Source organism: Asticcacaulis aquaticus, assembly GCF_028550415.1.
GTDB lineage: Bacteria > Pseudomonadota > Alphaproteobacteria > Caulobacterales > Caulobacteraceae > Asticcacaulis > Asticcacaulis aquaticus.
The window spans coordinates 512,206-569,876 of record NZ_JAQQKX010000001.1 but is presented as its reverse complement, the minus strand read 5'-3'; the positions used below and the strand labels follow the sequence as shown (position 1 = coordinate 569,876).

At 58.7% G+C, this 57,671-nt stretch carries 54 protein-coding genes (1 of these 54 running past the window's edge); 37 read left to right on the top strand and 17 right to left on the bottom strand.

Annotation, left to right across the window (positions count from 1 at the left end; translation table 11 throughout):
• Positions 1-270: 270 nt before the first annotated feature.
• Positions 271-579: a hypothetical protein gene (locus PQU92_RS02745; RefSeq protein WP_272746679.1), complete on the bottom strand. Its 309-nt coding sequence runs from the start codon at positions 577-579 to the stop codon at positions 271-273.
• Between the two features lie 269 nt (positions 580-848).
• On the opposite strand from PQU92_RS02745, the gene PQU92_RS02740 reads away from it, so the two are divergent.
• The 5 genes from PQU92_RS02740 to PQU92_RS02720 are packed head-to-tail and all read left to right on the top strand — an operon-like array spanning position 849 to position 7,044.
• Complete coding sequence (locus tag PQU92_RS02740; RefSeq protein WP_368407090.1) at positions 849-1,520, top strand: ImuA family protein; 672 nt, start codon at positions 849-851, stop codon at positions 1,518-1,520.
• A gap of 14 nt (positions 1,521-1,534) precedes the next feature.
• Positions 1,535-1,786, top strand: coding sequence for a hypothetical protein (locus PQU92_RS02735; RefSeq protein ID WP_272746677.1), 252 nt, complete (start codon positions 1,535-1,537; stop codon positions 1,784-1,786).
• Complete coding sequence (locus tag PQU92_RS02730) at positions 1,783-2,289, top strand: hypothetical protein (protein WP_272746676.1); 507 nt, start codon at positions 1,783-1,785, stop codon at positions 2,287-2,289. Before PQU92_RS02735 ends, PQU92_RS02730 begins: the two co-directional genes overlap by 4 nt.
• Positions 2,290-2,295: 6 nt before the next feature.
• Positions 2,296-3,819, top strand: a complete 1,524-nt coding sequence (locus PQU92_RS02725) for a Y-family DNA polymerase (protein WP_272746675.1) — start codon at positions 2,296-2,298, stop codon at positions 3,817-3,819.
• Positions 3,820-7,044 carry an error-prone DNA polymerase gene (locus PQU92_RS02720; RefSeq protein WP_272746674.1) on the top strand — a complete coding sequence of 1,075 codons (3,225 nt, stop codon included), beginning with the start codon at positions 3,820-3,822 and terminating at the stop codon, positions 7,042-7,044. It abuts the gene before it with no gap.
• 2 nt (positions 7,045-7,046) lie between these two features.
• Here the strand turns inward: PQU92_RS02720 and PQU92_RS02715 are convergent, their stop codons facing one another.
• The 8 genes from PQU92_RS02715 to PQU92_RS02680 form a co-directional block, all read right to left on the bottom strand.
• The gene (locus PQU92_RS02715) at positions 7,047-7,874 is read right to left on the bottom strand and encodes a hypothetical protein (protein WP_272746673.1); all 828 of its coding nucleotides are present in this window, start codon (positions 7,872-7,874) and stop codon (positions 7,047-7,049) included.
• A 12-nt stretch (positions 7,875-7,886) separates the two neighbouring features.
• Positions 7,887-8,078 (bottom strand): hypothetical protein, encoded by a 192-nt coding sequence (locus PQU92_RS02710; RefSeq protein WP_272746672.1) that lies wholly within the window; start codon positions 8,076-8,078, stop codon positions 7,887-7,889.
• Between the two features lie 456 nt (positions 8,079-8,534).
• On the bottom strand, positions 8,535-9,416 hold the full coding sequence (locus PQU92_RS02705) for an SMODS domain-containing nucleotidyltransferase (RefSeq protein WP_272746671.1): 882 nt from the start codon (positions 9,414-9,416) through the stop codon (positions 8,535-8,537).
• A gap of 44 nt (positions 9,417-9,460) precedes the next feature.
• Positions 9,461-10,198 (bottom strand): DUF6602 domain-containing protein, encoded by a 738-nt coding sequence (locus PQU92_RS02700; protein WP_272746670.1) that lies wholly within the window; start codon positions 10,196-10,198, stop codon positions 9,461-9,463.
• A gap of 11 nt (positions 10,199-10,209) precedes the next feature.
• Complete coding sequence (locus PQU92_RS02695; protein ID WP_272746669.1) at positions 10,210-11,109, bottom strand: CBASS oligonucleotide cyclase; 900 nt, start codon at positions 11,107-11,109, stop codon at positions 10,210-10,212.
• On the bottom strand, positions 11,109-11,609 hold the full coding sequence (locus PQU92_RS02690) for an HORMA domain containing protein (RefSeq protein ID WP_272746668.1): 501 nt from the start codon (positions 11,607-11,609) through the stop codon (positions 11,109-11,111). Before PQU92_RS02690 ends, PQU92_RS02695 begins: the two co-directional genes overlap by 1 nt.
• Complete coding sequence (locus PQU92_RS02685) at positions 11,606-12,073, bottom strand: CBASS system Cap8 protein (protein ID WP_272746667.1); 468 nt, start codon at positions 12,071-12,073, stop codon at positions 11,606-11,608. The genes PQU92_RS02690 and PQU92_RS02685 overlap by 4 nt, the downstream gene beginning before the upstream one ends.
• On the bottom strand, positions 12,070-12,993 hold the full coding sequence (locus PQU92_RS02680) for an AAA family ATPase (protein ID WP_272746666.1): 924 nt from the start codon (positions 12,991-12,993) through the stop codon (positions 12,070-12,072). Before PQU92_RS02680 ends, PQU92_RS02685 begins: the two co-directional genes overlap by 4 nt.
• An 825-nt stretch (positions 12,994-13,818) precedes the next feature.
• Here PQU92_RS02680 and PQU92_RS18830 point away from each other — a divergent pair.
• From PQU92_RS18830 to PQU92_RS02665, 4 genes are all read left to right on the top strand, one after another.
• Positions 13,819-14,046 carry a transcriptional regulator domain-containing protein gene (locus PQU92_RS18830; RefSeq protein ID WP_368407089.1) on the top strand — a complete coding sequence of 76 codons (228 nt, stop codon included), beginning with the start codon at positions 13,819-13,821 and terminating at the stop codon, positions 14,044-14,046.
• Positions 13,976-14,611, top strand: coding sequence for a DNA -binding domain-containing protein (locus PQU92_RS02675; protein WP_272746665.1), 636 nt, complete (start codon positions 13,976-13,978; stop codon positions 14,609-14,611). The genes PQU92_RS18830 and PQU92_RS02675 overlap by 71 nt, the downstream gene beginning before the upstream one ends.
• A gap of 164 nt (positions 14,612-14,775) precedes the next feature.
• A complete protein-coding gene (locus PQU92_RS02670; protein ID WP_272746664.1) occupies positions 14,776-15,438 on the top strand; it encodes a hypothetical protein in 663 nt (220 codons plus the stop codon).
• Positions 15,439-16,452: a hypothetical protein gene (locus tag PQU92_RS02665; protein ID WP_272746663.1), complete on the top strand. Its 1,014-nt coding sequence runs from the start codon at positions 15,439-15,441 to the stop codon at positions 16,450-16,452.
• 39 nt (positions 16,453-16,491) lie between these two features.
• Here PQU92_RS02665 and PQU92_RS18825 read toward each other — a convergent pair whose 3' ends face one another.
• Positions 16,492-16,779, bottom strand: a complete 288-nt coding sequence (locus PQU92_RS18825) for a helix-turn-helix domain-containing protein (RefSeq protein ID WP_368407088.1) — start codon at positions 16,777-16,779, stop codon at positions 16,492-16,494.
• 65 nt (positions 16,780-16,844) lie between these two features.
• On the bottom strand, positions 16,845-17,117 hold the full coding sequence (locus tag PQU92_RS18820) for a helix-turn-helix domain-containing protein (protein WP_368407087.1): 273 nt from the start codon (positions 17,115-17,117) through the stop codon (positions 16,845-16,847).
• 146 nt (positions 17,118-17,263) lie between these two features.
• On the opposite strand from PQU92_RS18820, the gene PQU92_RS02660 reads away from it, so the two are divergent.
• The 4 genes from PQU92_RS02660 to PQU92_RS02645 all read left to right on the top strand — a co-directional run bounded on the left by PQU92_RS02660 (position 17,264) and on the right by PQU92_RS02645 (position 23,717).
• Positions 17,264-17,869, top strand: a complete 606-nt coding sequence (locus PQU92_RS02660; protein ID WP_272746662.1) for an RNA polymerase sigma factor — start codon at positions 17,264-17,266, stop codon at positions 17,867-17,869.
• A 79-nt stretch (positions 17,870-17,948) separates the two neighbouring features.
• Complete coding sequence (locus PQU92_RS02655; RefSeq protein WP_272746661.1) at positions 17,949-18,887, top strand: FecR family protein; 939 nt, start codon at positions 17,949-17,951, stop codon at positions 18,885-18,887.
• A gap of 115 nt (positions 18,888-19,002) precedes the next feature.
• A complete protein-coding gene (locus PQU92_RS02650) occupies positions 19,003-21,564 on the top strand; it encodes a TonB-dependent receptor plug domain-containing protein (RefSeq protein WP_272746660.1) in 2,562 nt (853 codons plus the stop codon).
• A gap of 14 nt (positions 21,565-21,578) precedes the next feature.
• Positions 21,579-23,717 carry an Atxe2 family lasso peptide isopeptidase gene (locus PQU92_RS02645; RefSeq protein ID WP_272746659.1) on the top strand — a complete coding sequence of 713 codons (2,139 nt, stop codon included), beginning with the start codon at positions 21,579-21,581 and terminating at the stop codon, positions 23,715-23,717.
• Here the strand turns inward: PQU92_RS02645 and PQU92_RS02640 are convergent.
• The 4 genes from PQU92_RS02640 to PQU92_RS02625 form a co-directional block, all read right to left on the bottom strand.
• Complete coding sequence (locus PQU92_RS02640) at positions 23,653-25,392, bottom strand: asparagine synthase-related protein (RefSeq protein ID WP_272746658.1); 1,740 nt, start codon at positions 25,390-25,392, stop codon at positions 23,653-23,655. The genes PQU92_RS02645 and PQU92_RS02640 overlap by 65 nt on opposite strands.
• A 1-nt stretch (position 25,393) precedes the next feature.
• Positions 25,394-26,047 carry a lasso peptide biosynthesis B2 protein gene (locus tag PQU92_RS02635; RefSeq protein WP_272746657.1) on the bottom strand — a complete coding sequence of 218 codons (654 nt, stop codon included), beginning with the start codon at positions 26,045-26,047 and terminating at the stop codon, positions 25,394-25,396.
• A 44-nt stretch (positions 26,048-26,091) separates the two neighbouring features.
• Positions 26,092-26,238 (bottom strand): benenodin family lasso peptide, encoded by a 147-nt coding sequence (locus tag PQU92_RS02630; RefSeq protein WP_272746656.1) that lies wholly within the window; start codon positions 26,236-26,238, stop codon positions 26,092-26,094.
• 149 nt (positions 26,239-26,387) lie between these two features.
• Positions 26,388-27,017, bottom strand: a complete 630-nt coding sequence (locus PQU92_RS02625; protein ID WP_272746655.1) for a GntR family transcriptional regulator — start codon at positions 27,015-27,017, stop codon at positions 26,388-26,390.
• A gap of 611 nt (positions 27,018-27,628) precedes the next feature.
• Between PQU92_RS02625 and PQU92_RS02620 the strand changes: the two genes are divergently transcribed.
• From PQU92_RS02620 to PQU92_RS02585, 8 genes are all read left to right on the top strand, one after another.
• A complete protein-coding gene (locus PQU92_RS02620) occupies positions 27,629-29,677 on the top strand; it encodes a ParB/RepB/Spo0J family partition protein (RefSeq protein ID WP_272746654.1) in 2,049 nt (682 codons plus the stop codon).
• A 689-nt stretch (positions 29,678-30,366) separates the two neighbouring features.
• Complete coding sequence (locus PQU92_RS02615) at positions 30,367-30,675, top strand: DUF736 domain-containing protein (protein WP_272746653.1); 309 nt, start codon at positions 30,367-30,369, stop codon at positions 30,673-30,675.
• Between the two features lie 595 nt (positions 30,676-31,270).
• Positions 31,271-32,461: a DUF932 domain-containing protein gene (locus PQU92_RS02610; protein ID WP_272746652.1), complete on the top strand. Its 1,191-nt coding sequence runs from the start codon at positions 31,271-31,273 to the stop codon at positions 32,459-32,461.
• Between the two features lie 251 nt (positions 32,462-32,712).
• On the top strand, positions 32,713-32,949 hold the full coding sequence (locus PQU92_RS02605; protein WP_272746651.1) for a helix-turn-helix transcriptional regulator: 237 nt from the start codon (positions 32,713-32,715) through the stop codon (positions 32,947-32,949).
• A complete protein-coding gene (locus PQU92_RS02600) occupies positions 32,946-33,488 on the top strand; it encodes a S26 family signal peptidase (protein ID WP_272746650.1) in 543 nt (180 codons plus the stop codon). The genes PQU92_RS02605 and PQU92_RS02600 overlap by 4 nt, the downstream gene beginning before the upstream one ends.
• On the top strand, positions 33,485-34,093 hold the full coding sequence (locus tag PQU92_RS02595; protein WP_272746649.1) for a lytic transglycosylase domain-containing protein: 609 nt from the start codon (positions 33,485-33,487) through the stop codon (positions 34,091-34,093). Before PQU92_RS02600 ends, PQU92_RS02595 begins: the two co-directional genes overlap by 4 nt.
• A 153-nt stretch (positions 34,094-34,246) precedes the next feature.
• A complete protein-coding gene (locus PQU92_RS02590) occupies positions 34,247-36,184 on the top strand; it encodes a DUF3363 domain-containing protein (protein WP_272746648.1) in 1,938 nt (645 codons plus the stop codon).
• A gap of 70 nt (positions 36,185-36,254) precedes the next feature.
• Positions 36,255-37,391 carry a hypothetical protein gene (locus PQU92_RS02585; protein WP_272746647.1) on the top strand — a complete coding sequence of 379 codons (1,137 nt, stop codon included), beginning with the start codon at positions 36,255-36,257 and terminating at the stop codon, positions 37,389-37,391.
• 36 nt (positions 37,392-37,427) lie between these two features.
• Here the strand turns inward: PQU92_RS02585 and PQU92_RS02580 are convergent, their stop codons facing one another.
• Positions 37,428-38,291 (bottom strand): hypothetical protein, encoded by an 864-nt coding sequence (locus PQU92_RS02580; RefSeq protein WP_272746646.1) that lies wholly within the window; start codon positions 38,289-38,291, stop codon positions 37,428-37,430.
• A 216-nt stretch (positions 38,292-38,507) separates the two neighbouring features.
• Between PQU92_RS02580 and PQU92_RS02575 the strand changes: the two genes are divergently transcribed.
• The 12 genes from PQU92_RS02575 to PQU92_RS02520 are packed head-to-tail and all read left to right on the top strand — an operon-like array spanning position 38,508 to position 49,888.
• A complete protein-coding gene (locus PQU92_RS02575) occupies positions 38,508-40,556 on the top strand; it encodes a conjugal transfer protein TraG (protein ID WP_272746645.1) in 2,049 nt (682 codons plus the stop codon).
• Between the two features lie 11 nt (positions 40,557-40,567).
• Positions 40,568-40,975, top strand: a complete 408-nt coding sequence (locus tag PQU92_RS02570; RefSeq protein WP_272746644.1) for a ribbon-helix-helix protein, CopG family — start codon at positions 40,568-40,570, stop codon at positions 40,973-40,975.
• Positions 40,972-41,958, top strand: a complete 987-nt coding sequence (gene trbB / locus PQU92_RS02565; protein ID WP_272746643.1) for a P-type conjugative transfer ATPase TrbB — start codon at positions 40,972-40,974, stop codon at positions 41,956-41,958. The genes PQU92_RS02570 and trbB overlap by 4 nt, the downstream gene beginning before the upstream one ends.
• Before the next feature lie 26 nt (positions 41,959-41,984).
• Positions 41,985-42,323 carry a TrbC/VirB2 family type IV secretion system protein gene (locus PQU92_RS02560; RefSeq protein WP_272746642.1) on the top strand — a complete coding sequence of 113 codons (339 nt, stop codon included), beginning with the start codon at positions 41,985-41,987 and terminating at the stop codon, positions 42,321-42,323.
• Entirely contained in the window at positions 42,320-42,583 is a 264-nt protein-coding gene (locus tag PQU92_RS02555; protein ID WP_272746641.1) for a VirB3 family type IV secretion system protein, read from the top strand. Before PQU92_RS02560 ends, PQU92_RS02555 begins: the two co-directional genes overlap by 4 nt.
• Positions 42,577-45,003, top strand: a complete 2,427-nt coding sequence (trbE, locus tag PQU92_RS02550; protein ID WP_272746640.1) for a conjugal transfer protein TrbE — start codon at positions 42,577-42,579, stop codon at positions 45,001-45,003. The genes PQU92_RS02555 and trbE overlap by 7 nt, the downstream gene beginning before the upstream one ends.
• A gap of 43 nt (positions 45,004-45,046) precedes the next feature.
• Positions 45,047-45,766 carry a P-type conjugative transfer protein TrbJ gene (gene trbJ, locus PQU92_RS02545; protein ID WP_272746639.1) on the top strand — a complete coding sequence of 240 codons (720 nt, stop codon included), beginning with the start codon at positions 45,047-45,049 and terminating at the stop codon, positions 45,764-45,766.
• A gap of 23 nt (positions 45,767-45,789) precedes the next feature.
• Entirely contained in the window at positions 45,790-46,986 is a 1,197-nt protein-coding gene (trbL, locus tag PQU92_RS02540) for a P-type conjugative transfer protein TrbL (RefSeq protein ID WP_272746638.1), read from the top strand.
• 3 nt (positions 46,987-46,989) lie between these two features.
• Entirely contained in the window at positions 46,990-47,688 is a 699-nt protein-coding gene (gene trbF / locus PQU92_RS02535) for a conjugal transfer protein TrbF (RefSeq protein WP_272746637.1), read from the top strand.
• A 17-nt stretch (positions 47,689-47,705) separates the two neighbouring features.
• The gene (trbG, locus tag PQU92_RS02530) at positions 47,706-48,617 is read left to right on the top strand and encodes a P-type conjugative transfer protein TrbG (RefSeq protein ID WP_272746636.1); all 912 of its coding nucleotides are present in this window, start codon (positions 47,706-47,708) and stop codon (positions 48,615-48,617) included.
• The gene (locus PQU92_RS02525) at positions 48,610-49,686 is read left to right on the top strand and encodes a TraB/TrbI/VirB10 family type IV secretion system protein (protein WP_272746635.1); all 1,077 of its coding nucleotides are present in this window, start codon (positions 48,610-48,612) and stop codon (positions 49,684-49,686) included. Before trbG ends, PQU92_RS02525 begins: the two co-directional genes overlap by 8 nt.
• Positions 49,679-49,888, top strand: a complete 210-nt coding sequence (locus tag PQU92_RS02520; RefSeq protein WP_272746634.1) for a DUF2274 domain-containing protein — start codon at positions 49,679-49,681, stop codon at positions 49,886-49,888. The genes PQU92_RS02525 and PQU92_RS02520 overlap by 8 nt, the downstream gene beginning before the upstream one ends.
• A 429-nt stretch (positions 49,889-50,317) precedes the next feature.
• Here the strand turns inward: PQU92_RS02520 and PQU92_RS02515 are convergent, their stop codons facing one another.
• A complete protein-coding gene (locus tag PQU92_RS02515; protein ID WP_272746633.1) occupies positions 50,318-50,746 on the bottom strand; it encodes a hypothetical protein in 429 nt (142 codons plus the stop codon).
• Positions 50,747-51,021: 275 nt separating this feature from the next.
• Between PQU92_RS02515 and PQU92_RS02510 the strand changes: the two genes are divergently transcribed.
• From PQU92_RS02510 to PQU92_RS02495, 4 genes are all read left to right on the top strand, one after another.
• Entirely contained in the window at positions 51,022-54,591 is a 3,570-nt protein-coding gene (locus PQU92_RS02510) for a TonB-dependent receptor (protein ID WP_272746632.1), read from the top strand.
• A gap of 242 nt (positions 54,592-54,833) precedes the next feature.
• Positions 54,834-55,799 (top strand): rhamnogalacturonan acetylesterase, encoded by a 966-nt coding sequence (locus PQU92_RS02505; RefSeq protein ID WP_272746631.1) that lies wholly within the window; start codon positions 54,834-54,836, stop codon positions 55,797-55,799.
• Positions 55,800-55,861: 62 nt separating this feature from the next.
• The gene (locus PQU92_RS02500; RefSeq protein WP_272746735.1) at positions 55,862-56,743 is read left to right on the top strand and encodes a polysaccharide deacetylase family protein; all 882 of its coding nucleotides are present in this window, start codon (positions 55,862-55,864) and stop codon (positions 56,741-56,743) included.
• Between the two features lie 26 nt (positions 56,744-56,769).
• On the top strand, positions 56,770-57,671 hold the 5' portion of the coding sequence (locus PQU92_RS02495) for a glycoside hydrolase family 28 protein (protein WP_272746630.1). The gene runs 505 nt beyond the window's last position; 902 of the gene's 1,407 nt are visible here — the first part of the coding sequence; it begins with the start codon at positions 56,770-56,772; the stop codon falls past the right edge of the window.

Genomic DNA, 57,671 nt, shown 5'->3' with positions numbered 1-57,671 from the left:
TCCCGGTCGTTGATGTTAAAGCCAACACTAGCGGGAGATGATCATAAGAAAAAGCCCGGAGCGGAACCGATGCGTAATCCCGACTGCCGCGGGCAAAAAAAAGCCGCGCATTGCGGCGCGGCTTAAAAGTTTACAGGGAGGAAACGCCCAGGAAGGGCAATCGATGCGAACATCGAAGTCTTAAGAGTATTGCTGCGGTGCGGCAGAAACAAGGCGCTCGATGAGACAGCGCTGTCACGTTTGGTTACAAGTAACTTTGCTGAGCTGGTCCTATAGCTCGCTCGCGTGGTCGTAACCCGCTGCAAAGGCTTCGGCCAAGCTCAGGGTTTGCGCTTCTGCCATATAAAGCAGATAGGCAAACCCCACATTGGTAAGTTGCAACCTTCCGCTTTCATCGACGATGAATAATCCTACCCGGAGGCACTCTTTTTCACCGACACTCTGGAGGAGTTTGTCGAGTTCGGGGGCGCGATTGAAGTCGATAACTTTGCCGCTGGACATTCCCTTACGATAGCACGGGCAACCCTCGGCTACGATCCTCTCCACAAAAAATCGAAGGTCGTTGAAAAAATCTTTCACCCGCTCCGATTTCGGTAAGGCCTTGCGGACTCACGCGAATCTTTCATTCGAAACATTTAAAGAACATCGTCTCAGCAGGAAGCTGTCAGCAGGGGGCATTGACTCCCCTTTTCATCTGGAACAAACATAGAACATATTCACGTCTACCCTCTCATATACGCGTACTGGAAAGGACCGCTGATGTTATGTCGACCCACTCGCCCGTCGTCCTCTCCCAGTTACGCCAACGCATAGAAACCATTGAAAATATTGGTGCCCGCGCGCGGTCTGTGCTGCCTTTCGGTGTCCCCGAGATAGACGCTAAACTGCCGAAAGGTGGGCTGACGATCGGCGCTTTGCATGAGATCGCTGGCGGGGCCAACGGTGCCGTCGATGGCTCGGCCGCCATCTCATTCGCCGCCGGTATCGCGGCACGGACAGGTGGCAACGTCCTGTGGTGCTACACCCAGCCTGATCTGTTCGCCCCGGCTCTGGCCAATTCCGGCCTGACCGAAGACCGGGTGGTATTTTTCGAGGTCCGCGACGAGAGCGCTATTCTCGGTGCTTGCGAAGAAGCCTTGCGCCACGGCGGCCTGACCGCCGTCGTGGGTGAACTGGCCGGGCTATCGCGCGTCGCCTCGCAGCGCTTGAACGCCGCGGCAGAGGTGACCGGGACCATGGCGCTGGCTGTGCGCCGCTGGCGCCGTCACGTCGATGCCCGTGATTTCGGGCACCCGACAGCAGCCTTTACCCGATGGCGTATTACCGAACTCAACTCTTCGCCTTTGCCAGTGCGCGGGGTCGGGCGGTCGCGATGGCAAGTCGAGCTGATGCGCTGCCGGGGCGGCGACAGCGCCGACTTTGAGGTAGAGGCCTGCGACGCGGACGGTCGCCTCAGTCTTGGCCATCACGAGGCCGCCGATATGTCGTCGGGCGGATGGGAGCGGCGAGCGGCATCATGACTCTGGAATCCGATATGTTTGAGATTACGACCGACAAAACGTCGATGAAGCTGTCGCATGGCGTCATGGTCCTGCTGACCGTGGCGCGGCACGACCGCGACTACATGTACTGCGAGCGTAAGACGACCGCCAAAGGCGAGGTCTATTACGACATCGCGAACTACCGGTATCGTGAGGATTGCTCGGCGCTGCCGCAGTTGCCGCGTGCGCCGCAGATTCTGGACGTCATCGATCTCTATGGCACTGACTACGCGGATATCGCATGACCGAGCTGTTCGAATGTTGCGGGCAGGTCGTTGCCCTCTCCAGGATCGTGGTCATCGCGCCCGTGCGTGACAGCACCGATGGCGACAACCCGCATCTGATTTTCCATGTCGATATCAGGGGCCTCGACGCCGGGCTGTGGTTCCAGTCCGTTGATCCGTCAGCGGAAGCACATCAATTTCTGCGCCGGGAGAGAGATCGACTTATCGAGGCCTGGACGATTTTTTGTCTTGGGCAGGTATATGATGTCGGCGTGCTGAAAGTAGGACTGCCCGCCATCACCGCGATTACACCCGTCTATAGTCAATCGGCCCTGATCGGCGGCTGGGGTGGGGTGTCCCGGCATCTGCCGCGCTATGACATCCATGTCTCCGGCCTCAAGGAACCGATCCGGCGCACGGCGTCACTGGTCATGTCTGACGCTGCACTGCGCGATGAACGCGAAGCCGTGCTGCTGGCCTGGGCCAACAACTTCCAGCCCATCCTGCGAAAGCAGGCCGGGTAGGCTCTCATGCCCAGAGTTCTGTCCCTGTATTTTCCGTTTTGGGCCACCGATCGGCTGCGTCGCGCCATGGGCGAGGCCGCGCCTTCGCGCGACGTGCCGCTGGCGCTCAAAGGTCAGTCGGGTAACCGTCGCCTGATTACTGCGGTCGATGATCTGGCTTTACATGTGGGTGCGCGTATTGGCATGCCGGTGGCCAAGGCCGAGAGCCTGTTTGGCGATATGGTTCTTTTAGATGCTGATGTGTCGGCAGATGCGTTTGCCCTTGAAAAGGTGGCGATCTGGGCCTTGCGGCAATATTCGCCGCTTGTCGCTGTCGATGCGCCTGACGGATTGATCCTCGACATTACAGGCGCGGCGCACCTTTACGGCGGTGAGGCCGGGTTGGTGGCCGACGTGGTGCGCCGGTTATCTGATCTCGGCATCACGGCCCGGGCCGCTCTGGCCGACAGTTGGGGCGCGGCCTATGCCTTGGCCCGGTTCGGTGCGCAGCCTCAGTCTATCGTCGCGCCGGGACAAACCGCGGATGCTTTGTTACCGCTGCCGGTCGAAGCCCTGCGCTTGCCGTCCGACATGATCCCCGACCTGCGTCTGCTTGGCCTCGACACCATCGGCGAACTGGCCGGCAAGCCGCGACCGCCCTTGACGCGCAGCTTCGGGCCGCTGTTGTTTCGCCGCATCGATCAGGCCTTCGGTCGGTTGAATGAACCTATAGAGCCCGTCGAGTCCCCCGAATTGATCGTCGTCGAGCGTGTCTTTGCCGAACCCATCGGCGCGCCGGAGACGATGCAGAAATACACCCAGCGCCTCGTCGATATGATGTGCGAGCGACTGGAAGAGAACGGGCTGGGGGTCCGCCGTTTGGACCTTCACTTCGTTCGCGTCGACAACCGCATCGAGACGATCTTCGTCGGCACTGCCAAGCCGGTGCGGGACGCCAAACGCTTGGGGCGACTGCTGACCGATAAGATCGAAACCGTCGATCCGGGCTTCGGGATCGACCGCATGAAGCTGATCGCCGCGTCGGTCGAGCCGGTCGGGTTCAAGCAGATGGCTACCGCCTATGCCGAGCCCGCGCGCCCGGATGTCGAGGATCTGTGGGACACCCTGAGCAATCGCTATGGGGCAGGCTGCCTCTACCGGGCCGTCTCGGTCGCCACCGACATACCCGAGCGCGCGGTCAGACGTCTGCCGCCGACGGCTGTTGAGGTCGGGTCACGGCGCAATGCCGGGTATCGTCGACCCCAGCGCCTGTACCGGCGGCCAGAACCCATCGAGACATTGGCCGCCTTGCCCGACCATCCTCCGAAAGCGTTTACGTGGCGCCGCGAGCGCTTCCGCGTGGTCTGCGCCGACGGGCCAGAACGCGTACTTGAGGAGTGGTGGCGAACCGACAAGGAGATCGGCAAGGTCCGCGACTATTTCATTCTGGAGGTTGAGAGCGGTGAACGCTTCTGGGTCTTCAGAGCCGGGGATGGCCAGCACGCAAGTACGGGCGGGCTCAATTGGTTCCTGCACGGCAAGTTCGACTAAATGAATTATATCGAGCTTCAGTGCGCGTCCTACTTCTCCTTCCTGCGCGGCTGTTCCTCGCCGGATGAATTATTTCATCGCGCCAAAGACCTCGGCATGGAGGCCCTGGCAATCTGCGACCGCAACAGCGTCGCCGGCATGGTGCGCGCCCACGTGGCGGCAAAGGAAACCGGGGTGCGGCTGATCGTCGGCTGTCGCCTCGATCTGCGCGATGGACAGTCCTTGCTGGTCTATCCCACCGATCGCGCCGCCTGGGGCAATCTGTGCATGTTGCTCAGTCTCGGCAAATCGAGGGCCGGGAAAGGAGCCTGCGATATCGACTGGTCGGATGTCGAGGATTATTCGGAAGGCCTGGTGGCGGTCTATATCCCCGACCAGCCCGACGAGCTTCTGGCCCAGCGTCTGCGTAGCTTCAAGCGCGTCTTTGCCGACAGAGGTTATATGGCGCTGACCTTGCGCCGACGGCAGAACGACCATCTGCGCCTGCAATCCTTGTCGAACCTCGCCCAGGCCTGCCGGGTGCCTACCGTCGTCACCAATGACGTGCTTTACCATGTTCATGACCGCGCCATGCTGCACGACGTCGTCACCTGCATACGCCATCGCTGCACCATCGACACGATGGGGGATTTGCGGAACCTATACGCAGACCGCTATCTGAAACCCGCCGACGAGATGTGGCGTTTATTCAACGATTACCCCGACGCCCTGCGACGGACGCAGGCTCTGGCCGATCGGTGCCGGTTTTCTCTGAGCGAGATCGAATACCAGTACCCGGAAGAAAAGACATTGCCGGGCCTTACGGCGATCGAGGCCCTCAAGCGGCTGACCTGGGAAGGCGCGAAGTGGCGCTTTCCTGAAGGTGTGCCGGACCACGTCATCGCGCTGTTGAAGCACGAACTGGAACTGATCGATTCCCTGAACTACGCCCCGTACTTCCTGACGGTGAACGCGATTGTCCAGTTTGCGCGGTCGAAGGACATTCTCTGTCAGGGCAGGGGATCGGCGGCCAATTCCTGCGTCTGCTATGTCCTTGGCGTCACCTCCGTCGATCCCAGCCGCAACGAGCTGTTGTTTGAAAGGTTTATCTCGGCGGAGCGCAATGAGCCGCCCGATATCGATGTCGATTTCGAACACGACAGGCGCGAGGAAGTGTTGCAATGGGTCTTCGAAACCTACGGCCGCAAGCACGCCGCCCTGACCGCTGTGGTGACGCGCTTTCGTACGCGCGGCGCACTGCGCGATACGCTGAAGGTGCTCGGTTTCCCTGAAGACACCATCAAGACGCTGGCGTCGCAGATCCGCCACTGGCATTCGTCGGGTTTTGATCCGGCCATGGCCCGTGAACTCAACCTCAATATGGAGGATCGCCGCCTGCGGCTGGCCTTCGAGCTTCACCTGCTCCTGCTCGATGTGCCGCGCCAACTGTCCCAGCATCCGGGCGGCTTTGTCCTGACGAATGACCGCCTTGATCAGCTTGTCCCCATCGAACCCGCCGCCATGAAAAACCGGCAGGTCGTCGAATGGGACAAGGACGATATCGACGCGTTGAAAATCATGAAGGTCGATTGCCTAGCTCTGGGGATGTTGTCCTGCCTTCGACGCGGCTTTGACCTGCTGGCGGAAGCCAAAGGACGCTACATCGATTTGGCCAGCATACCGCCGGAAGACCCGCGCACCTACGCTATGATCCGCAAGGCCGACACCGTCGGTGTTTTCCAGATCGAAAGTCGGGCGCAGATGGCCATGCTGCCGCGAACCAAGCCCATGACCTTTTATGATTTGGTCGTGCAGGTCGCCATCGTCAGACCCGGCCCAATCCAGGGAGACATGGTCCATCCGTATTTACGGAGAAAGGAAGGGCTGGAGGACGTCTCCTATCCGACGCCGGAACTGGAGGCCATCTTAGGAAAGACGCTGGGGGTGCCGCTGTTTCAGGAACAGGCCATGCGTGTGGTGATCACCTGTGCCGGGTTCACGCCGGGCCAGGCCGACCTGATGAGAAGGGCGCAGGCAACTTTCAAAAAAACCGGTGGTATCGGACCGCTGTCTCAGCAGATCATCGACGGTATGCTGGGCAATGGCTACACGCAGGAATTTGCCGAAAGTCTGGTCAGGCAGCTCGAAGGCTTCGGCTCGTATGGCTTCCCGGAAAGCCACGCTTTCTCATTCGCGATCGTGACTGAAGCGAGTTGTTGGCTAAAGTGCCATCACCCGGACGTCTTTCTGGCGGCCATTCTGAATTCGCAGCCGATGGGCTTTTACGCGCCGGCCCAACTGATCGCCGATGCCAAAAAGCACGGCGTAGAAGTGCGTTGGTTCTGCCCAAATGCCTCGCGGTGGGACTGTACGCTGGAACCCACGACCCGACCCGACCGGTTTGCGGTCAGGCTTGGGTTTCGTTTAATCAACGGCATCCGCAGTCAGGACGTTGCGGATCTGATTCTGGCGCGAGGCGAAAAACCCTATCAGTCAATCCCCGACCTATGGCGTCGCGCAAAGACGCCGGTGCCGACACTTCGCAAGCTGGCCCGTGCCGACGCCTTCGAGGCGGCGTTCAGGCTCCCGCGCCGCGAAGCCCTGTTCGCCATCCGCTCGCTGGGGGATGACGTCCTGCCGCTGTTTGACGGCTGGCTGGACGCGGACGGTCTCAGCGAGTCTGAGGTTAATGCGCCGCAAATGACGCTGAGCCGCATGACCGACGGCGCCAATGTTGTCGAGGACTATAGCCAGGTCGGCTTTACGCGCGGCGCCCACCCTTTGAGTTTCCTGCGCGGGGATTTGGCGGGGAAGGGCTATGTAACCTGCCATGAAGCCATGACGGCAAGGGACAAGCGCTACGTTCAGGTCGCCGGCATGGTGACGGTCAGACAGCGACCCGGCTCGGCCAACGGGGTCATCTTCATTACCATGGAAGACGAGACCGGTGTTGCCAATGTCGTTATCTGGGAGAAGGTCGGCGAGTTGCACAAACGCGCTGTCTACGGCTCCAGCCTGATCCTGATTTCTGGGCAGATCCAGCGGGAAGGGGAGGTGGTTCACCTCATCGCCCGGTCCGTCGCCGACCTGTCACCGATGTTGGCCGAGATTGGCGACCGGGATGCGCCTTTGGCCGTTCCGCATATGCCGGGTGATGAATTCCGCAATGGCGGGTCCGGCGTTGATCCAAGGGTGGTCAGAGCGGAAGGTGGGCGCGCGTTGCAACGGAGCCGGGATTTCAGGTAGCACTAGGCTTTACCGAGCGCCGCTTTTTGCACTCTTTGCCGAGGCGTTGCCGTCGGCTGGTCGGCCACCGCCTTCGTTTTTTTGGCTTTTTTGGGTTTAGGATTCCAAATCTTGTAAGCGTCGAAGTTGAACTCTGTCGCCGAGATGATTGAACTCTGACGAAGGGTTAAAAGAATTTCGGCGCTTATTTCATCGTAGTGCGTATTGAAGGTGACCTCTAACGTATCTTTATCTCTATAGCCGCTCATCAAAGGGATGATAGCTATGTCTTGATCCATTCCATTTGTTTCTGATGGCTCACCAAGACTGCAAACTTTACCGACATATACTTTACGATCATCCATTGAAATCATCGCGTATTTATCTTTCGCCAGTGACAGATTGAAAAGTAAACTGTCTAGCGGGCTATCTGCGAGGATGTTGGCGGTGACGAATATCCGAGAGTCCCAAGTGCCGAACCGTAAAAACAGCCTAACGTGGCTCAAGAACTTATAGATAAAGGTAGAAACAAAGGTCAAAACGGTCAAGGTTAAAAGCCAGCCCCACCGTGAGGCTTCAACCTGGTCCTTGGCAAACAGTTCAAAAATCAGTGCGTTCGTCCAAATGTAGATAGGAAGATGGATACGAAAACAACCAACAGTGAACGACGGGATATGATAGAAAACAAAAGCTAGGAAAACTGCAATAGCGAAGCATCTGATGCCAAGGTCGGCGCAGCGCAAATACAGATACTGACCCTCGTAGCGGTGTAATTTGTAGCTATGAGTGGGACTAATATGGCAGGCAAAAAAACCAGCGACTAAAATTGTCAGGCCCAAAAATGTCAGCATAAGTTCGTGCGATTAAGAGTTGACGATCGCTTTTGCACGCCGGGACGCTTTCTTGAACTCTTCAGTTTCACGCACTTCTGCCGGATCGATGCGTACAGTTCCTCTGCCTACAACTTTAACTGAGTTGTAGGACGAATTGACCAATTCCTTAAGACGCTTGTCCGCCTCTGACGGTGCCAGGCCGACTAATTTCAAGAGAGTCATAGGAGCCTTCCTGCCGGAAAAGTACATGGTCACACACTGCACTACTTCGTGTATGGAAGCAATATAGGAACGAGGGACGTACAGTCGCAAGAGAGAACTTGGGACCAAAGCCTTTTGTCGCATTTGGATCGTCATTCTCATCTACTAAGCGTCGTAAGCAAATGCTACTTCGAGACCAATTCAGCCAAGATACGTTCTAAAACGATAGCCAAATGGGCTCTCGCCCGTTCGCGATCGTCAGCGCTGCCATCTCCCGTACAAATATCTGTTTCGTTCTCAATCTCAATTGTTACGCGAGACCCTGGTTGGCCAAATCTCACCTTGAGGCGAGGCTGATCTGAAAAATAGACGTCGGACCCACCCATTCCCAATACGGCTGGCTTCAAAATCTGCATTACTTCTCCTATTTATATGCCGATCACACCGAGAGCATGGCAAACCACGAACATTTTCAACTCAGCCAGTAAACTGATCTCCAAACACTTTTTGCCAATACCAAACAGCTTTATTGAGGTCGGTTGAAATTTGTGCCTTGCGGGCAAACTGAGCGTGAATGCGTACCTTGTCGATAAAAGCTTGCCACTGAGGTGCCGATACTCCGTCAAGCATGTTATTTTCAGGCATAGCCGGATCTATAATAATCGGTTTACGCCCACGCATCGCCGCGTCGAAATATTCATGGCAGATATTTTCAAGAGTTTGAGCAAAAGCCTCGCCCAAGTGTATCTCATCGGCAGGGCCATAAGAAGCGACCAGAATTTCCATCAAAAAGCCCTTTGGTCGCTTTCCAGAGACATGTTCTTGGCGCCACCATTTGAGCATTTTGACGAGTGGCTTAAAACGTTTGCCGAACTTTTGATTTTGAGAAGTGCTCCATTCTTTATGACGGGGCGGATTAGTATATATCCATTCTTCGGCATCTCTGTCAGGCAAGCGAAATTTGTTCCTATAGTAAGCCACCGGAACAACATCGACTTGGCAACCGTAGGATTCGAGCCGTACAGATCTCCTGTTGGTCCGTTTGACGTTGTACTTAGCCGCAAGAACATCGGCCAAGTCTTGAAGCACATCTTCCGGATGGTCAGCACGGGTATGATCTGTCACCACCATAATGTCGACGTCGGGCGCCTTAATTCTACCGTTGATTTTACGAGGACGGATGGCTGTGTCCCGCGCGTAGCTGCCAGCGACAAAAACATCCCGGGTTAAATCGCGATAATCCTCGTGATCGAACAAGAAATTGCGAACGGACGCGTATGCCCTTGCACAGTTTTGTGACGTCGTCTTGCTAGGTTCGATTTCATAGAGAAACCTTTTAAAACTGGCCTGCGGAAGCATTACGTATACATCCATGGCCTCTGCGACCAGAAACTTCAGGAGGACTATGGTTGGGCATCGGGGATAAGCCAGTTGGCATATGCGTCGATATCAATCATCGGTACCGTTCCGCACATCTGTAACATCGCAATGAGCTTGAACAAGAACGCCGTCGCAGCCTTGCCTTCGGACCTGTAGACGTAGTCCTGCGTGGCCGGATCGAAGTAAAAATGCCCGTGAGCGGCAACGCATCCCAAATTTAATAAACCTTCCGTGGAGTTAACTTTGAGTGCTCTATCAAGGGCAACTCCGAAAGAGGGCGTCCAGCCGCTTTCGAATGCCAATACCCCACTAATAAGGGGCATTGGCACCTTCGCGGCATAGATGCCGCCAGCATGGGGGATGGGAAGGCTCGTACGCTTTAGCTTGCGAACACTCGTGGCTTTATTCTGAGCGTACCGGACGATATCCGCTGACAACTCCTGCTTCGCCTCGAATACGGCGTAAACGCTTTCGGCCGGAATGAAGAGTTGATCATTAAAGGTGAAAATGAAAGGCGAATACTGCCGATCATAGACAACGATATCAATCTGCTCACTAAAGTGACCTTGGCTGTCAACGACGAACGCTTTGTCCGCTTTGTATCTTTCAGGCAGATAGGTTTTCAAAAGCTTGAGCCAAGTTGCCTCGCTTGCATCGCCCTTAACGACCGGATGCTCCATCCCTTTGCGCGCAAAAGCCAACTGTCGCTCGATGTCATCGTGCAACTGGGTCAGCAATGTGGAAAGTGACCAATCAGCCATGATTGAACTCCTTAGCTAAGTGGAAATTTAGGGCCGAACAGGGCGCGCCACGCTTTTAGCGCTTCGCCGTTTCGACCCGAACGCGTCAATGCGATTGCGTTTGACGCTTCGCGCTCTGCGGCCTTCAATAGTTGTTTAGCCCGGTCTTTGCGGGCAGCATCCATACCGTTACTGACGTCTGGACCTAGGCCGGCGGGGTCGGGCCATCTGTCGTGAATACGGTCTGCGAGGGTGGCAAAAAACGACTGAAATTCACGATCGAACTGACCACCCCAGCCGCCATATAGAATGTCCAGCGCCATAATCTCGATAAGGAAAGACGGCTTTATGGGCTTTTCGCCGTGCTTTGGGTTATTGTTCCAGTATTTCATCATCCTGACCAAACCCTTCCATTCGTTGCCGTAAGCCTGGTGCGCAGCGACGGCCTTAGAAGCGTGTGTTTCCGGATTGGTCTTGATCCACCGTCCAAGTTCGTCATCGGGGATTTCGTAGTCGTTCCCGCTGGTAAACGCCGGAACAACGTCGACGCTGATAATGCGGTAGTCCGTATTGTCGTCCGCGTCCGCCTTCACGCCGAAGTTCACATTGATGGATCGGTTCTGTTTCTTCACGTTGCTGTCGCCATATTTCTCGACGAGGGCCTTGTGGAAATCAGACAAGATCACGGATGGTGCCGATTTACGGTAATGATCTTCCGAAGTCTTCAGGACAAAAAATATATCTATGTCCTTGAGAGGTTTGGTTTTAGTCCATCGCGCGTAGGAACCAGTCAAGAAGCTGCGATCAATCGCAAATTTCGTGTTGAGATAGTCGCGCACCTCAGTCTGGCGTGCAGACGCATTTGACTGTTCCTTATCATTCAGCTCCAGGCGGCTTTTGAATTTGCGAAACGCTTCGTCGATACTCAGCATTATGGATGCCTCCAGTAGCCGGTGCTTGCACCAAGCCCACTATGTTCAATTGTTGACCCAAGACTTTGTTTGACCATGCCGGTCGTAGAGCGTGCCGAAGTACGAGACCAGCCGCTAACGTCAGGTCGCCCGGTCTTCGTGTGTGTCAAAAGGCGGTACTTCGCCTCTGACGGCACCACGCCCGCCTTTTTGATCGCGTACTTGAGTTGATCCGTGTCGGTGTAAAAGCTACCGTCTCCGCCAGTCCACTGGTACGCGATCTCAATCTCCCAGCGGAAGATCAGTGCGTCAGTTCGTGGGTGGTAGATTTCGAGGCTGACGCTTTCCAAGTCGCCGGTTTCGATCCAGGTCTGGATACCGCGGGCGTTGATATCCCAGTCGCTGACAAAGTCATTTGGATTAAGTCCGCTTAGGCGAATGATATCCTTCAGGCTCTTTAAGATATTGTCCGTTACGTACGTAACGGAGTGCGTATACGAGTAAACGGCAACGGCTGTCATGATGCCAGGAACCTTTGCAAATCGAGGACAAGGCCGTCCTGAGACGCCGCCTTTGTTTCAGTGACACTCTTATCGGCCAAGTCCCGGGCCGTGATGCGTGTAGACTTTGCCGCTAAAGCGACCTCTACCCAAGCCAGGTCGTCCGCCGGGCAGGGAAGGGAAATCGCCCAATTTCCAGCGAGGGGATCGAATCCCAAAGCGTCTTCATTGCCTTCATCTTCGATCGCCGCATCATCGAAGGTGCAGTAAATCCGCGTGCGTGGACCATCGCACGTCACGACGATAGGTGACGACGCCGGCGCTTGGTCGGAGATCAGGCTAGAGGCAATGCCTGCAACGGCAGACAACTCGGCAAATTTCGTGTCGTTACGGCCTTGACATAACAAACTGATGATCGCGTCCCAAGTAGCCCGTGCCGTGCGGTGCGGTGTGCTTCGGAAGGTGCGGCTATATAACGTGCTCATTTCCGCGCCCCTTTTAGACGATTGGCTTTTGAGGCCCGGGCCGCGAGAAGCAGGTTGGCCATGGTCAATCGAGACGGATCTGCCGCAGTTTCCGGCGACGTGCTCAATGCTGTTGCCACCATTTTGCGTATGGCGCGGCCATCCAGGCCAACGCATTCCGCCGCCAGAGCGCCGATATCGTTTGAGCGCGCCAACTGACCGATAGCCGGGAATGTCTGCGCCAAACCGTTCAGGCAATCCGTCAGAATTTGAGCACAAGCCGTGCGCTCTGGAAGAGGGACCTCTACCACCAGGTCGCAGCGTGAGGTGAACGCGGCATCGACCGCTTCAGGAAAATTGCTCGTGGCGATGAAAAGCAAATTGGGATGCTGCTCTGCCAATTGGTCCAACTGTACGAGCACGGCATCTGTGGCGCGGTGAATATCCACCGGGTTTGCCTCAAGGCTGAGTTTGCTGCGGTCTGCCGCCAAAGTTTCCACTTCATCCAGCAAAACAATGGTGGGTCCTGCCGAGGCGGCTTCTGAGATCGATTGAGAGAAAAGTTCGGACACAGCACGCTGCGTTTTACCCATGGCGGAGCTTGTCAGGCTATGAGGGTCGACCTCCAGCAACTTGAAACCACCGCGCGGAAACATGTCCGCCACGCGATTTGCTAGGCCACGTGCAAGGGAAGTTTTACCGGTGCCCGGTGGGCCGACCAGAAGTATCACGCCGTGCAACGGTATGACATTTCGACTGATTTTGCCACGCAGCGTAAAGTTTAGGACCGCCTGCGATACCAATTGAGATTTTATTGCGCTGTCGAGGATAATAGAATCCCACATCGCACCGAGTTGGCTGTCCGGAAGACGCCGGATTCGCTGAATACCCTTCGGGGCGTGTACATCGTCGAGTTGTGCGACGTTTTGAGCGTTCAACATTAAGTTTTGTCCTTCTGGTTCATAGGACCCAGTCGGACAAGCATCCGGTGCTTTAGTGACTTACACCCCGTTGAAAGACGGGAATAAAGACGCTAAAGACCATCTGCCGACGCAACTTGAGTCGGAAGATAAGAAGGAAGAGGGCGCAATCTAGGACCGCCAAGTCAGGCTTGTGTCCTCTTCCAATTTCGATTTCGGCCAAAGCCGGGCTACTCATTACGCGAAGATTTTCAGGCGCGGGCTCGACTCTTCGAGCCTAGCGAAGTCGCGTCGGGATGTGAGATTTCTCCCCCATATTATCCAGTTAACGCACTTCGATGATTCGCGCTAACGAAATTTTAAACCTTCCACTTGTGGTTTGATTCCGCGTCGTTGTCCAGTGTTGGGGCAGATTTAGTGGGTGTATTTTTCGATTGTCTACCAGATATGGTAACACATCGACCGGTTAGCACTCAAGAGGGGGGAGTGCTAAAAAAAGAACATTTTCGGAACCATATTAATAAATCCGTAAATTCTTGACCAGCCAAATCTGTAAAATAAGCGGACACTTCAGAAATTGGAGTTCCCTTTGCATCATCTCGATTTGGCACGTTTGAGTCATCGAACAGCTTAGGTCTGTATGCTTTCCCTCAGAAGTTGGGAATTTAGCCGCACGTCCTAACGGGCCGCGTGAGCTTGTGACCTTTTCACAACCAAAAGAGGTTTTTGCGATTATTTAGTGAGGTCTGTGGATAAATTTATTTCGCAAATGCGAAAACGGCATTATGGTACTTTGGCGAATGGATAATCTTAATGCAGTCAATGTCCTAAGCATGGAGTGAGCTAATGCCCCTGTATGCGGGAGACTGGAAAGACGCGGCTGCGTACCAGCCATTGACCGAGATGGATAGGGTCGGCTGGGCATGGGCTTGGTTACGTCGCAACCCTCTGTACCAAGTCCGCTCAAAACCAGATTTGTCGCACGACGGTGACCACAGTCAAAATGAAGTTCAGATCATCCGCGCGCGTTCCGCGACGGATGCTGGCCACTGGGGGGTATCCTTTCGCCCATAACGAAGGACGGTTGGGTGACCGCGCTCGGGTATTCTGGCGGCCAGATTGGGATAAATCCGTTCTGCTTGTCCGCACTTTACCTGCGTACGCCACCGAAAATGCTTTCGATATCCATCTCTACCGCGGGCTCGCGACGGTCCTGGTATTGGAGGAAGGCTTCGAAGTCGTATTGCTGACAGATGGGGTGCATCACCTTCAACTCTTTGTACTTGAAGGGACAGTGCTGAATGGACCGGTATATCTGCGATATGCCTTGTCAGGATTCAGGCACTTGGAAACCCGAGTAATGAGCCTGCGCCGACTGGTGGGTCTGCATCAACATGGCCAGTTCGTTTCCAAGCTTTATCCGGCTGAGACGAAAGCAGAGCGCTGGGTACAAGCGCTCCGTGCCTATGATGCGCACGCTACAGGTGCGAGCCAGCGCGAGATCGCGCTTACCCTTTTTGGAGAAAGGGCAACGGAAAATTGGTCGAATGGCTCAGACTTTATGCGTCTTAGAATTAAGAGGCTAATAAACTATTCCAAGTCAATGATTGCCGGAGCCTATAGTGACTTGCTGAAATAGATGCTCTTTTGACCGTGGATCGCTTCATAAAAAAACGCAGCGCCGATAGTAAACGCAGGGCATAATTTACCAAGTTTTGGTTGATTTCAATCGCTATATGGTTGCGTAGGTGGTGGCTTTTATCGCATACAGCTTCTATCGAAGAGGTCAATTGGAGAACTGAAATGGCAAATTTCGCTGGCGACGTCGGCTTACTGGATACGCCAACCTCAGTTGAATTGGAGGCTGGAGATTTTAATGCCTGTCTAAACGCTCGCGGTACATACACTACAGATAAGTTCGTATTAAGATTGAATCCGCAAGTTCACCGGTTGGTTGATGCTGCGGTCGCGGCAGCAAAGTCACAAAATGGTCTAATACCGGCACGCGAAATAACAGCGGATATGGTTTTTGCATATTCGACTTATTTGCATGAGACTGTTCACTGGTGGCAACACGTAGGATCTACGTCAGGCTTAATTACAAGTTTTCAAATTCCTGCCATTGTCCATGAAAATTCACAGAGGCTGGCAAACTTAGTAGAAGGAGGTGTAAATCATAAACCTATAAAATCATGGGCTGAAAGTAAGATGCGTAGTGGAGATGATTCTGAATTATTGTCTCAAGCAAATACAATAGTCAATAATGCCATAGACGCTATGTATTATAGGTATCTATCATTTAAACCGAAAAATATTTTTGCCGCTTCTGAAGATCGTTATTTTGAAAGTATGGGTCATAGTTATTGGATATCTTATATTCATGCAGTCGCGTTGATGCAATCTACTTTCGATTCAGAAAATAAAATTTTACCGGGCGTAAAACATTGGGAGGATAGCTTTAAATAAGTGGAACGTGCTGGAATTGATGGATTTGTTTATCAAGGACCAGTTCGAGTATCGCCGATTGGAACGCATGCTTTGTATGAGGGGCAGGCGCGATTTATCCAGCTCCAGTTTTTATCATTCGCGTTAGAAGACGCGCCGAATTTAGCAGGTTGGCGCCAAAAAGGAATGTTGGACGGCGAATACGGCGAAGCTTTTGACGCATTCCTTGAAATTACTGGAGCGGTGCCGTCAGAAATTGACGATCCCGCCGTCGCATTGTTTATGCTAATTCTGGACATCGCAATAAATCCCTCGCGTGGTTTTCCGATTCAGATTGAATCTTTTGAAAATTTCCTAATCGACGTCGATGCAGGAATCCGCTTTGTGAGGCTTTGCCAAGCGGCCCGGGACGAGAAACAAGTTCTTTCTCTAATAACCGAATATTCGTTCACCCAATACGCAGAGGCGGCGGACATCCTTACAAGCTCTTGCGGATATGATCATCCCCTTGCTGTAATTGAGCATATCGTAGAATGGCAGGAGCACAGCCCAGTAGCAAAGCTGATGGAGGAAAAAAGAGGCTTTACATATGACTTGAGCAACATTGTAGTCAGAGTGATGTCCTCCCATTTTTTAGCATTTTGCGATGATAAACTAAGCCGTCCGGAATTTTTTTGCTGGCCTGGTGCATGGATGACTGGAGCGCGGGCGTCGCAAGATATAACGAACTTATTCCTAAAACACCTATCGCTTTTTACAGATAAAGCTGACGATGATGGCATATTTCCCCGCGCAATACCGGGCGTAAGCGAGGAGAATGCAGTAAAAACACTGACTGCATTCTACGCGAATGTCATAAACTATGATCTTGTGAGGCAGTGGATATTGTCCGATGGGCCATTTAATTATGAATTTGGCTGGCTTACCAGCAAGCATTCCAAAGAGGATATGACGAACAGCACTAAGCAAGCCTTCCAACATGCCTTCGGTGCTTCACCCGATTCCTTTACCTACACGTGGGCCGAAGTAAAGTGACTCAAACGTTGAACGTCTATCGCCTTGAGTATCACTTCTCTAACGTCGTCTTTTTCCGTGTGTAGATACCGACGTTAGGATTTCATCTGGATTGCCAACAATATCAGAGGGCGCGTCCTCAATTGAAAACAATTCACCAGGGTTCACGTCGAGCACCCGAGCCAATCTATAAATAGTGCGCCCGGTGGGGTTTCTTCCTCCGGACTCTAACTGACTGATGTAAGCTTGATCCACACTGCCTAATCGCAACGCCATCTCTTCCTGAGACAGATCTTGCTGCATGCGGAGGCGTCGGAAATTCCAGCCAATTAATCGTTCAACATCCATGGGTTAAGCATGGCAATGTAACAAAATCGCGCCATGGATCATGATCCATCAAGCGTCAAATTCGATCAATTGTTAACAAGGGGGTCGTATAGTGACTTAAGTAGCGATTGATATTTGTGGGGCAATTTAGTTGTATCGAAAAGCTCGCTTGGATCTATACATATCGCTGCTGCAAGTCGAAAGGCCGTTCGACAGGTAATGTTTTGGTCTCCACTTTCGATTCGACTTATATATTTTTGATCTGCCGTTCCCAAACGAAACGCAACCTCTTCCTGGGAAAAGTTTTTCTCCAGTCGAATTCTTCTTAAGTTCCAACCTAATATTGCTTCGGGCTTCATACGAGTAAACGTCGAACAAACAGATGTTTACCGCCATGGATCATGATCCATATTTAGCTTGAATTTCATGGATCGTGATCCATACTCAGATTTCACTTAGGTCAGGATAGGCCGCTACAAATAATTTTATAGGCGCTGAGAAAGCCATGAGTAACGGTGTTTGGATACGGGATGTCGATCGTTGGTTCGCCGACCTCGTGGCGCCTTACGAAAAACAGTACCTGTGGGTTGCGAAGCGGCTGACAGGTGAGGGGGAGAGCGCCCGCGATCTGGTGCATGACGTCTATGCGACCTTGTTGACCGGGGAGGCTTGGCGGTCGATTGCCGTGCCCCGCACCTACGTCATGCGCATGGTGTTCAATCTGGGTCTGAAGCACGTCCGGCGCGCGCAGGTCGTACGGATGTCCGCCCTTCCGGATTTCGAGACCCTGGAATATGCGGCGCAGGACTTGGACGGTTACGAGACCTTCTCGGTGCGCGAGCAGGTGCGAGTCGGCATGGACGCCATTCACTCCCTGCCGGATATGACCCGTCGAGTGTTGCTGATGCGCCGGCTGGACGCCTTACCGATCAAGGTGATCGCCCATCGCTTAGGCATGACCGTCAAGGGCGTCGAGTATCATCTGACCCGAGGGGCATTGCTGTTTAAGCAAGCCGTCGAAGCCGCCAATATGGGCGTCGTTGATCGCCAGGGGCTGGAAATGGTGCGGGATTCCCAGCACACCACTCGAAAACGCCCCGCCCGCGATTAGACTACCGCTTTAAATTGCATTATGCTTCGGGCCATCGGTGCCCGGGTGAGGTCTCGGGCCTCTACGGGGTGGCGCACGTATGACATCGGAATCTCCAGCATCCGCCGACGACATCGCGGAAACCGCCGCCCAGTGGTTTGCGCGGATGGATAGCGGTGAGGGGAGCCATGCCGATTTCGAGGCTTGGCGCGACGCTGATCCGCAGCACGCCGTCGCCTTCGCCAAGGTGTATGCCTCCATGCGCCAACTGGAGAAATTACGCGGCCTCACCGCGCCTATCGAACCTTTGCCGCGACCGACACGCCGCGGGTTTCTGACCACCGGCCGCGCGGCGGCGGCCGTCATTGGTGCTATTGCCATCGGCGCACTCGCCATCAATTTTGGCAACTCCCGCGTTCAAGCGGAAACCGCGGTAGGCGAACGCAAGATCGTGCCGTTCCCCGATGGGGGCCAGGTCGAACTGAACACCAACACCAAAGCCGCATGGAAACTGGACAAAGGCCGCCGGGATCTGTGGCTGGAACGCGGCGAGGTGGCGATAAAGGTCGCGGTGGGCGCTCAGCCGCTTCGATTGCGTGCCGGAAAAAACGTGGCGGAACTGGGCCCGGGTGAATACGTGGCCCGTTTACGCGACCAGTCGCTCGACCTGATCAGCCTGTCCGGCGCGGCGACAGTCGAGGCCGCTATGGGTAAGGTCGTGCAGGTTGGTGCGCATCAGGGGCTTTTGCTGACCCCCGAAACTGACAGGGTACGCCCCGTCTCACCTGACGATGTCAATTTCCTGACCGGCTGGCGCAACGACGAGCTGGTGCTCAACGGTCAGGTGCTGAGTGAAGTGGTCGAAGAACTGAATCGCTACGGCGACAAGAAGATCATTATCGCCAATCCCGAATTGGGGGCCATACCCGTCGGGGGCCGCTTCACCAACCGAGATCCGGCGAAACTACTGGCCGGTTTGGAAGCTTCATTCGGTATTCATGTGACGCAGGAAGGCCACAGCATCATTCTTTCGCGATAAACGAGAACCATCCGTCTAGGGATCAAGGCATACCGTCAGAACTAGGGGTTCGATGTCCTCGGCGCTGTATATCGCGCCTGTCACGAAAGTGACGTATGTCTGAGGGGATAACTTCATGTTTGTAAAATCGCGTTCCTACTGGGCCAGCCGCACCTCGGCCTGGGCGCTCGCCACCGCAATGATTATCGGGTCTGTGTCATGTGTCGGCGCTGATGATGGCAAGCGCACATATCATATCGAAGCCAAATCGACCGCCGCCGCCCTGAACGAATACGCCCGTCAGGCCGGTGTTGCGATCATGTTCGACTTTGGCGAAGCAAATAAGACGACCGCGCCCGCTCTGAATGGTAGCTACACCCGCAAGGAAGCCCTCGGGGCCCTTCTGGCCAACACCCGTTTCGTTATCGCATCGGAGGTGGACGGCGCGATTTACCTAAAGGTGTCGGAGAGGCAAGGGGGAGGAAACACGCCCGTTGCCGTCGAAGCTGAACCGACCGAGGTAGTGGTCACGGGTACGCGGCTGCGGAACGCCGCGCCCGCTTCACCGGTAACGCTCATCACGCGTAAGGATATCGAACGTTCAGGCTACAGCAATGCAGGGGATTTGGCGCGTTCGATACCCCAATCCTTCGCGGGCGGCCAGAACCCCGGCGTCATGCAAACGCCGGTCGAGCAAAACAATAACTCGTTCAATTCGTCGACCCTCAACCTGCGCGGCCTGGGGACGGACGCCAACCTCGTGCTGGTGAATGGCCACCGCTTAGCCTCAGACGGACCGTTCGGTGGCAGCGACATTTCGGGGTTGCCATTGGGGGCTTTGGAGCGCGTGGAGATTATCGCCGATGGAGCTTCGGCACTCTACGGGTCTGATGCTGTTGCGGGGGTGGCAAATTTCATCACCCGCAAAGACTACAGCGGGGTTCAACTGGGCGCGCGCATAGGCGGCGCGACCCAAGGTGGTGGTTTTGAGCAGGTCTATAATGTGCTCGCCGGCCATACGTGGACAGGGGGGCATCTGCTCGCGAATGTCGAATACGGCAAGCAGGACGAAATTCTGACGACCGATCGCGAGGTAACGGCCAGCGCCGCGCCCTTCAACACGCTGTTGCGCCCAACGGAGCGGAAGTCCCTTTTCGTCAACATCGGTCAGGACATCACGGAGCGGTTGACCTTTAATGCGGATGCCTATGTCAGCCAGCATGAATCCGACGTCAAAATTCAGTTTTTCAAGACCGATCAACGGATCGCCGGGCAAAACGGCTCGCGTAGCTATATGATCGCCCCGGGCCTAACCTACCGCGCAGGCGGTGACTGGACCATTACCGCCGATGCCACCATTTCGCGGGGGTACGGATATTATCGCTACAGCCCGCAAACGAGCGCACCTTACAAGGATATGTTCCGTTCGCTACTCAAGTCTGGCGAAATCTCCGGCAACGGTACGCTGCTGGCCCTGCCGGGGGGCCCTCTGAAGCTGGCAATCGGGGTGGGCTACCGCGACGAGCACTATCGGAAATCGAGCATGGGGTCGCCGCTTGTCGATCAGTTTCGTCGCAACGTAACGTTCGCCTATGCCGAAGCGCTCGTGCCTCTGGTTTCTCCATCGGACACCCGCACCGGACTGAACCGGCTGGACTTCAGCGTGGCGACGCGCGTCGAAGATTACGACCGATATGACCGGACCTCGACCTACAAATATGGGGTCCGGTATCAACCCGTGCCGGGTGTGATCGTCCGGGGAACACTGGGGACCTCCTTCAAGGCGCCGGGACTCAGCGAACTGGCCCAGCCATTCAACGCAATCCTGTATAATGCACAGGTCATGGGATCGACCACGCCGGGCGTCGCCATGCTGCTCGTCGGCGGAAATCCCGACCTCAAGCCTGAGCATGCGAAAACCTGGACGGTCGGTGTCGACTGGTCGCCCGAACTTTGGGCGGGTTCACGTCTGTCGGTCACACGCTTCAACATCGCTTACCGGGATCGGGTGCTGGCACCCGTCACACCGTTCACTCAGGCCTTGTCAAACCCGTACTTCGCGTCGTTCGTTGTTCTGGCCCCCACGCCGCAACAACAGACGACAGCAACCGCCGGTGCGCGCCGGATTGCGAATTTCAGCGGCCAAACCTATAACCCCGCGACCCTTCTCGCACTGGTCGACGACCGCAAACTCAACGTAAGCCGCCAGGAAATTGACGGGATCGACCTCGCTATACGCGGTCCCGTCGAGCTGCCTACCGGCGATCTCGATCTGTTTGCATCGGCGACGTGGCTCAAAGTCGTACAGCAGACCATCGCGTCGATGCCGCCGCAAACCCTTACCGGAAAAGTGTTCAACGCGCCGAAGGTCAGGGCGCGAGCCGGTGCGACCTGGTCGGTCGGATCGATCGTGACCACCGGGATCGTCAACTACCTATCGAGCGCCACGGATACCTACGTTACGCCCGAACGCACTGTGGCGTCATGGACCACGGTTGATCTGACCATCGCCTACCGATTGGCAGGGGAGGGTATGTTCTCGGATATCGATCTGACTCTGGCCGTGCAGAACTTTTTCGATGCCGACCCGCCCTATGCCTATGGTCCCGGTCGAACACAGGAAGGCATAAATTTCGATAGCGCCAACACGTCGGCCATAGGCCGGTTTGTGTCGATCGGCCTGAAGAAGCGCTTCTAATCGGAGGCTGATCAATGTTGGTGAAACGAGAAAGGAGGGGCGGCTATCGCCGCCCCCATGATCCCACACGCGCTCTTTCCGGGCTTCGGCGTGTGCGCGTGGTGGCCCTGAGTGCGCTCGTGGCTGGGTTTGCGGCGCTGGCATACCCGGCTTGTGCCGATCTCTCGGTACGCGATCTGGTGGAAGTCGTCGATATAGCCAATCTGGCGCTGTCGCCCGACGGAAAATGGATCGTCTACCGCCGGGAGCAACCGCGCATTGACGGCAATAGGTTCGAAACCGCCTGGTATGTCGCCGCAGTGGACGGGTCGTCGGTCCGATGGCTGGCGGCGGGCGGCTGGCCCATCCGTGACAGTGCCGGTCAGTCCGTCGATGAACCCGCGAAATGGTCACCCGACGGAAGGTGGATCTATTTTCGCGCGGTGGTGTCGGGCAAGGTCGAGGTCTGGCGGATCGAACTTTCCACCGGACAGGCGCAAATGTTTACCGAGGAAGGTGCTGATGTCCTCAGCTTCGCGTTAAGTGCCGAAGGAAAGGCGATTACGGTATCATTCGCGGCGTCCCGCGCCGAGATCGCACAGGCCGAAGCGCAGCAGTACGACGACGGCGTGCGGCTCGATCCGACCGTCCCTGTGGGGCAACCCCTGTTTCGATCCGCCTTGGTGAACGACCGGGCGACAACCATGCGATACAATGGGCGCTGGATGGACCGCAGTCCGCTCCTGTCGGAGCGGGCGCCCACCATACGGACGTTTTCGACCGAAGATCGACGTCAGGTCTTAGGTGAGGGCGGTGAACCTTCGGACGGGAAGGCGTTAGGCGTCCAACGCCTGGACGGCGAAATCATGGGGGTCTCGTCGATCGACGGCAGCCGCGCCGCCATCATCGCGGAAACCGATCAGAGTAAAGCTGACTCCGGTCGCCTCACCCGGTTGGCGGTAAAAACCCGCGACGGCCAGATTTTCACCTGCGGGGCGGCGGCATGCGCGTCGGGGATTGAGTGGTTGGTCTGGCAACCCGACGGTGGGGCCGTGGTCTTCGCCGCCCGCGACTATGGGCGCAGCAACGCCCAATCAGTCTTCCGCTGGAAGCCCAATACGTCGAACGTCACGCTATTGGCCCGATCTAATGGGCTCTTATCAGGCGGGCGAAGTCCGAACGCCCCCTGCGGGGTTGGAAATGACCGCGTGATATGTGTCGAGGCCGATCCCAATGTACCACCGCGGCTGGTCTCGATACAGCAGGGAAAGCAAGCCGTCGTCCTCGACGACCCGAACCGTGGACTTCAGGCAGCGGTACGCGCCGAACCGCGAACCTGGACCGATAAGTCCGGCACGCGCTTTAGCGGCTGGTACTATCCTGCGGCCGGCCAGCGCAAAGGCGCACCGCTCTTCGTCACCTACTACACCTGCCGTGGCTTTGTGCGTGGGGGATTGGGCGACGAATGGCCTTTGGCCATTCTCGCGGCCCAGGGCATCGCCAGCCTGTGCATCAACTACCCGCCCGATCTGTCCCGTGACGCCGTGCAGCGGTTTGACCAGGCCAGTTCGGCGGTTGCTGCGGCCGTTGACGACCTAGTTCAATTCGACGCCATTGATCGATGCCGCGTGGGGATGGGGGGCTTAAGCTTTGGCAGTGAGGTCACGCTTTGGACCTTGACCCATACCAATCTCTTGGCGGCGGCCTCGGTGGCGTCGAATGCGATTTCGCCCAGCTATTACTGGTTCAGAGGGTTTCGGGAGCAAGGTTTCAGAGACGAATTAAAGAGGTCTTGGGGACTTGGCACACCCGAGGACACACCCGAGAGATGGCGGGCCATCTCACCCACCTTTCGCCTCAACAAGCTGCGCGCCCCCTTACTCGCACAGGTCGTTGAACAGGAATACCTGGAAACCCTCGACTACATCGTCCCCGCCCGACTCGCCGGAACGCCGATCGACGTCTATGTGTTCGCGGACGAGCCGCACCAGAAGTTCCAGCCGCGTCATAAGGCCGCCGTCTATCAGCGAAACCTCGATTGGTTTCGCTTCTGGCTCCAGAACCTGACCGATGCCGTGCCGGAAAAGAAAGCGCAGTATGACGGGTGGTTTAAGCTGAAGGCGGAATATCAGGCAGGTCGTCCCGCTCGTCCCGATGGCTGTCCGACGACTTGAGGGTTGCCCTAACCCACGCCTCCATGCGCGCTAGCTCAAAGACGCGGTGGAACACCGCATCGCGTTTCTTTAGAGGCCGACTAAGATAGTCGGCGAGGGGCTTGATATCCAGAATGCCCGCTCCGGCCAATTGGCCATCACATAGATAGGTTTGCAAAGCCGCGCGGTTGCGGTCGAAGACCAGGCCGTTGAAACTCGTGAAATTGCCCTTGCTCCGTCGTAGGCGAACGCTTGTCGGAAGACGATCGGCAAAGGCATGCCGCGCCACGGCCCGATTATAACCGCCGTCGAACCAGAACCACGTCGGTATGCGCAGAGCGGTTTCGACAACCGGCTGTGCCAACAACGGGAGATATACCGGTACCTTGGCACGCCGCTCCATGACTTCGCCGAAGAATTTCGTCGAGATTATCTGACGGACATGCTCGGCTTTGCCACGCAGGACGCGACCTTCAGGTTGGAGCCAGGGGTGCTTGAACGGAACCGGCACCTTCAGATCGGGCGCTAAAAACAAGGTGTTTCGCTTCCAGTCGACGCCGGACCGCCGCAACGCTTTTTTGATAGCCAGCTTTCCGGCCTTCCACAGGGTTATGTTGTGTAGCGCGCTCAGATCCTGCAACGCGCTTAGAAACCGGCGCCCCGGTCCAAACGCTATAAGCGCGTCGGTGGCGGACGCTGCCGTAGGTAAGTAACAAAGGACGCTATCGCCACCCGCACCGGAAAAGAGCGCATCGGCTTTGGCCGCTTGATACAGGGGCTGAGAAATATCGTCGACCGCGGCCTGAAGCATCTCCATGCCCGGCAATGGCCCCGGTCGAGCCGGCTCGGGCAGGGCGCGAACACGCGATGAGTCGAAGGGGCAGTAGACCAGCGACACCTGCGCGCTCTCGGCGACGTCACGCGCATAGATACGTTCATCCGCGCCCGGCACGCTGGTCACCAAGTTGAAGCCGGAAAGCCGTATTTTCTGGCGGGATAGGCAAGTCGCGACGATGGAGGAATCCAGCCCGCCTGACAGTTCGATGAAACCATGTTGGATCGTATGGCTGTACGAGCGCATCACGTGATCGACCGTGGCACGAAGGGAAAAAACGGATTCAGCCATCGTTGTGTATTGCTGGCGGCGATCGGCGCCAGGCCACGGAGACCAGAACGACTTGAATGTAATGGCAGTGTCGTCACAGGTCGCGCTGAAGCCCGGAAGAAGCTGTTGCACGGTGTCGAGACCGGTGTCGAACTCGGGCAGACCCGCATAACACAGCGAATGGGTAATGAACCGCCAGTTGATAGGGGGGGACGACAGACCGCATCGTTGCGCTTGGGCAAGATCGGAGAAAATATAAAGCGTGCCGTCTTGGTGTGCCAGAAAGCAATCCAGCAGCCCGCAGGGCGATCGCAACACATCCAGGGTATTCGCCTTCAGGCTATTGGGGAGTAGGACGATGAAATCGCCCCAGCAATGCGACTTGAGAAAGGTTTGAGCGTCTTCCGCCGGAAGGACGTCGAGCGCCGTAAGCCAGTGGTGGGCGGGTTCGGGATGGTTGGGATAGACCCGTCCCAGCAACAAACCGTTCGATCCTGGCAGATGTCGGACAAGGCTTTCCTCGCCCATCTCGCCGACCATCGGCAAATCGCCGAGGACGCCGTCGCGCCAGGTGAGAGCGTAGGTCAGCACGTCAAAACACCCGGATAGGCAGGTAAGACTGAACGCCCCCGACCGTATCATTGAGCAGCAGATCGCCGGCTTGAACCCAGCAATGCGCGGAAAAAGGTGTCAGATTCACGCCGAAGACAAGGGTCGCGCTGATGCCCCGGCGACGCAGGAAAATGAGAAGGGACAGTGAATCCAGAAGGCAGATCGTATCGACCGGCACGTACCTGCGGGCACGCCGGAAAAACAGGGCATTTTGTATGATCGTGGTGTTCGAGATATCGGCAGACGTCTGCGCGGGAAAAACGGGCGGAAGGCGACTTTGCAGACTCTTGTGTGACAGGCCGCCCTTTTCCGTCAGAACAATCCATGCGACTTCACATATCCCGGCCAGGGTGACGGGCGGTTCGGGCTGGTCAAGCTCCAGAACGCTGACGACAGCCGGTGAATGATCGACGGGGCACCAACCCGCGGCATCGGGGGCACAGACTTCCAGCACACCGAGTTGAATCAGGCGGTCAGCGACGGCTTGATCGACTTTGCCGTGTTTTGATCCGAAGAGAAAAGGGTTTTCCAGGTCATCCGGCAGATGAAAATAGCGGTCGTTCGACACGTCAAAAAAGACAGGTCGCTCCGCGAGCAGGCAATAGGAAATATGGGGGGCGAGGCGAAGGGTCATGGAAAGGCAGGCGTACGGGCTTACGCCCGTACGCCCGTGGCCATTCAGTCTTCGGAAATGCCGGTGAACAGTTGGCCGTTCGGCTCCTGGTTGCCGACGATACCATGCGTATCGGTCGAAGCCACGCCCAGTTCGATGATATCATCGGCCAGAGGCGCGTAGTCGGCGGCGGTTTCAGCTTGGGTCTTCATAGGAGGCTCCTATTTGAGGTTGAACCATGGTCATCATGGCAAAACCGAGCGTAGGAGCGGAACGCGGGTATATGAATTATATAATCCGAATATATTCCGAATATATTCGCGGCGAACTAGGGGTTTAAAAACTTGACGATTTTTGTCTGTTAATCGAAGCTCTTACGGCGAGACAATAAGCGCACGACTTCCGGCACAAGCGCATGCCGAAGGTCGAAATACGCCTTCAGAGCCGCCTCGAACTCGGAGAGGGGGCCTCGGCGCCACGTGTCGATGAGGCGGTCGAGTTCAGCACGGCTGTCGGGCAGACGTGACTCTTTCAGTGTGCGCACCAGGTGCAGGCTGTCGTTGATATACCGGACGGTGGCTTCCACGCCCGTATTGCCTGAAGCGATGGCCACTGCCAGAAAGAAGCGCGACGTGGCGTCGGCGATCGGCAGGGCGCGCATGCCCTCGAAGTCAATCTCTTCGAGGATATGTGCCGGTGGGGGTGTCCCCTTATTGGCCGCAAAACGCACAGCCGCATCAAGCCACTCGTAATGGCCGAGCAAACTGGGTTCCGTTACCAACGGAACGGAAAACCCCTCCCGCCGATGTGCCTCGACCAGACCCTCAGCCGACAGGCGTCGCAGCGCCTCTCGAATTGGGATGTGGCTGGTATCGACCAACGCTTTCAGGCGTCCGATTTCAATGCGCTGGCCCGGCCAGAACATGCCTTCCATGACCGCCCGCTTGACTGTCTCATACACTTTTTCATAAGCCAGCGGTTTTCCCACCATTCGTACACGCTCCTGACGCCGCTCCGGCGAAGTGGGAGCCCCATGGGGCGGGGGCACATCACGCGCCGGGGGAGGGCGAGTGGAAAGTGTGTTTGAGACACCGTCTAAAATCAAGAGTTGTGGGCCGCGGAATACCGCTCGATTCCGCAAATGTGGTTGGAACCCTTATAGTTTTCATCTGTCTGACAAATATATTCGGATTATAACGCAAGTGCGAGAAGGACTTAACGACCACCGATGCGAAAGTGTCACACTCGCAGCATCAATTACCGCAGATTGTGTTTTGGCGGCAATTTCACACTTTAAATGCGCGCGCTAATGACACCGGTGGCACCATTCGACGGTCTTTGAGTCGATTTCACGGGGACCAGAGCTAAGGGCTCCGCCCTCGCGCGCACAAGGGCAGGGGCCTTCGGCCCGACCGGGGCGGTCTCCCCAGCCTTCCGCGCGCGCACCTCAGACAAAGTGCATTTCAGACACCGCTTGTGCAGGCCGGGTGATCCCCCTCCGCCCCGGTCGCCCTTGCGCTTGCTACCCCGGTCTCGCCGACGGGCAGGGTTTCAGCGCGGCATTTTGCCCGCTGAAACCCTAGCCTACGAAAGGAACTGGCTATGTCTAAGCTTGCCCTTAAGCCCGTCTCGACCGATACGGTTCAGTCCGGCTTTCAAACCCTGATCCCCTTGGATCGCCTCCTGAAATCCCCCGACAACGCCCGCAAGACCCCGCACAGCGCGGCGGCTCTGGTCGCGCTCAGGGCCAGCATTGCCGCCAAAGGCATCCTGCAAAACCTGATCGTCAAACCCGAAGTGGACGAGGCGGGGGCCGAAACCGGCTTTTTCCACGTCACGGCGGGCGAAGGCCGCAGACTGGCGCAGATCGCCCGCGCCAAGGACGGCGAAATTCCCCGCGACACCCCCATGCCCTGCGTCGTACGTGACACCGATGACGCCCATGAGGTTAGTCTGGACGAAAACGTCACCCGTGAAGCCATGACACCCGCCGACCAGTACGAAGCGTTCCGCGCCCTCAATACGGATCGCGGCATGGACGCCGCCGAAATCGCCGCCCGCTTTGGTGTGTCGGAACACACCGTCAAGCAGCGCTTGCGTTTGGGGGCGGTGTCGCCCGTCCTGATGCAAGCCTACCGCGACGAAAAACTGACCCTCAGCCAATTGATGGCCTACGCCATCACCGAGGATCATGCGCGTCAGGAAGCCGCCTTCGACCGCCTGAAAGGCGTCTATAATGACGCTTTCCACATCAAGCGGTTGCTGATGGAAGGGCGGGTGGCCCATACCGACCGCCGCGCCAAGCTGGTCGGAATGGAGGCCTATGAAAACGCCGGGGGCGTCATCGAGCGCGACCTGTTCACCGAAGAGGGCGGCGGATACTTTTCTGACGCGGGTCTGCTCGACCAACTGGTCATGCAGCATCTGGCGCAGGTCGCCGCCGCCACCCGTCAGGCCGAAGGCTGGAAATGGGCCGAGGCCGCGATAGATTACCCATATAGCAACGGATGGGGCCGCATTTACAAGGAGCCGCAAGACCTGTCAGCAGATGACAGCGCGGCCCTTTTGGCCGCGCAGGAAGCCCTCGAAAATCTCGTTGCGCCCTTTGAAGGGGCCGACGAACTGCCCGACGACATCGACCGTCAGGCGGGGGAACTGGAAAAGGAAATCGAGCGCCTTGAAGCGCTGGAGGACGCGTACCTACCTGACGATATCGCGCGCGGCGGTGTCTTCGTCAGCCTTGCCCATGACGGCACGGTCAGCCTTACACGGGGCCTGATCCGCGCCGAAGACGAGGTGGCGGAACCCGATGACGAAGCGGCGGGCGCGTCGGAAACGGGCGAAGACGCGGATGATGAAACGGACGGTCTGGTCCGCAACGTCACCGCAACCGACCCGGACGCGGACGATGACGGAGACATTGCCGAAGACGTGCCTCTGTCTGATATCCTGTTGCGTGACCTGACCACCCACCGGACGCTCGCCCTGCGCTACGCTTTGGCCGAACAGCCGGAACTGGCCGCGCGCTTCCTCGTCCATAAGCTGACGCTCGACACCTTCTACAGCCAGCGCAGCGTCACCTGTCTCGACATCACCGCCCGCAGAGCCCCCATCGAGCAGTTTGCAGACGGTCTGGACGAGACACCCACGGCGGCGGCGCTGAACACCCGTCACGAAGCTTGGGCCGAGGGCCTTCCCGAAGACCCGCGCGAGTTATGGCCGCATATCCAGAAGCTGGACGCGGAAACCTTGGGCGCGCTCATGGCCCATTGCACGGCGTCAACGGTCTTTGCCGTGGTGCAGCCCTACATGCCCAAGGCGGCTTATGCGGCCTCCGTCGAAATGGCGGCGCATATCGGTCTGGATATGACGGGCCACTGGCGTCCGACCGCCCGTAGCTATTTCAGCCGCGTGACCAAGGGCCAGATAGTGGCTGCCGTCCGCCAAGCGGTCGGCGACGAAGCGGCCGACCGTCTGGTCAAGCTGAAAAAGCCGGATATGGCCGCTGCCGCCGAGCAACTGGTGGCGACGACGGGGTGGTTGCCGATGTGCCTCCGTACCCCGGCACTCCCAGATCAGGACGAGCCTCTGGCCTTGCCCGCGCCGGAGGAAACGGACGGTCTGCCGGACCTGCCCGAAGCCGCAGAGTAGCGGGGGCCGGGACCGCTTGGGCGGTCCCGGTCTTTTTTGTTTCAAACGGTCCCGCGCCAATGGCGCGGGGCTTTTTGTGTCGTCCCGTCGCCCCCGAAAAGACCCCGCAGCGAGGACCACGGCGTCCGGGTGAGGCTTATCCCTACGGCGGACGAGTCCCCCGGCAGGAGCAGGGGGCGGGGCTTCGCCCCGGAACAGGCTGGCATAGATCGGATGCGGGCGCGTCGGCTCGCCCATCTTGGGGGCGCTGTCGCGCCCGGTGTCGGCGGTGCGCGTCCGCCAGCGCGCGGGTCCGATCGTCCCGTGGGCGGCACGGTAATCGGGGGCGTTTTCGGAGGCGACATCGCCTTCGCCCGTCACGCGCTAGCCAAACGGAGCCCATCCCCGACGGAGCCAGAGAAGCCGGTGTCGGAGGTCGCAACCGGCGAGGACGGCGCACGGTTTGCCCCTTTCTGGCCTAGCCGAAGCCAAGGCGCGACCTCGACGATGAGAGGTCTGAACGCAACCGGACCTATGCGCGCAACCGGCTCCGGGGGCTTTTTTCCGCCGCCTTCGGCTTTGCATCGCGAAGCAAAAAAGCCCCCTCCGCCAGTCCTTCGGCCCTGCGGGTGCGCGCGGTCCGGCCCCGTTCGCACGACCCTCATCGAGGTCGCGATTGGCGCGGCTCGAACGCAGAAAGGAACAAACCCATGTCCATCATCGGCACTTTTGTGAAATCCGACACCGGCTTCTCTGGCTCCGTCAAGACCGCGACCCTGAACTTCAAGGCCCGTCTGGTCGAAAACGAACCCGCCTCCGAAAACGCCCCCGATTACCGCATCTATACCGGGGCGGCTGAAATCGGTGCCGGCTGGAAGCGCACCGCCGACAACGGGCGCGAATACATCTCCCTCAAGCTGGACGATCCGAGCTTCCCGCATCCGATCTATGCCAGCCTGTTCCAGGACGAAGACCCGGACGCCTACAATCTGCTGTGGACCCGCCCGGTGTCGAAATAAGCCTCAACGGACCCCGTGGCCATCGCTGCGGGGTCTTTTCGTGTGCGAGGGTTGGGAGCGGCTTCGGGGGGCGAAGCCGCTCCGGTTACCGGAGTCGAGGGGGGGGGGATGAGCCCGATAACCATGACCTGACGCTAAAGGTAAGGGCGCGCCCTGACCACACACAAGGGCGTGAGACAAACGTCTTCAATCCCTAACAAGGGAGCCCCGCCGGGGGCAACGGCGGGGCCTGTCTTAGCCTTGAGAGAGCGCGGACGGCCAACAAGCATAAGCAGGGTCGTCCGCAAGGCGCTGGCATCCGGGTGAGGGGCGTTCCAGCGGCCTGTGGATAATCTGCGCGTCAAAAGCAGCGGAATTGAGATCGCAATAAGACAATTAAGGCTAAGGGCTCCGCCCTCGCGCGGGTCAAGGGGGCGTCCCTGCGGTCCCGTTTCCGGCGGTCTCCCCAACCTTCCTTCGGCTGCGCCTCCGTGCAGGTTGGGTGATCCCCCTCCGCCGGAAACGCCCTTGACCCTTGCTACCCCAGCTCTCGCCGAGGGGCAGGGTTTCAGCGCGGTAAGTGCGCTGCAACCCAAGCCCAATAGGAGAGTTTCAAATGTCTAATATCCAGTCCGACCCGACCGCCGTATCGGGGGCCTTCGCTGTCAATCCGTTTCTTGGCAAGCGCGACGGTCGCGTGTCCTCGCAATGGTTCTCCCGCCCCGATGACGAGCGGTTCCTGAACCTCAATGACCTCTATGCCGCCGTGCGAAGCCGCGCGGATAGCGCCCACGTCCGCACCGTCCCCAGCGATCAGGTCCGCGTGGAAGCCAGCTTCGAGGATGCCGAACGCCTGACCCTGATCTGCCCCGGCAGGCCCGACCCGATTGCGCCTACCCACTGGAGTTTCGGCCAGTTGTGTACGCTGGTCGGCGCACCGTCGGGATACCTGCGCCAGTTGCCCGCCCCCCTGTCCGGCATCAACCTGCAACACGGCTTGGTGAACCACCGCGCCGAACAAATCAAGACGCTGGAAACCGCAGACGGCGGCATTGAACTGCGCGCCGTCACGGGGCCGGATTATGGCCGTATCTGGGATCATGAACTGGTCGCCGCCGTGCAGAAGATCGCCGGAAATGGCCTTGGTGAAACCCGGTGGAAGGTTCCCGGTGTCATGGATTGGGGCACCCGTACCCATAACCCCTACGTCGATGTGACGAAGGACACGACCACCCTTTACGCCTCGGATCGGGATGTCTTCCTGTTTCTGGTGGACGACACCCACCCCATAGAGGCGGGCCGGTTACCGAACGGCGACCCCGATGTCTATTTCAGGGGCTTCTATTGTTGGAACTCCGAAGTGGGATCGCGCAGCCTCGGGATTGCCTCGTTTTACCTGCGCGGTGTTTGCCAAAATAGGAATATCTGGGGTGTCGAAAACTTCGAATCCATCACCATCCGGCATTCCAAATTCGCCGCCGGACGTTTCGCCTACGAGGCCGCACCCGCCCTGACCCGCTTCGCCAATTCCTCACCGGCCCCGTTCATCGAGGGCATCAAGGCGGCGCGCGAAACCGTGGTGGCCAAGACCGACGACGAGCGGTCAGGCTTCCTCACCAAGCGCGGATTTACCAAGCCAGAGACCGCAAAAATCATCGAAACGGTTTTGAAGGAGGAAGGCAAAAAGCCCGAAAGCGTCTTCGATTTCGTTCAGGGCATCACGGCTTTGGCCCGTCAAAAGCCGCATCAAGACAGCCGTTTGGACCTCGAAATGAAGGCCAAGAAACTCATGGCCGCCGTGGTTTGATCCTGACAACCCCGCGCGGTCGATCTGGCCGCGCGGCCTATCCTGTGGCGAACCGGAGGGGGCACTGTCCGGCGGCTCGCCATGCCTTCGGCATGGCTCGCGAAGACCACAGGAACGCTCTGAAATCACGAGGTACGATTTTAAGGGGGGCCGTTTTCGACCCTGCCGCAGAGGGGCAGTCGCCGTCAGGGTGATCTCCGGAACCGCATCCACCGACGCGGACCCGCCCCCATAAATCCGGAGAGTTTCAGATGACCTCAGACATTGATCGCGCCACCGCTGCCAAGAAGGGAAGCCCGTTTTTAAACACCGCACAGGCCGCTTTTTACGTAGGCCTGTCACGCCGAACACTGGAACGGATGCGCAAACGCGACATCGGTCCCCGTTTCCGTAAGCACGGGAATTTCGTTCGCTATCACATCGATGACCTCAACGCCTGGTCGCTCGAAAAGTCGAATGGAACCCTCGCGACGGAGCCAAAGGCGTGAGCTTCTGGCAGCCCGTTCCCACCTCCAGACGTCGGCAGCGTCGGCGTCGCGTCTGGATCATTGCCGCCATAAGCAGCGTCGCCGGCATCGCGCTGGCGACTTCCTATTGGGGCGGCATTACCCCCCACATCGTCTATAACGCCAGTGCCAGCGCACCCCTTGGATTCTATCACGTCCGACCGATAAAGGCCCTTAACCGCGGCGATCTCGTATTGATGACGACGCCGGAACTGGTGCGCGACATGGCGGATCGGCGTCGCTATCTGCCCGCAACCGTGCCCATGATTAAGACCGTTGCCGCACTGGCGGGCGACGAGGTCTGTGCTTCTGATCACCGCATTCTGATCAATGGGCGACCGGTGGCGACGCGGCAACGCCACGACGCAATGAGCCGCCCTTTACCCCATTGGAACGGGTGTCATCATTTGCGATCCGACGAGTTCTTTCCGCTCAATACTGATGCACCGCATTCGTTCGACGGGCGCTATTTCGGCGTCGTGTCGGTCGCGTTGATTCAGGGAAAGCTGAACCCGCTATGATCCGGAAATCTATCGTTAGGCCGGTGTCTATTGGTATCATTCTCGGTCTTGCACCCCTGACGAACCAATCCGTTCACGCCGTGGAGCGACGCGCGAAATGGGAAGATTGCAAACTGCAATCGAGCGTGCGGTTTGGCGTGCCGCTTGTGTGGATCGACGCTGTCATGGCAGCGGAAAGCGGCGGCAAGACACACCTCAATGGGCAGCCGATCACGTCGTCAGCGGGGGCTATGGGCCTCATGCAACTGATGCCCCGCACCTACGCCGATCTGCGTGAAACCTACGGCTTGGGTCCTGATCCGCACGATCCCTGCGACAATATCACCGCCGGAACCGCCTATCTCCGGGCCATGTGGAACCGCTTCGGCTACCCCGGCCTGTTCGCGGCCTACAATGCCGGACCGACCCGCTACGAAGCCTATCTGCGCGGTCGGCCCCTGCCTCTCGAAACGCGCCTGTACCTCAAAAAGGTCATTCGCAGTGAACCCACTCTGGCCTCGGGATTGGCGATTTTCGTTCGCTCGACCGCCAACGAGGCAATCCCAAAGGTCGGCGAGCTGTTCGTACCCCTGGCCGATCCCCAAGGCCGGGAGGGTGGACCGTGAGGCGGGGGGATAGGGAAGGCAAGATAAAAGCAATGCCTCAAATGTCGGCTAAGTCATTGTCTGCACATTGGTTTTTCGTGAGGCCGGGGTGTCTGTCGTGAGGCGGTTTGGCGTCAATCAATTGATTTATATCAGGAAAATGAGCCTCCATCCATGTCGACGGACGATAAGTTCACCCCGCGCCTGGGCCGCATCCGCGCCAAGGGCAAAGGCAGCTTCCGTGGCCAGATTTTCAAGGCCATCCAGCGCGCCGGAGGGTTCAAGGCCCGCGCTGGCAAGGCCGGGCCAGGCACCCGCTCCGGACAGGGACGCGGCCTGGGGTCCGGCCGGATCGCGGGCACGCGCCGCGTCGTCATCAAGGCGCGCTTTACCCAACTTGCCGGAAAGGGCCTCCGCGCCGCCCGCGCGCATTTGCGCTATCTCCAACGCGATGGCACCACCCGCGAGGGCAATCCCGGCACCCTCTATGACCAGGCCACGGATCGGGCCGACGGTCGCGCCTTTCTCGATCAATGTCGGGAAGATCGGCACCTGTTTCGCTTCATCGTCTCCGCCGAGGACGGCGACCAGTACGACGACCTGAAAAGCGTCACCCGTCGCCTCATGGCGCAGATGGAAAAAGACCTCGGAACGCGTCTGGAGTGGGTGGCCGTGGATCACTTCAACACCGGGCGACCGCATACCCACATCGTCGTCCGCGGAATCGACGATCAGGGCCGCGATCTGGTGATCTCCCGAGCCTATCTCAGCCAAGGGATGCGGGAGCGCGCCGAGGCGCTGGTGACGCTCGACCTTGGCCTGCAAAGCGAGCAGGAACGCAACAACAGCCTGCGCCGCGAAATCGATCAGGCGCGGCTGACCCGGATTGACCGCCAACTTCTGGCGGGTCGGGACGCCGAGAACGTCGTCAATGCCGCACACCGTGATTCGGTCGCACAGACCCTGCGCGCCGGACGTTGCCAGACCCTGGCCGCGTTCGGTCTGGCGGAGGAACTGGGGAACGGACGTTGGCGGCTTGATCCGGCGATGGAAACCACGCTGCGGGACATGGGCCAACGCGGCGACATCATCAAATCCCTCAGCTACGATCTTCAAGGGCAAAGCATCGGGGTCGATCTGCGCCACGCCGTCCTGCATCTGACACCGGAGACCCGCGCCCCGGGACCGGTGACCGGCGAAGTCCTGCGCAGGGGGCCGCTTGACGACTTTGGAGACCGCCACTTCGTCGCCCTCAACGCGACGGACGGCCGCGTCCACGTCTTCGATACCGGGAAAGGTGGCGACGATGCGGGTTGGCCTGACCGGGCAATCGTTCAGGTCCGCCCGGTCGAGGTCGCATTGAAACCGGCCGATCACGCCATTCTCAGCGTCGCCGGCCGAAATAGCGACGTCTACGAGATCGAAGCCCACCTCAGACTGGAGCCCACGGCCACCGAGACCTTCGCCCAAACCCACGTGCGACGGCTGGAGGCGATACGACGCGCCGGCGGGGCCATCGAACGAACGCCTGACGGCGCTTTCCACATCGGTGACCGCTATGCGCAAACCGCGCTGACCTATGAGCAGGTTCTGGCGACACAGCGGCCGGTGCAGATCGAGCAGGTGTCGTCCGTGCCGATCGACCGGTTGCCGACCCATGCCGGCCTTACCTGGCTTGATCGGGCGGACCTCCCTGTGCCGGAGACGGAGGCCGGGTTCGGCGGTCGCGTTCGGCAAGGTCTGGCCGTGCGCACGGCATGGCTGGCCGCCGAAGGCCTCGGCGTTCTCGTCGATGGCCGGAGGCTCTTGTCACGGCCGGAGCGCGAAGGCCTGCGCCGACGGGAGTGGGAGCACGTCGCCGGAGACGTCAGGGGGACGCTGGACAAACCCTATGTGGCCACACAGCGCGGGGAGCGTTTGGACGGGAAACTAACCGGCTACCGCGACACGGCGGAAGGCCGTCTGGCGGTCATTGAACGCGCGCGGGATTTTACGCTGGTGCCATGGCGCCCAGTGCTGGAGCCGCATATCGGGAAGCAGGTGTCGGGCGTCGTGGACGGAGGGCCGATAAACTGGACCATCGGGCGGAGTCGTGGCCGGGGTTTGGAGTAGAAACCGTTCCCTTGCCGCGAGGTTTCCCTCGCGCCAAACTGATCCCGCACACGACTCAGGGGGCAAAGGCATGGAAACGAGAGAACTCCGATTGAAACGGCTGGCGAAACCCGGCGACTATATTATGCGCTACCAGGAGACCGACGGCGTGGGGGGCAAGCCGCCGCGCTCGATCACTTTTGTTGGGGCGGAGCCCATGCCGCTCGGCTACGCTGAACTTGAAGCCGCCCGGCTGCACAAGCCGGTGTCTGCGCGCCTCGATTTGAGGAATGCGCGCATCGTGGAAACCGATGATCCTGATCTCGATATTGACAGCGTCGCTCACATAAAAGCCCTGCTGGAAAGCCCGTTCTCTTCGCGGACGGTCAGCCTTCAACGCGGGGGTTGGCTGCCTTCGGGTTTGGCGATGCTGTCGGGCAACACGACGATCCTGCCGGACCGCAATACTTTTTGCGAAATCAAGGGACGGTTTCAGGATGGCGCGAGCGTCCGTCAAGATGACGACTTCCTCGATCTTTTGACGGACTTCCAGGGCCGGATAAACCCGATGCTGTTCGCCATCGAGGGAAATATTCGGCAAATCCCAGATGTGGATACTGTGGCTAGCCAACTCGTCGAAGCCGTTAATCTGATTCAGTCGGCATTGCCGAAAGCGAAGCCGGTCTTTGGCCCGGACAGTCTGCGGGGAGCCGTCGGCATCATTGAGGACACTCGCGGCGGGTTTGAAGCGAAAGCGGGCTTTCTCCTCGAACTCGCACCGCTACTGAAAAACAACGTCAGGCAATCCCAAAAAGATGAAAGATGGGTCGATGTTCTAACTGCCGCTAAAAAGCATGGCGTGCCCCGTCACTCGCTGGTAGTTCTCGCGGCGCTCAGTTTGGTCGTCGTGCCGAACGCAGGGAGCCCGGCGACGAAGGTGCTGAAATTTCAGGATGCCTACACCCCCGCAGACGCTTACAATACGCTTTGCGACTTACGTTCATTGGAACTGCTGATGAACCTGTTGGCGCTATTCCCCAACGAACGCCCTGCCGTCTTCACGGCGGACAAGGGTCTGGCCCGCTTCTGGGTGGGCATACAGGCCGATAATTTTGAGGCCACGGCGCAAGGGGCCACTTACGACGTCTCCCCGGTTGCGGCGATCATGCCGGAACCCTACCGGGTGCGCTGGTTGGAAGATATAAAATCTGCCGCCGATCCGCTTTGAAAGGGATAATCCCGTCCAAACAATGGCGCCCACAGGCTAATGGTCGAAGCCGACTTCGACGTCGATATCAATCTGGCCGTACAGCGGCCGGTCTCGCAAATCCAAGAGGTCGAGCAGAGTGCCGTGCGCCTGCGCCGTCACCTGTTGGCCTTCGTGGCAAAGGAGTACTTCGTCGGCTACGAACGTCTCTAGGCGCCAACCGGAATGCGTCGCGTTGCCATGTCGAGGTTTGTGGGGAAGGGTGTCCAATTGTTTTGCGGACAAGTGCGTGGTGGTCACCCTCCGCGCCAATCCGTGAACGTCCTGAGCCCGCATGATGCGCATCCCGAAGTCGTTTTGCGATGGAAATCCGTGGGTCGGCGAGGGGCGCGTGGTCATCGGGCTCGAAAGGGTGAGCGGATTATAGAAGCCGTAGTACACCGGAATGCCCTTGGATTGCATATAGGCATCTATCGTGGCGATCTGCTGCCCGCCGGTATCGAACGCCTGGTAAAGGCTCGAATCGTCGAATCGGTACAGTTGCTTGTGTCCCTGTGTGACCGGTTTCTGCAACTGGCCGCTTACGAGGTCCGGGAAGAGGCGTTTCGTTTGAAGGAGAGCGACTTTCCGCAGGCGGCCGAATCCATGGCGGGCCAAGCCGATATCAATCGCGATGTCGGCAACCTCGAAATTCCCCATCATACGCCGACTTCCGATAAAATGCGTCTTGACCGTGACGTTGACCGGAACACCCTCAAACAATCGGGTATGCTTGTCTGACACGCTGTTCAGCAAATTGTTGTCGAGCATGGTCTCATGTTGATGGGGGCTTTTCGTATAACCGCTAGAGACCGTCTCATTCGCGGCTTCAAAAATACCCTTCAGGTAACGCCGCGCGCCGTCAGGCATGTCCCAGTTCATCCCTCATATCCCCTTTTACCGAACGGCAAACTAGGTCCGGTTTTCCGGTAAGTCTATCAGTTCAACACCAATTCTCCACGAAGCGCAGAGGATTAAATTTCAATTCGCAAACGGGCGTGGCGGCAGCAGGGTAGTCGCTGGGGGCGCATGGTATCTCGCCGATTCCGGTACCGATTGGGATGATGGAGGCGTTCAGTTTGAATCGGCACGCCTCACATGACCCCCACCAAACTTCTCATCGGTCAAATCTTGATCGTCCTCGCCGTCGTGGTGCTGGGTGTGTGGGCCGCCACCCAATGGGCCGCCGCCCAACTCGCCTATCAGCCGCAGCTCGGCCCGACCTGGTTTGTCTTTTGGGGGCTTCCGGTCTACCGCCCGTGGCAACTCTTCATCTGGTGGTTTCATTTCGAAGCCTATGCGCCAGAGGTGTTCCATCGTGCCGGTGTAGTGGCCGCCTCCAGCGGCCTGATGGGCTGCGGGGCGGCGATCGCGGGCTCCATCTGGCGTGCGCGTCAGGCGAAGTTTGTCACCACCTACGGATCGGCGCGTTGGGCGACCCGCCCGGAAATCGAACGGGCAGGTCTGTTTCGTGATGCCGGCGTCTTCCTCGGCCGGTTCGGTGCGGACTATTTGCGCCATGAAGGACCCGAGCACGTCATGGCCTTCGCGCCGACCCGCAGCGGGAAGGGTGTGGGACTGGTGGTGCCGACCCTGTTGTCGTGGACCAACTCCGTCGTCGTCCATGACATCAAGGGTGAGAACTGGGAGCTAACCGCTGGATGGCGCTCGAAATTTTCCCATTGCCTGCTGTTCAACCCGACCGATTTGCGTTCGGCCCGCTACAACCCGCTTCTGGAGGTTCGTAAGGGGCCGCAGGAGGTCCGCGACGTCCAGAACATCGCCGACATCCTCGTCGATCCAGAAGGTTCGATCGAACAGCGCTCGCACTGGGAAAAGACCAGCCATTCGCTGCTGGTCGGCGCGATCCTCCATATCCTCTACGCTGAAGAGCACAAGACGCTGGAACGGGTGGCGACTTTCCTGTCAGATCCCCAGCGCACCTTCGTCTACACCCTGCACCGGATGATGACGACGAACCACCTGGGCGACAAGGACGCGCCGCAGGTCCACCCCGTCGTCGCCTCCGCCGCCCGTGAGCTGTTGAACAAGTCCGAAAACGAACGGTCAGGCGTCCTGTCCACCGCCATGTCGTTCCTGGGCCTATATCGCGACCCGGTCGTTGCCGCCACGACCTCACGCTGCGACTGGCGGATTTCTGACCTGATGGACGCCGAGCGCCCGGTGTCGCTGTTCCTTGTAATACCGCCATCGGATATCTCGCGCACCAAGCCTCTGGTCCGCCTCATCCTCAATCAAATTGGCCGTCGTTTGACCGAGCGCCTCGAAGGCGATCCCGACAAGCGTCGTAAACATCAACTGTTGATGATGCTCGACGAGTTTCCAGCGCTGGGGCGTCTGGACTTCTTCGAGACGGCGCTGGCATTCATGGCGGGCTACGGTATCCGCACCTATCTGATTGCCCAGTCGCTCAACCAAATTTCCAAGGCTTATGGCGAAAACAATTCGATCCTCGACAACTGCCACGTCCGCATTGCCTTCTCCTCGAACGATGAACGCACCGCGCGCCGGATTTCCGATGCCCTTGGTACCGCGACGGAGCTGCGCGCGCAAAAGAACTATGCCGGGCACCGCCTGTCGCCGTGGCTCGCCCATGTCATGGTGTCACGTCAGGAAACGGCACGCCAACTCCTGACCCCCGGCGAAGTCATGCAGCTTCCGCCGCAGGACGAACTGGTCCTCGTCTCAGGAATAGCGCCTATCCGCGCGAAAAAGCTACGCTATTTCGAAGACGCCAATTTCACGACCCGCCGCCTGCCGCCCCCCGTGCTGTCCGAGACCGCCTTCGTTGACCGGCCCGCCGGTCGCCCGGACGACTGGCAAGGGCGGGTACGTGCGACGTCGCGCCAACTGGCCGCCGCATTGGATGGCGAGGCGACCGCTGAAGACGAGGGCGGTGTGCAGCAACAACGTCACCCGGGTCTGGGTGAAGGGGACGCACCCGCTACAACGGAAGCGCCAGAGACAACCGAACGGGTGGCGGACGACGACAGCGACCTGGCGGCCGACAAACGCGCCCTCGATCGCGTCCGCACCCTGACGCCCGTCCAACGCGCGCATGCGTTGCACGAGAGCCAGTCGAAGGCGGCCAAATCGCGCCATCTCGACCTGTTCAGCGATTTCTAGGAGCCCGCCCCATGAAATCGCCCCGTATTCGCCACCAGTTCCATACCGACGCCGATCTAAGCCGGCGGCTGGACCAACTCGCCGCCTTGCCCGGCCAAAACAAGTCCGCTGTGCTGGAAGCGGCCGCACGGGCGTGGGTCGAACGGCGCGATGCGCAGGCGTTTGAGACGGCCTTCGCCAACCGCCTGAATCGATTGGGCCGTCAGTTGGACCGCATCGAACGCGATCAGAAGATCGTTCTGGAAAGCCTCATTCTGTACGTCCGAATGACCCTCCAGCGGGATGCACATCTGCCCGACCCCGATGCCGACAGTCGCGCCAAGGGCCGCGAGCGGTTCGAGGCGTTCATCGCCCAGATCGGCCGCAAGCTGGCCCAGGGCACGCCCACCTTTTCAAACGATGAGGAGACCGCATCATGACGACGCTGCCGTCAGCGCGCCGCCTGCGCGATATGCTGCGCACCGCCATGGGGGACACCCTGGCGGCGGCACTCAACGACCCAAACGTCATTGAAATCCTGGTCAATCCGGATGGATCGATCTGGCTTGATCGCTTAGGACAAGGACGTAGCGATTCCGGCATGGCCCTTCCGGCTGCCGATCGCGAACGGATCGTCCGTCTGGTCGCCAGCCATGTCGCGGTCGAAGTGCATGAAAACGCCCCGATCGTCAGCGCCGAACTGCCGACGCTGAACCAAGGCCGCAGGGGAGAGCGGTTCGAGGGCCTGCTGCCGCCGGTCGTCGAGGGCGCCTGTTTTGCCATTCGCAAACCCGCCGCCAAAATCCTGTCGTTGGGGGACTACGTCAGCGATGGCATGCTGTCCTCGACGCTGGCGCGACTTCTCAAATCCGCCGTGCAGGACCGGAAAAACATCCTGATCGCCGGAGGCACCTCCTCGGGCAAGACCACCTTCGGCAACGCCTTGTTGGCCGAGGTCGCGGCGCTCAATGACCGTGTCGTCCTGATCGAGGATACGCGCGAGCTGCAATGTGCGGCGCGCGATGTGGTGGCCTTGCGCACGCGGCCCGGCGTCGCGTCCTTGAGCGATTTGGTTCGCTCGACACTTCGCCTGCGGCCGGACCGGATCATCGTCGGCGAAGTGCGCGGCGGCGAAGCGCTGGAACTCCTCAAAGCCTGGAATACCGGCCATCCGGGGGGCATCGCCACGCTGCACGCCAACTCCGCGATCGGTGCCCTCTACCGCCTGGAACAGCTTGTTCAGGAGGCCGTCGTGCATGTGCCCCGCCGCCTCATTGCCGACGCCGTCGACATCGTTGTCTTCATCCAGAGCGCCAACCCATTCACCCAGACGCCGCGTCGCGTCGAGGCCGTCATGGCCCTCGATGGCCTGACCGCTGAGGGCGATTACCGCCTTCGTCCGCTCGAAGCGGCGAAGAACTGACGTCAACCTAAACAAGGAGCTATCTGATGTATAAGCCTATTTCCAAATCCATCCATTTGCGGATGGCCGTGCCGCTCGCCTTGGGTCTGGCGCTCGCGGTCTCGACCTCCGGCGCGCAGGCCGCCGGTTCCGGCATGCCGTGGGAAGAACCCCTCCAGCAAATCCTGGAGTCGGTGCAAGGCCCGGTGGCTAAGATCGTGGCCGTCATGGTCATCATCGTCACCGGTCTGACCTTGGCCTTCGGGGAAACCAGCGGTGGCTTCCGCAAGCTGATCCAGATCGTCTTCGGTCTCTCGATCGCGTTTGCGGCGTCGAGCTTCTTTCTGACGTTCTTCAGCTTCGGCGGCGGAGCGCTGATCCGATGAGCGCGGCGGTCGAAGGCTTCGAGGTGCCCCTGCATCAGGCACTCACCCAACCCCTCCTGCTGGGCGGTGCGCCCCGTGGTCTGGCCCTGCTCAACGGCACGCTCGCCGCGGCGCTGGGGCTCGGCCTGCAACTGTGGATTCCCGGCCTCGTGCTTTGGGTCGCGGGCCACACCCTCGCAGTCTTCGCCGCCAAACACGATCCTCACTGCGTCGCCGTCACCCTGCGCCACCTGCGTCAGAAGGGCTATTTCATATGCTGAACCTGCGCCAATACCGCCAGACGGCCGACCGTCTGGCCGATCACCTGCCTTGGGCTGTGCTGGCAGCGCCCGGCGTCGTCCTCAACAAGGACGGCAGTTTCCAACGCACCGCCCGTTACGAAGGGCCGGACGTGGAGAGCGCGACCCCGGAAGAACTGGTCGCGCTTTCCGCGCGGTTGAATAATGTCTTTCGCCGCCTGGGCTCTGGCTGGGCGGTATTCTTCGACGCCCGGCGTGGTCGCGCGCAGGCCTATCCCGGCTCCGGTGCGGAGACGGGGTTGGGTCGTCTGATCGACGAGGAGCGCCGCGCCGCCTTTGCCGGCGAGGAAGGGCACCATTTCGAATCCCGCTATCACCTGACACTCGTCTACATGCCCCCGGCCGACCAGCTTGATGGCATGGGCGAGGCCTTTGTCGAACGCGAAGAAAAAGTCATCGGTCGCGATTGGCATGACGTTTTGCGCCGGTTCGTTGACCGCACCGACGCGGTGTTCGATTTGCTGGCAACCGTGTTGCCGTATATCCGCGCCCTGGACGACGCTGACACCCTGACCTATCTGCATGCCTGCGTCTCGACGAAGGCCCATCCTGTAGCGATGCCGGAGACACCGGTTTATCTCGATGCCATCTTGGTCGACACGCCGCTGTCGGGCGGCTTGGAACCGCGTCTCGGCGATCAGCACCTGCGCAGCCTGACGCTCCTCGGCTTTCCGAACAACACGCGACCGGCCATGCTGGACGCCCTTAATCACCTCGATATGGAATATCGCTGGACCACGCGCTTCATTGCGCTGGATAAGGCGGAAGCCGTCAAGACGTTAACCAAACTACGGCGCCAATGGTTCGCCAAACGAAAATCGGTCGCCGCTCTGATGCGCGAGGTCCTCTACAAGGAAGCCTCGGCACTCACCGACACCGACGCCGACAATAAGGTCGCCGATGTCGATCTCGCCTTGCAGGCCATAGGTGGCGACCATGTCGGTTTCGGTTATCTGACCACCACGCTCAGCGTCATGGGCCCCGACCGCGACACAGCCGATGAACGCCTGCGTCAGGTGGAACGGGTCATCAATGGTCTGGGCTTCACCGCTATAGCCGAAAGCCTGAACGCCGTGGAAGCGTGGCTCGGCAGTATACCCGGCCACCTCTACGCCAACGTTCGTCAACCGTTGATTCACACCTTGAACCTCGGGCATCTGGCGCCGATGTCGACCCTGTGGGCCGGGCCGGAGCGCAATCGGCATCTTGACGGACCAGCCTTGTTTCATGCGGTGAGTTCCGGCGCCACGCCCTTCCGCTTTTCAACCCACGTCGGCGATGTGGGACATATGCTCGTGCTGGGTCCGACCGGCGCGGGTAAGTCGGTTCTGCTGGCCTTCATGGCGGTGTCGTTCACCCGCTACCCCGATGCACAGGTCTTTGTCTTCGATAAGGGGGGCTCGGCGCGCGCCGCCGTCCTGGCGCTCAGCGGCAGCCATCATGAAATCGGCCGGGACGGGCAGGTGGCGTTTCAGCCGCTGCGTCACATCGACGACTATGCCGAACGCACATGGGCCTTGGACTGGTTGTCCGCCTTACTCGATCAACAGGGTTTTGACCTTTCCCTCGACGGACGCGACGCCCTCTGGGCCGCACTGGAGACTCTGGCCGGAGCGCCCGTCGAACAGCGCACCCTAACAGGCCTCTGTGCCGTCCTGGCTTTCAATGACATCAAGGTCGCGCTGCGGCCCTACACCCTCGACGGTCCATACGGCCATATTCTCGACGCCGATCATGAGACGCTGGAACTGACCGCGATCCACGGCTTCGAGATGGAAAGCCTGATGGGGGAGCGCCTGCTCGTCGCGCCCGTTCTGACCTATCTCTTTCATAGGCTCGAAGCGCGCTTCGATGGCCGTCCCACCCTGATGATACTGGATGAGGCCTGGGTGTTCCTCGATCACCCGCTCTTTGCGGCCCGCATCCGGGAATGGCTGAAGGTGCTGCGCAAGAAGAATGTCAGTGTCCTGTTCGCCACGCAGAGTCTCGCCGATGTGGTGGACAGCCCGATCGCGCCGGTCTTGATCGAGTCCTTCCCGCAGCGCCTGTTTCTCCCGAACGAGCGGGCCGTCGAACCGCAGAGCCGGGGGGCTTACCAGCGACTCGGCCTCAACGACCGCCAGATCACCCTGATCGGGCAGGCCACGCCCAAGCGTCAGTATTACCTGCAATCCCGACGCGGCAACCGGCTGTTTGATCTCCGGTTGGGTCAGGTGGCGCTGAGCATCTGTGCCGCATCCAGCCCGGATGACCAGCGGCTGATCGACACCGTGCTCGCCGAAGGACCGCCTGAAACCTTTGCTGCGCGTTACCTCACCGCGCGCGGACTGTCCTGGGCGGGCACCTTGCTCGCGGTCACCGATCCCCCGTCGGTTGGGTAACTTTCAGCCGAAATCATTGTCTCAACAAAAGGAGCTATTCGTCATGAAATTGAATGCCTTATCCCTATTCGCTGCCGGCCTGTTTACAGCGGTTCCAAACCTCTCGTTGGTGCCCGCAGCACAGGCGCAGATGGTGGTCTATGACCCCAGCAACTACGTCCAGAGCGTCCTTCAGGCGACGCGTGCCCTGCAACAGATCAACAACCAGATTCTCAGCCTCCAGAACGAAGCGGTCATGCTCCAGAACATGGCCAAAAACCTGAAGAAATTCGATGTCAGCGCCCTTGCCGGCCTCAACCAGAACATGGCCGCCATCGACGCCCTGATGAAAGAGGCGCGGGGCATCGCCCTAAATCTGACCGCCACCCGGCAGGCCTTCGCCACCCAATTCCCCGGTGCCTACGGAAGCAACCTGAAACTGGGTGATCTCCTCTCGGGGGCGGAGACGCGCTGGAAGTCGGCCATGGAAGCCTACGGCCAGACCCTCAACGTCCAAGCTAGGATCTCCGAAACGCTCGCCGAAGACGCCGCCGCCCTCAGTCGCATCATGTCGGCAGCCGAAGGGTCGGAGGGGGCGCTTGAGGCGCAACAGGCCTCGAACCAACTTCTTGCCCTCACAGCCAAGCAGCAGATGCAAATCCAGGCCTTGCTCGCAGCCCAAGGTCGCGCGGAAGCGCTGGATGCGGCCCGCAAGGCCGAGGCGGAAGCGGCCGCTAAGGCCGCGACGCGCCGCTTCCTCGGTACCGGCAAGGCCGGACAATAACCCTCCAGATACGGCGAAGCGTCATGACCGACCTCAACATCATCGACACCTTTCTCGATACCTTTCTGGCCTATCTCGATTCGGGGTTTGGCCTCCTGAAGGGCGACGTCGGACATCTGGCGGCGATCCTGATCGCGATAGACGTGACGCTCGCCGCTTTATTCTGGTTACTGGACGAAGAGGCGCATCTGTTCGGTCGCCTGATCCGCAAGGTGCTCTATGTCGGTGCCTTCGCTTTCATCATCACCCATTTCAGCTTTTTGGCCGAGGTCATCTACGACTCGTTCGCGGGCCTTGGACTGCGCGCCGGCGGCGGCGGTGTATCGGCGCATGATCTATTACGACCCGGAAAACTCGCGGCGACCGGGTTCGACGCGGCGCATCCCTTATTGGAGCAGATCGCCGACCTGCTTGGACTCGATACGGTTTTCGGCAACCTGCTGACCATTGTCGTGCTTCTCGTCGCCTGGCTGCTCGTCATTCTATCTTTCTTCCTGCTGGCCGTTCAGCTTTTCATCTGCGTTCTGGAATTCAAGCTGACGACCCTGGCCGGTTTCGTGCTCGTGCCTTTCGCTCTGTGGAACAAGACGGCGTTCCTGGCCGAACGCGTACTCGGGAACGTCGTCACCTCCGGCATCAAGGTCATGGTCATGGCCGTGATCGTCGGTATCGGATCGGGCTTTTTCGACACCTTCATCACCGCGCTGGACGGTCAGGAGCCTGATCTTATGCAGGCCATGACGCTGGCCCTGGCGTCTCTTACCCTTCTGGGCCTCGGCTTGTTCGGTCCGACTGTTGCGTCCGGTCTCGTCTCCGGAGCGCCGCAACTCGGCGCCGGATCGGTGGCGGGTACGCTCGGCGCAGCCGCCGGGGCTGGGCTTCTGGCCGGGGGCGCTGTCTCCGGCGCTGCCCGAGCGCTCGCGGGGGCTGGCAGTGGTGGCATGCAGGCCATATCGAGCGCCGCGTCGAAACTCGGCGGCGGGGGCGGGGCCTCCGCCGGCGCATCACCACCTCCACCACCGCCGTCGCCCTCGGCCGGATCGAGCCCGGGTGCGACAGGGTCAGGCACGCCCGGCGGCGATGCGGCGCCACCGGTCTGGGCGAGAAAAATGCAGGCCGAGCAGCGCACGCGTGGCCGGGTGCAAATGGTGCAGGCCGCGATCATCGCCGGGGATCAGGCCTCCGGTTCGGCGTCTCCCAATCTCTCACAGAAGGACTGATCCATGTTCAAACGCCCGCTCCAGCGGTTCGGTGGCACGCCCGAACCCGTCACACCCTATCAGAAAGCCGCACAGGTCTGGGACGATCGCATCGGCTCGGCCGTCGTGCAGGCCGCCAACTGGCGCCTGCTTGCGCTCGGGGCGCTCACCCTCAGTTTCGGCCTTGGGGGCGGGCTGATCTGGAGTACGACCCAGAGTCGGGTGGTCCCATACGTTGTCGAAGTCGATCAGCAGGGCGCGGTGCGCAACGTGGCGGCAGCGACCACCACCTACACGCCGACGGAGGCGCAATTGGCGTGGCACATCGGGCGATTCATCACCCTTGTTCGATCGCTGCCGACCGACCCGGTGCTGGTGCGCGGTCAATGGCTGGAAGCCTACGAGATCGCCACCGGCGACGCTGCCACCTTTCTTTCCGAGCATGCGCGCCTGAATGATCCGTTCGCGCAGGTGGGACGGAACTCTGTGACCGTGTCGATCAATAGCGTCGTGCGCGCTTCGAAGTCCTCGTTCCAGGTGAAGTGGGCCGAACAGGTCTTTGAAAACGGACAGATTGTGCGCACCAGCCGCTGGACGGCCATCCTCGGTGTGAAGGTGCAGCCGCCGACGCGCGAAGACGTTCTGAGAAGGAACCCGCTCGGCCTTTACGTCACCGATCTCGCCTGGTCGAGCGATTACGCCCCTGATCCCGCTAAACCCTAACCTTGAAGGAGACATTGATGAAACCCCAAGTTCTGTGGGGCCTTGCGCCCCTCTCATTGCTCGCCAGCGTCGCCGTCGCGACGCCCGCGCCCAAACCCCCGGTAAAATACACCGTTGCGCCATCGGAAGCCTCCGCGCGCGTGGAAAAGCTGCCGCCGGCAGGGCGCGTCGAGGCTGCCAACCGGGCGGCGGCGCGCGAACCGGCCACTGAGAATTATTTGAACGCGATCCAGACCTACGCTTATATGGAGGGCGCCCTGTACCGGGTATACTCTGCTCCGGACCGGGTGACGGACCTGATGCTTGAGCCCGGCGAAACGGTTATGGCGATTTCCGCAGGCGACACCGCGCGCTGGATTATCGGCGACACCAAAAGCGGCGAGGGGGCGGGCGTCCGCACCCATATCCTCATCAAGCCCCATACATCTGGCCTGAAAACCAACCTGGTGGTTCTGACGACGAGCCGCACCTACCATCTTCAGCTTGAAAGCACGCCGTCCACCTATATGGCAGCGGTCTCTTGGCGCTATCCCGCCCTCCCAGTCGTGAAGATCGAGCCAACGCCAAAGGTCGAGCCACTGAAACCTACCGAACCGTCTCTCGATGTCACCAAGCTGAATTTCCACTATGTCATCGAAGGCGCGGTTCCGGCCTGGCGACCGCGGCAGGTCTTCGACGATGGCGCCAAGACGTACATCGTTTTTCCCGCAGAAACGGCGACGTCCGCCGCACCGCCGCTGTTTCTAATTGGGCCGAACGGCGAGGCCCAGATTGTAAATTATCGCGTGCAGGCCGGTTATTACGTCCTCGATCGGTTGATCGACGTAGCTGAACTGCGTCTGGGCACCGCGCCGCAGACGGTCGTACGACTGCGCCGGGCGGAGGCGACCGGATCAGCCATCAAAGGAAAAGGGGTGCGCCATGACTGAGCCCATCCCGACCGAGAAGGTCGATCCGGAAACGCTCGTCCTGCGGGCCAAGCCGCGGCGCGCCGTACGGTTTCGCCGTAATCTGCTGATCGGCGCGGGTGCCGTAGGCGCGCTGGCGCTGGCCGGGGTGACTTGGCTCGGCCTGTCACCGCCGATCATCAAGGCGGTGGAGACGGCAGATAAATCGGGCGACCTCCAAAAGCGGGTTCGGCCACCGACGGAAACCCTGAGCGGTCTGCCGAAATCCTACGCGGACGTGCCCGAACTCGGCCCACCCCTTCCTGGGGACTTGGGCGGCCCTTTGCTCGAAGCGCAAAAGGCCAAGGTGGCTGCAAATCCAGTGGGTACGGATGCGACGACAGATTCGATGCCCGCGTCGGCCGCCGAACCCGAGGCGCAAACAAAGACGAGCGGGCTCTTTGTATCCGTGTCTCAGCGGTCCCCAATCCCGGAGGCCCTCAAGCTTGAGAACCGGGAGCCTGTCGTTCAAACGGGAGCCGCGCCAAAGGTGCTGGCGGGGACCGTCATAGCCGCAACGTTGATTACCGGCCTGAATTCCGATTTGCCGGGTGTCGTGCTGGCACAGGTGACGGAACCGGTCTTCGACAGCCGAACCGGTCAGCAGGTCGTCATTCCTGCGGGGAGCCGTCTGATCGGCAGATACGAGCGGGCGACCGGCTCGCGCCAGCAGCGTATCAATGTGCGTTGGGACAAGATGATACTCCCTGACGGCCTAACCCTGACGCTAAAAGACAGTGTCGCCGCAGATGAAGCGGGGTTTGTCGGCCTGAAGGATCGCGTCGACTACCATCCCGCGGCGTTGGCTAAGGGGGTGGGGCTCTCCGCCATCCTGTCTTTAGCGGACACGCGCGCCGAAGGCGAAGAAGGTGAGTTGACCCGTGCCATCCGCGAAGCCGCAGGACGGACCTTCAACCAAACCGGGCAACGCCTCGTGCAGCAGGCCGTCGATGCGCCGGTAACGATCACCGTGCGCCCGGGGTGGACGGTACGTATCATTCTCACGAATGATCTACTGGTGTCGAACGAAGAAGGAGGCGCCCGTGGCTGAGTTGAAATTACCGCGCTTGCCTGACCGGACGCCGGTGAAACTTACGGTAACGTTAGGTGCGGAACTAAATCAGGCACTGAAGGACTATGCAGACCTGTATCAAACGACGTATGGCAGCCCGGAAAGTGTCGTAGAACTAATCCCGTTTATGCTCGAAGCCTTTTTGGCGAGCGATAAGAATTTCCGACCAGCCAAAAAGTAGCGTCCGAACGAACTCTGGGTTTTGGCGCACGCCAGCGTCAGCGATGACGTCTGTAAAATCACGAGCCAAAAGTCGACCTGACCCACCTTAGAGATAGCATCAGACGTGCGCGACGACCTTCCATAAAAGAGTTAAAACTCATTCGAAAACATGGCTCAGGTTTTCGGTGAGAGAATTTGGTCCAGTTCAGTTTTTTCCGTCTCGGTCAGGAGGCTATCTATCTGTTTTGAGCGAGGGTTGCCTTGGGGTGGCCAGCGCGACGGGCGGCGTCGAAAGCGCATCCACGCTCTGACGAGGCCTTCGTCGCTCCGGCGCCTCTGACGAATATGATAGCAAGATTGAAGGCCTTGCCGGAATGGCTGCCGCGCGCCGGGAACGGCAAGCTTTATACACTTACGGCTTAGGTGAGGCTGCGGCTTAATTTGAAGATTAGATCGGGCAGGGCGTAAGTGATTGCAGGTACACGAAATCGGCGTCTGCGGCCATCCATTCATCATGGCGTGCTTCTGCCGCGATCTCTAACTCAAGGATATTACTGTGGTGTTCAGCTACTCTCTCGATTTCGACTCTTTCTCTGCATTCATATATTTCAACGGGAAGAGGGTCGCCATTGGCACACCACTCCGAATAGCGACCATATTGCAGATCGACAAATGAATACAGAGGGCTGGTGTAATACATGTACACGGCTTCATATGCGTCAATCGCCGCTTCATTTGTACTTTCGACTAGATTTGCCGCAGCGAAAATTTCTTCAGCGGTCACACATTCCTGTGCATTTGCTGTAGAAAATACAAACGCGGCAAATAAAGATGTTATCACAAAAGATGTAAATCTTTTGACGTAAATAAACTTCATTTTATTCCTCCTTGTTTTGCAGCCTCACCTGTAAGAGTGGGGGAGGTGTAAAAATCCGCCATAGGTTGAGCTATTTTGGCCTTGGTCTGAAATTCAAAATATTTTTTAAAAATCTATGGCGGAAATTTTTCGCCTCAAAACTCCTACCAATGAGAGCGGACGTTTCAGCCGCTGTTGGCCAAAATCCGCGTCAAGCAAACTGTTCGCATGACACCGGTGTCTAGGCCCTATTTATAAGAGTTCCAAAGGAACTCCTTCTCAACGGGGAGAGTACATTGAAAACGAGCCATTTTGCTAAGTGCCTGCTGGCGGGCGCGAGTCTGATTAGTTTTGCCGCTGCGGTTAATAGCGCGCATGCACAAGAAGCGCCTGTAGCCGCGAAGGCCGATGAGACGACAGAGGTCGTCGTGGTCGGTACGCGGCGTTCGCAGCAGAGCGCCATTGACCGGAAAAAGCGCGCCAAGACGGCAACTGACTCCATCGTCGCGGAAGATGTGGGGTCGTTTCCTGACCGCAATCTCAACGAAGCGCTTTCTCGGGTCGCCGGTGTGGCTATTGCACGTGACGATTACGGTGAGGGGGCGTCGGTCAATCTGCGAGGCAACTCGGCCGATTTCACCCGCGTCGAGATGGACGGGATGTCGGTGAACAGCGGCGGGTCCGAGTTGGCCATCAACGGCTCCAACGGGACGGGTCGCGCTGCGGATCTGCGTGAACTTCCGGCGGATCTCATCAAGAGCGTCGATGTCGTAAAAGGTCAGACGGCGGACATGACCGAAGGCGGTTTGGGAGGATCGGTGATCATTCAGACCCGCTCGGGTCTGGACTTTAAAAAGCCGTACCTATCCCTACGCGTGGGCATGGACCAAAACACGTTGAGCAAGAGATGGTCGCCGGATATCGGCCTTGTCGCTTCCCGCAAATTCTTCGATGGCCGACTGGGCGTCATCGTGAATGTCAATCAGAGCCGGCGCCTTAATGACAGCCATCAGGTCTCGCAAGCGGGCTCCAGCGATCGTCAAGGATACCTCAAGCTGTTTGACGTGGACGGGTCTCCGGAGAAGACGTTTACATATGACCCGTCTATCGCGAGTGGCGAGTATTCGGACCGGTACGTCACGTCCAATCCGGCACGGGCGTATGACGCGCCCATGCAATCTTATACCCTCCTCGCTGGTGGGACTTTCAACACGAATTCGGCTCTGGATATTCTTACTAAGTCGGCGGCTGCCAAAACCAAGGCCGACTGTATAGCGGCGTTTCCCCTATACACTACGACGCAGCTCAACACCATTACGCCGGGTGCCAGCAGTGTTAACCGGTGGAACGTTCAGGACCAACGCATTAAGGAACAAATCACCTGTCTGAACCAGTGGAACGATTACGTCCCGAACACTGCCAGCGATCGGAATAAGACACTCTATGAAGACCGGCTCGCTTGGGATGTTCGCTTCGATTATCGGGTGAATGACAATCTGACGGTCTATGCCAAGTATCAGGTCGCCAACCGTCTCACCGAAGACTATACGCGTACGCGTAACCGTGGTTTCACTGACGGAGGCGTTGCGACGACGTACGGCGCACGCACCCTGATCCCGAACACGACCAATTACCTAATCAATCCGGTTTCGGGTTTCTACCGGTACAACGACAGCCAGCCTTTCGGCACCAACACAGTTGGCGGGCTTGCCTACCCGATTTACGGCTTCGCCTCCAATATCGTGCCAGGCTCTGCCAAGGTCGATGATACCCACCACGTGACCGAACTCCAGGTTACCAATATTGGTCTGGGCTACGATAACATCCAGAACGATCAGGAGTGGAAAAACAACTATCTGCTGACCGGCGCTCAGTACAGAAAAGGCCCGCTGAGCATCGACTTCCTCGCCAGCCGTAGTGAAGGCACCTATCAAAGGACGGATGCCCGTTTCCGGCGCTCGGTTTTGGCGCCGACTCTGACCATGAGGGTGACGTCTTCGGGGCTTTGGGTGTCGGAGTACCCGGCCGGCGTCAACCCCGACGATATCAGCCGGGTCTACCCCCTCCAGGCTGCCGCGAACGCTGCCTCGCCGCAATATACTCAGAATATCCAGCTAACCTATGATCCCCGGCTGTCGGAAAGCGGTGAAGATCAGCTAAAGCTGGATGTGACCTATCGTACGCCAAACCTGCCTTTCTTGAAGTCTTTCAAATCGGGCGCCAGCATGCGCAAGGCCACGACGCGTCTCTGGGGCGGCGGTGGGTATTCGCCGACATCTACCGTCTTCGTACCGACCAGCACACTGCGCGGAAACATTCGCGCTTGCGAAGCGACGTCCACGTCGACCATCCCCTGCGTATACGGCTATGTGCCGCTTACGGGGAACAACGCGTCTTACGGGACCGAAACGGTTACACGTGCGCAACTGGAGGCGATTTATCGCAATTCGGTGCTTGAAAATGACGGTCCGTTTATGCCGGGCATTGAGGGCTTTGAAGGGTTCGAAGTCTGGGACTCTGTCGATGTGAACAAGGCGTTGTCGCAGATGGCTGGAGCTGTGAACTTCAACCTGAACTGCATGAAGGTCTGCAAAGGCTCCGACGGCAAAATGTATGAGATGCCGGTCAACGTCACGACCGAAACGATCACTGCTGCATATTACGTCGCCGAGTTCGAGCAGAAGCTGCCGTGGGATATGACGTTCGACGGTAATTTCGGGGTACGTATGGTTCAGGTCGAAACAGCGGGTCGTGGTAATGTGACGCTGAATGCGATCACGAAGAACGCCAACTGGAATGCTCTCACGCCTGATTCCAATATTACGACCACGACGATTAACAAACCGATCACAATCGACCGGACGGTCACTGATTGGCTACCAAGCTACAACGCCAATTTGTGGCTGCTGGATGACAAATTGGTGCTTCGTTACCACTGGTCTAAAACCGTCACCCGTCCCCCCGTGAGCCGCCTGTGGCCGGCCGGTTCCTGTACCTACGACGAACGCATCGCCGACTTGGTAGAACTTGGCGAAGATCTGGACATGACCTGCGGCACATTTGGCAACCCGGAACTGAAACCGTACACGGCCAATAAGAACAATACATCGCTCGAATGGTACGTTAATAAGGACACGTTCTTATCTCTCGCCTATTACCGTCAGAAGACGAAAATAGGCGCGCCGGAGGCCTATTCCGTCAGCGATCAACCCTTGTTCGCGGGAACCGATGAAGTCGATCCGGCCACTGGGCAGCGTCTGGACAGCTATCGTTTTAGATACACCACCTATCGCAACGGTCCGGGCTCCGTCTATGCTGGCTGGGAAATGACAGCTAAGTCTGCCTTTACCTTCCTGCCTTGGCAGTTGCGCTATACAGGTGCCGACTTCAACATTTCGACCAATAAGACGGGTGGGGCGGCTACTCTGATTGATCCGATTACCGGTGAAAATCTGGGTGCTCGCGATCGTTCCGACTATTTCATCAACCTGGCGCTCTGGTACGATGACGGCAAGACCAATGCACGTCTCGCCTACCAAACCCGAGACGCGATGCTGCGGTGTATTACGGCTTGTGGCGATAATCAGACTAGTGCCTACGCTTTCCCCACTCAGAACACGAACCAATACGTTTCTCTGCCCTACAATCCCGGCGAACCTTACTATACCCGCGCATACAGCTACCTCGACGCCAAGGTGACCCACAAGTTCAACTCGAACGTGGAAATCTATTGGGAGGGGCGCAATCTGCTAGCAGAAGCAACAGTTATCGAAGGCGTGCGTGAATTCTCGAATGCCGACGGTTACCCCTTCAGCTATCGCTATGGCGGTCGCCGGTTTACGTTCGGTCTGACCTACAAGATGTAAGGCGGATGTCGTTTCAATAGGACCTGTCCTGTTGATAAGATGGGCCTTCCAGATCACTGGCGGCCCGTCGGTTTCCCCGATCCGGACTCCCCGCGCTGTTGGATACCGCGACTCCAGATCGCAACTGGCAGGCACTTTTACAAAGGTGCCTGCCTCTTTTTTTCTTCTTTGGGCCGTCAGGTTCTGCCGTGTGCTGATATAATCCACACCATGCTCTGCCCATGCCAATACCCAGAGGCTGAATGATGAACCCCAGCCATAAGCCTATCGGCTCAGACATTTATGAACTCGCGCGTTCTTGCGTGGCCGCTTTTATCGGTGTCGCTCTAAGCGTCTGCCCGACATCAAGTTTGGCTGAGCAGGCGGCACTCAAACCGACGCCGACCTATCTGCCGGCACCTGTTCTGGACATTCCAGTTTCCGTAAGCGACGCCGCAGCGCGCCGAAAGACAGGAAAGGTAACACTGCGGAAGATTATACTTGTCGGGGATTCCACCGTGCAGGTGAACAGTGGGTGGGGTGGCGCGTTTTGTGCGCATCATGTCACAACCTATGTGGCTTGCGTGAACATGGGGCGCGGCGGGCGTTCTACCTTAAGCTATCGGACCGAAGGGTCGTGGGATTACGCTCTCAACGAAGCGAAGGTGCCGGGTTACAGCCAGGTATTCATCCTCATCCAATTCGGCCACAACGACCAGCCGGGTAAGCCTGGTCACTCGACGGACCTCCAGTCGGAATTTCCCCAGAATCTGACGCAGTTTGTAGTGGATGCGAGGGCAACGGGGGCAGTGCCTATCCTCGTTACGCCGTTAACTCGGCGGGTCTTCGTCGACGGATCGCTGCAAGACAGTTTGGCACCTTGGGCCGCTGCGGCACGAAAGGTAGCCAACGAGATGGGGGTGCCCCTCATTGACCTTCACGCAATGTCGGTCGACACCGTACAGGCCATGGGGCCTGTGGAGAGCCTCAGTCTGTCGTCAAAAACGCCATCGACTGAGGAACTGGCCGCTGCCAAAACGGGTACCAGCCGCGGTGCCCGCAAGCCAGCGGCACCGACTGTGGAGGTCGCTGTCACCGAGAATAGGCCTCAGACCCAGACTTTCGACTACACGCATCTGGGGGCGCGCGGCGCGGAACTGTTCGCTAGGCAGGTGGCTCAAACTCTGGTCACGATCGCACCGGAGTTGCAGAAGCAGGTGTTGCCGTGAAGTATAGCCGCCTGAACCTCCAGAAGTTGACAGCCGCCATTATCGGGTCCGCGGCCGCCTGGATGTGTGTGGGAACGTCTGGGTTAGCGGGGGAACGATTTGAGATAGCCATTACCGTTGACGATCTACCGCTTCAAGGCGCCTTTACAGAGGGACCATCGCGTCTTGAGATTGCAAAATCTTACGTGAAAACGCTGAAAGCGTACCACGTAAAAGAGGCGTACGGGTTTGTAAACGGCGGTAAGTTGGCCACCGCATCTGACGGCAGAGAGGTCTTAGATTACTGGAGAAGCGCTGGATACCCGCTCGGGAATCACGGTCTGACCCATATGAATCTTGGTCGGGCTGAGTCGCTGGCGGCTTGGATCGGCGACATGGAGGCCAATGAGCCCTTCATCAAGCCCCGAATGAACGGAAAGGCCTGGCGCGTCCTCCGGTTTCCGAACCTCTCAGGTGGTGGGAAGGGCGAACGTCACGACGGCGCTATCGCTTGGCTCAAGGCCGAACGCTACAGTATTGCCGAGGTCACTTTGAGTTTCAGCGACTGGGCCTACACGGAGGCCTATAATCGTTGCCGCGCCAAAGGGGACGCCGTGGCCATTGGGGCGATGGAAATTCAATATCTGGCTCAGGTCGACGACGGTATCGTTAGGATGAAGGCCCTGTCGCGGAAAGTCTATGGACGCGTCGTGCCTCAAGTCCTTCTGACTCATCTCAGTGCCTGGTCAGCCCATATGCTGCCCCAGGTCATGGCGCGGCTCGACAAGGCTGGCGCCCGTTTTGTCACTCTGGCTAAGGCACAGGCCGATCCAGCCTATCTGGAGCCAGAGAGCGACTGGGGCAACGGGCCGGTGATGGAGCGCGCCGCAAAGCGGCACGCTCTCGATCTGAGTGATCTGCCGAAAGTCAAATCCACGCCCAACCTCGACACGCTGTGCCGTTGATCTGATACCCGCATTCTGGAGGCCAAATGCCAAACTTTTCACTGTCCCGCCGTTCGGTACTCTACGCCGGTTTTGCCGTCCCGCTTCTGGGGGCTTGTTCGACGATGGCCCTGCCGCGCCCGACCGGTAAAACGGTGTCAGCCAGCGCGCCCTTCGACATGCCCTCGATCACCGTGCCAGATTTTGGGTCGGCTAAACGCTTCCTGATCACCGACTTCGGCGCGCGTCAGGACGATCAGGCCGCCACCTCTGCCGCCATCGCCAAAGCTATCGACGCGGCCCATACGGCAGGGCAGGGCGTCGTCGTCGTGCCTGAAGGCACATGGCCGACCGGCAAGGTCCACCTGAAAAGCCACGTCAATCTGCACCTCAGCAAGGGCGCGACCCTGCTGTTCTCGGAAAAGCCCGAAGACTACCTGCCGCCGGTACAGACCTCGTGGGAAGGCATCGAGTGCCTGAACTATTCGCCGCTGGTCTATGCGTTCGACTGCGAAAACGTGGCGATCACCGGCGAGGGCAAGCTGAAGGCCAAACTCGACGTGTGGAAGCTGTGGTACGCGCGGCCGAAGCCTCACATGGATGCCTTGGTGGCCCTATATAACATGGCGTACAAGAACGTGCCGGTCAGCGAGCGTCAGATGGTCGTGGGCGAAAACCACCTGCGTCCGCATTTCGTGCAGCTCAACCGCTGTAAGAACGTGCTTCTGGAGGATTTTTCGCTCGAAGACAGCCCCTTCTGGTGCATCCATCCGCTGCTCTGCCGCGACGTGGTCATTCGCCGCGTCAAGGTCCGCGCCCACGGCCATAACAATGACGGCGTCGATCCGGAAATGAGCCAGAACGTGCTGATCGAGGATTGCGTCTTCGATCAGGGCGATGACGCCATCTCGGTCAAGTCGGGTCGCGACATGGACGCGTGGCGGCTCAA

Excerpts from the sequence above, each read along its gene's own strand:
- PQU92_RS02735 (WP_272746677.1), top strand. The coding sequence starts at position 1,535 with ATGTTTGAGATTACGACCGACAAAACGTCGATGAAGCTGTCGCATGGC.
- PQU92_RS02730 (WP_272746676.1), top strand. The coding sequence starts at position 1,783 with ATGACCGAGCTGTTCGAATGTTGCGGGCAGGTCGTTGCCCTCTCCAGG.
- PQU92_RS02725 (WP_272746675.1), top strand. The coding sequence starts at position 2,296 with ATGCCCAGAGTTCTGTCCCTGTATTTTCCGTTTTGGGCCACCGATCGG.
- PQU92_RS02720 (WP_272746674.1), top strand. The coding sequence starts at position 3,820 with ATGAATTATATCGAGCTTCAGTGCGCGTCCTACTTCTCCTTCCTGCGC.
- PQU92_RS02715 (WP_272746673.1), bottom strand. The coding sequence starts at position 7,874 with ATGCTGACATTTTTGGGCCTGACAATTTTAGTCGCTGGTTTTTTTGCC.
- PQU92_RS02710 (WP_272746672.1), bottom strand. The coding sequence starts at position 8,078 with ATGACTCTCTTGAAATTAGTCGGCCTGGCACCGTCAGAGGCGGACAAG.
- PQU92_RS02705 (WP_272746671.1), bottom strand. The coding sequence starts at position 9,416 with ATGCTTCCGCAGGCCAGTTTTAAAAGGTTTCTCTATGAAATCGAACCT.
- PQU92_RS02700 (WP_272746670.1), bottom strand. The coding sequence starts at position 10,198 with ATGGCTGATTGGTCACTTTCCACATTGCTGACCCAGTTGCACGATGAC.
- PQU92_RS02695 (WP_272746669.1), bottom strand. The coding sequence starts at position 11,109 with ATGCTGAGTATCGACGAAGCGTTTCGCAAATTCAAAAGCCGCCTGGAG.
- PQU92_RS02690 (WP_272746668.1), bottom strand. The coding sequence starts at position 11,609 with ATGACAGCCGTTGCCGTTTACTCGTATACGCACTCCGTTACGTACGTA.
- PQU92_RS02685 (WP_272746667.1), bottom strand. The coding sequence starts at position 12,073 with ATGAGCACGTTATATAGCCGCACCTTCCGAAGCACACCGCACCGCACG.
- PQU92_RS02680 (WP_272746666.1), bottom strand. The coding sequence starts at position 12,993 with ATGTTGAACGCTCAAAACGTCGCACAACTCGACGATGTACACGCCCCG.
- PQU92_RS18830 (WP_368407089.1), top strand. The coding sequence starts at position 13,819 with ATGCCCCTGTATGCGGGAGACTGGAAAGACGCGGCTGCGTACCAGCCA.
- PQU92_RS02675 (WP_272746665.1), top strand. The coding sequence starts at position 13,976 with ATGAAGTTCAGATCATCCGCGCGCGTTCCGCGACGGATGCTGGCCACT.
- PQU92_RS02670 (WP_272746664.1), top strand. The coding sequence starts at position 14,776 with ATGGCAAATTTCGCTGGCGACGTCGGCTTACTGGATACGCCAACCTCA.
- PQU92_RS18825 (WP_368407088.1), bottom strand. The coding sequence starts at position 16,779 with ATGGATGTTGAACGATTAATTGGCTGGAATTTCCGACGCCTCCGCATG.
- PQU92_RS18820 (WP_368407087.1), bottom strand. The coding sequence starts at position 17,117 with ATGAAGCCCGAAGCAATATTAGGTTGGAACTTAAGAAGAATTCGACTG.
- PQU92_RS02660 (WP_272746662.1), top strand. The coding sequence starts at position 17,264 with ATGAGTAACGGTGTTTGGATACGGGATGTCGATCGTTGGTTCGCCGAC.
- PQU92_RS02655 (WP_272746661.1), top strand. The coding sequence starts at position 17,949 with ATGACATCGGAATCTCCAGCATCCGCCGACGACATCGCGGAAACCGCC.
- PQU92_RS02650 (WP_272746660.1), top strand. The coding sequence starts at position 19,003 with ATGTTTGTAAAATCGCGTTCCTACTGGGCCAGCCGCACCTCGGCCTGG.
- PQU92_RS02645 (WP_272746659.1), top strand. The coding sequence starts at position 21,579 with ATGTTGGTGAAACGAGAAAGGAGGGGCGGCTATCGCCGCCCCCATGAT.
- PQU92_RS02635 (WP_272746657.1), bottom strand. The coding sequence starts at position 26,047 with ATGACCCTTCGCCTCGCCCCCCATATTTCCTATTGCCTGCTCGCGGAG.
- PQU92_RS02630 (WP_272746656.1), bottom strand. The coding sequence starts at position 26,238 with ATGAAGACCCAAGCTGAAACCGCCGCCGACTACGCGCCTCTGGCCGAT.
- PQU92_RS02625 (WP_272746655.1), bottom strand. The coding sequence starts at position 27,017 with ATGGTGGGAAAACCGCTGGCTTATGAAAAAGTGTATGAGACAGTCAAG.
- PQU92_RS02620 (WP_272746654.1), top strand. The coding sequence starts at position 27,629 with ATGTCTAAGCTTGCCCTTAAGCCCGTCTCGACCGATACGGTTCAGTCC.
- PQU92_RS02615 (WP_272746653.1), top strand. The coding sequence starts at position 30,367 with ATGTCCATCATCGGCACTTTTGTGAAATCCGACACCGGCTTCTCTGGC.
- PQU92_RS02610 (WP_272746652.1), top strand. The coding sequence starts at position 31,271 with ATGTCTAATATCCAGTCCGACCCGACCGCCGTATCGGGGGCCTTCGCT.
- PQU92_RS02605 (WP_272746651.1), top strand. The coding sequence starts at position 32,713 with ATGACCTCAGACATTGATCGCGCCACCGCTGCCAAGAAGGGAAGCCCG.
- PQU92_RS02595 (WP_272746649.1), top strand. The coding sequence starts at position 33,485 with ATGATCCGGAAATCTATCGTTAGGCCGGTGTCTATTGGTATCATTCTC.
- PQU92_RS02590 (WP_272746648.1), top strand. The coding sequence starts at position 34,247 with ATGTCGACGGACGATAAGTTCACCCCGCGCCTGGGCCGCATCCGCGCC.
- PQU92_RS02585 (WP_272746647.1), top strand. The coding sequence starts at position 36,255 with ATGGAAACGAGAGAACTCCGATTGAAACGGCTGGCGAAACCCGGCGAC.
- PQU92_RS02580 (WP_272746646.1), bottom strand. The coding sequence starts at position 38,291 with ATGAACTGGGACATGCCTGACGGCGCGCGGCGTTACCTGAAGGGTATT.
- PQU92_RS02575 (WP_272746645.1), top strand. The coding sequence starts at position 38,508 with ATGACCCCCACCAAACTTCTCATCGGTCAAATCTTGATCGTCCTCGCC.
- PQU92_RS02570 (WP_272746644.1), top strand. The coding sequence starts at position 40,568 with ATGAAATCGCCCCGTATTCGCCACCAGTTCCATACCGACGCCGATCTA.
- trbB (WP_272746643.1), top strand. The coding sequence starts at position 40,972 with ATGACGACGCTGCCGTCAGCGCGCCGCCTGCGCGATATGCTGCGCACC.
- PQU92_RS02560 (WP_272746642.1), top strand. The coding sequence starts at position 41,985 with ATGTATAAGCCTATTTCCAAATCCATCCATTTGCGGATGGCCGTGCCG.
- PQU92_RS02555 (WP_272746641.1), top strand. The coding sequence starts at position 42,320 with ATGAGCGCGGCGGTCGAAGGCTTCGAGGTGCCCCTGCATCAGGCACTC.
- trbE (WP_272746640.1), top strand. The coding sequence starts at position 42,577 with ATGCTGAACCTGCGCCAATACCGCCAGACGGCCGACCGTCTGGCCGAT.
- trbJ (WP_272746639.1), top strand. The coding sequence starts at position 45,047 with ATGAAATTGAATGCCTTATCCCTATTCGCTGCCGGCCTGTTTACAGCG.
- trbL (WP_272746638.1), top strand. The coding sequence starts at position 45,790 with ATGACCGACCTCAACATCATCGACACCTTTCTCGATACCTTTCTGGCC.
- trbF (WP_272746637.1), top strand. The coding sequence starts at position 46,990 with ATGTTCAAACGCCCGCTCCAGCGGTTCGGTGGCACGCCCGAACCCGTC.
- trbG (WP_272746636.1), top strand. The coding sequence starts at position 47,706 with ATGAAACCCCAAGTTCTGTGGGGCCTTGCGCCCCTCTCATTGCTCGCC.
- PQU92_RS02525 (WP_272746635.1), top strand. The coding sequence starts at position 48,610 with ATGACTGAGCCCATCCCGACCGAGAAGGTCGATCCGGAAACGCTCGTC.
- PQU92_RS02515 (WP_272746633.1), bottom strand. The coding sequence starts at position 50,746 with ATGAAGTTTATTTACGTCAAAAGATTTACATCTTTTGTGATAACATCT.
- PQU92_RS02505 (WP_272746631.1), top strand. The coding sequence starts at position 54,834 with ATGATGAACCCCAGCCATAAGCCTATCGGCTCAGACATTTATGAACTC.
- PQU92_RS02500 (WP_272746735.1), top strand. The coding sequence starts at position 55,862 with ATGTGTGTGGGAACGTCTGGGTTAGCGGGGGAACGATTTGAGATAGCC.